Annotated in this window: 42 protein-coding genes and 1 pseudogene (1 of these 43 only partly in view); 36 read left to right on the top strand and 7 right to left on the bottom strand. The window is 58.0% G+C overall.

Annotation, left to right across the window (positions count from 1 at the left end; all coding sequences use genetic code 11):
• The 16 genes from B0G52_RS04905 to B0G52_RS04830 form a co-directional block, all read left to right on the top strand.
• Positions 1-1,054: the 3' portion of a cache domain-containing sensor histidine kinase gene (locus tag B0G52_RS04905; RefSeq protein ID WP_094042385.1), read on the top strand. The gene continues 692 nt to the left of window position 1, outside the view; only the last 1,054 of its 1,746 coding nucleotides appear in the window; its start codon lies off the left edge, out of view; the stop codon is at positions 1,052-1,054.
• Positions 1,029-2,225 carry a response regulator gene (locus tag B0G52_RS04900; protein WP_094042384.1) on the top strand — a complete coding sequence of 399 codons (1,197 nt, stop codon included), beginning with the start codon at positions 1,029-1,031 and terminating at the stop codon, positions 2,223-2,225. Before B0G52_RS04905 ends, B0G52_RS04900 begins: the two co-directional genes overlap by 26 nt.
• A 136-nt stretch (positions 2,226-2,361) precedes the next feature.
• On the top strand, positions 2,362-3,648 hold the full coding sequence (locus B0G52_RS04895; protein ID WP_094042383.1) for an ABC transporter substrate-binding protein: 1,287 nt from the start codon (positions 2,362-2,364) through the stop codon (positions 3,646-3,648).
• 370 nt (positions 3,649-4,018) lie between these two features.
• Complete coding sequence (locus tag B0G52_RS04890; RefSeq protein ID WP_094042382.1) at positions 4,019-5,002, top strand: carbohydrate ABC transporter permease; 984 nt, start codon at positions 4,019-4,021, stop codon at positions 5,000-5,002.
• Positions 4,999-5,811 (top strand): carbohydrate ABC transporter permease, encoded by an 813-nt coding sequence (locus B0G52_RS04885; RefSeq protein WP_094042381.1) that lies wholly within the window; start codon positions 4,999-5,001, stop codon positions 5,809-5,811. The genes B0G52_RS04890 and B0G52_RS04885 overlap by 4 nt, the downstream gene beginning before the upstream one ends.
• A 59-nt stretch (positions 5,812-5,870) precedes the next feature.
• Positions 5,871-8,954 carry a beta-galactosidase, LacZ type gene (gene lacZ, locus B0G52_RS04880; protein WP_094042380.1) on the top strand — a complete coding sequence of 1,028 codons (3,084 nt, stop codon included), beginning with the start codon at positions 5,871-5,873 and terminating at the stop codon, positions 8,952-8,954.
• 3 nt (positions 8,955-8,957) lie between these two features.
• Complete coding sequence (locus B0G52_RS04875; protein WP_094042379.1) at positions 8,958-9,740, top strand: SDR family NAD(P)-dependent oxidoreductase; 783 nt, start codon at positions 8,958-8,960, stop codon at positions 9,738-9,740.
• An 81-nt stretch (positions 9,741-9,821) separates the two neighbouring features.
• On the top strand, positions 9,822-11,228 hold the full coding sequence (gene gcvPA, locus B0G52_RS04870; RefSeq protein ID WP_094042378.1) for an aminomethyl-transferring glycine dehydrogenase subunit GcvPA: 1,407 nt from the start codon (positions 9,822-9,824) through the stop codon (positions 11,226-11,228).
• A gap of 32 nt (positions 11,229-11,260) precedes the next feature.
• Entirely contained in the window at positions 11,261-12,820 is a 1,560-nt protein-coding gene (gene gcvPB / locus B0G52_RS04865) for an aminomethyl-transferring glycine dehydrogenase subunit GcvPB (protein ID WP_094042425.1), read from the top strand.
• A gap of 144 nt (positions 12,821-12,964) precedes the next feature.
• The gene (locus tag B0G52_RS04860) at positions 12,965-14,215 is read left to right on the top strand and encodes an MFS transporter (RefSeq protein WP_094042377.1); all 1,251 of its coding nucleotides are present in this window, start codon (positions 12,965-12,967) and stop codon (positions 14,213-14,215) included.
• Positions 14,216-14,335: 120 nt separating this feature from the next.
• Positions 14,336-15,118, top strand: a complete 783-nt coding sequence (locus B0G52_RS04855) for an endonuclease/exonuclease/phosphatase family protein (protein ID WP_094042376.1) — start codon at positions 14,336-14,338, stop codon at positions 15,116-15,118.
• Between the two features lie 96 nt (positions 15,119-15,214).
• Positions 15,215-15,892, top strand: coding sequence for an ABC transporter ATP-binding protein (locus B0G52_RS04850; RefSeq protein ID WP_094042375.1), 678 nt, complete (start codon positions 15,215-15,217; stop codon positions 15,890-15,892).
• On the top strand, positions 15,889-18,384 hold the full coding sequence (locus B0G52_RS04845; RefSeq protein ID WP_094042374.1) for an ABC transporter permease: 2,496 nt from the start codon (positions 15,889-15,891) through the stop codon (positions 18,382-18,384). The genes B0G52_RS04850 and B0G52_RS04845 overlap by 4 nt, the downstream gene beginning before the upstream one ends.
• Before the next feature lie 111 nt (positions 18,385-18,495).
• On the top strand, positions 18,496-19,173 hold the full coding sequence (locus tag B0G52_RS04840) for a response regulator transcription factor (RefSeq protein WP_094042373.1): 678 nt from the start codon (positions 18,496-18,498) through the stop codon (positions 19,171-19,173).
• Between the two features lie 3 nt (positions 19,174-19,176).
• The gene (locus B0G52_RS04835; RefSeq protein WP_094042372.1) at positions 19,177-20,214 is read left to right on the top strand and encodes a sensor histidine kinase; all 1,038 of its coding nucleotides are present in this window, start codon (positions 19,177-19,179) and stop codon (positions 20,212-20,214) included.
• Positions 20,215-20,424: 210 nt separating this feature from the next.
• Positions 20,425-20,970, top strand: a complete 546-nt coding sequence (locus B0G52_RS04830) for a 50S ribosomal protein L25 (protein ID WP_094042371.1) — start codon at positions 20,425-20,427, stop codon at positions 20,968-20,970.
• A gap of 66 nt (positions 20,971-21,036) precedes the next feature.
• On the opposite strand, the gene B0G52_RS04825 is transcribed toward B0G52_RS04830, so the two are convergent.
• On the bottom strand, positions 21,037-21,432 hold the full coding sequence (locus B0G52_RS04825) for a hypothetical protein (protein WP_094042370.1): 396 nt from the start codon (positions 21,430-21,432) through the stop codon (positions 21,037-21,039).
• A gap of 161 nt (positions 21,433-21,593) precedes the next feature.
• Between B0G52_RS04825 and B0G52_RS04820 the strand changes: the two genes are divergently transcribed.
• Positions 21,594-22,361, top strand: coding sequence for an SDR family NAD(P)-dependent oxidoreductase (locus tag B0G52_RS04820; protein WP_094042369.1), 768 nt, complete (start codon positions 21,594-21,596; stop codon positions 22,359-22,361).
• A gap of 16 nt (positions 22,362-22,377) precedes the next feature.
• Here the strand turns inward: B0G52_RS04820 and B0G52_RS04815 are convergent, their stop codons facing one another.
• Positions 22,378-22,767, bottom strand: coding sequence for a hypothetical protein (locus B0G52_RS04815; protein ID WP_094042368.1), 390 nt, complete (start codon positions 22,765-22,767; stop codon positions 22,378-22,380).
• Between the two features lie 300 nt (positions 22,768-23,067).
• Between B0G52_RS04815 and B0G52_RS04810 the strand changes: the two genes are divergently transcribed.
• The 5 genes from B0G52_RS04810 to B0G52_RS04790 all read left to right on the top strand — a co-directional run bounded on the left by B0G52_RS04810 (position 23,068) and on the right by B0G52_RS04790 (position 34,978).
• The gene (locus tag B0G52_RS04810; protein ID WP_094042367.1) at positions 23,068-30,258 is read left to right on the top strand and encodes an InlB B-repeat-containing protein; all 7,191 of its coding nucleotides are present in this window, start codon (positions 23,068-23,070) and stop codon (positions 30,256-30,258) included.
• Positions 30,259-30,437: 179 nt separating this feature from the next.
• Positions 30,438-32,573, top strand: coding sequence for an ATP-binding protein (locus B0G52_RS04805; RefSeq protein WP_094042366.1), 2,136 nt, complete (start codon positions 30,438-30,440; stop codon positions 32,571-32,573).
• A gap of 163 nt (positions 32,574-32,736) precedes the next feature.
• Positions 32,737-33,138, top strand: coding sequence for a hypothetical protein (locus B0G52_RS04800; protein WP_094042365.1), 402 nt, complete (start codon positions 32,737-32,739; stop codon positions 33,136-33,138).
• Between the two features lie 135 nt (positions 33,139-33,273).
• Entirely contained in the window at positions 33,274-33,963 is a 690-nt protein-coding gene (locus tag B0G52_RS04795; protein WP_094042364.1) for a response regulator transcription factor, read from the top strand.
• Between the two features lie 193 nt (positions 33,964-34,156).
• On the top strand, positions 34,157-34,978 hold the full coding sequence (locus B0G52_RS04790; protein ID WP_158223587.1) for a DUF4097 family beta strand repeat-containing protein: 822 nt from the start codon (positions 34,157-34,159) through the stop codon (positions 34,976-34,978).
• A 47-nt stretch (positions 34,979-35,025) separates the two neighbouring features.
• Here the strand turns inward: B0G52_RS04790 and B0G52_RS04785 are convergent, their stop codons facing one another.
• Positions 35,026-35,901: an AraC family transcriptional regulator gene (locus tag B0G52_RS04785; protein WP_094042362.1), complete on the bottom strand. Its 876-nt coding sequence runs from the start codon at positions 35,899-35,901 to the stop codon at positions 35,026-35,028.
• A gap of 134 nt (positions 35,902-36,035) precedes the next feature.
• Between B0G52_RS04785 and B0G52_RS04780 the strand changes: the two genes are divergently transcribed.
• Both B0G52_RS04780 and B0G52_RS04775 read left to right on the top strand, forming a co-directional pair.
• Positions 36,036-38,930 carry a family 78 glycoside hydrolase catalytic domain gene (locus B0G52_RS04780; protein ID WP_094042361.1) on the top strand — a complete coding sequence of 965 codons (2,895 nt, stop codon included), beginning with the start codon at positions 36,036-36,038 and terminating at the stop codon, positions 38,928-38,930.
• 709 nt (positions 38,931-39,639) lie between these two features.
• A pseudogene (locus B0G52_RS04775) lies at positions 39,640-39,786 on the top strand (winged helix-turn-helix domain-containing protein); the annotation flags it as partial.
• Between the two features lie 174 nt (positions 39,787-39,960).
• On the opposite strand, the gene B0G52_RS04770 reads toward B0G52_RS04775, so the two are convergent.
• Entirely contained in the window at positions 39,961-40,884 is a 924-nt protein-coding gene (locus B0G52_RS04770; protein WP_094042359.1) for an AraC family transcriptional regulator, read from the bottom strand.
• Between the two features lie 178 nt (positions 40,885-41,062).
• Between B0G52_RS04770 and B0G52_RS04765 the strand changes: the two genes are divergently transcribed.
• From B0G52_RS04765 to B0G52_RS04750, 4 genes are all read left to right on the top strand, one after another.
• Positions 41,063-41,794, top strand: a complete 732-nt coding sequence (locus B0G52_RS04765) for a ThuA domain-containing protein (RefSeq protein WP_094042358.1) — start codon at positions 41,063-41,065, stop codon at positions 41,792-41,794.
• 1 nt (position 41,795) lies between these two features.
• Positions 41,796-42,833 (top strand): Gfo/Idh/MocA family protein, encoded by a 1,038-nt coding sequence (locus B0G52_RS04760; protein WP_094042357.1) that lies wholly within the window; start codon positions 41,796-41,798, stop codon positions 42,831-42,833.
• 281 nt (positions 42,834-43,114) lie between these two features.
• Positions 43,115-43,984, top strand: a complete 870-nt coding sequence (locus tag B0G52_RS04755) for a MurR/RpiR family transcriptional regulator (RefSeq protein ID WP_094042356.1) — start codon at positions 43,115-43,117, stop codon at positions 43,982-43,984.
• A 309-nt stretch (positions 43,985-44,293) separates the two neighbouring features.
• Positions 44,294-45,241, top strand: coding sequence for an ROK family protein (locus B0G52_RS04750; RefSeq protein WP_094042355.1), 948 nt, complete (start codon positions 44,294-44,296; stop codon positions 45,239-45,241).
• A 64-nt stretch (positions 45,242-45,305) separates the two neighbouring features.
• On the opposite strand, the gene B0G52_RS04745 is transcribed toward B0G52_RS04750, so the two are convergent.
• Positions 45,306-46,871, bottom strand: coding sequence for a DUF4127 family protein (locus B0G52_RS04745; protein ID WP_094042354.1), 1,566 nt, complete (start codon positions 46,869-46,871; stop codon positions 45,306-45,308).
• Between the two features lie 252 nt (positions 46,872-47,123).
• Here B0G52_RS04745 and B0G52_RS04740 point away from each other — a divergent pair, with 252 nt between their 5' ends.
• From B0G52_RS04740 to B0G52_RS04715, 6 genes are all read left to right on the top strand, one after another.
• Complete coding sequence (locus B0G52_RS04740) at positions 47,124-47,834, top strand: N-acetylmannosamine-6-phosphate 2-epimerase (RefSeq protein WP_094042353.1); 711 nt, start codon at positions 47,124-47,126, stop codon at positions 47,832-47,834.
• Between the two features lie 181 nt (positions 47,835-48,015).
• Positions 48,016-49,356 carry an ABC transporter substrate-binding protein gene (locus tag B0G52_RS04735; RefSeq protein WP_094042352.1) on the top strand — a complete coding sequence of 447 codons (1,341 nt, stop codon included), beginning with the start codon at positions 48,016-48,018 and terminating at the stop codon, positions 49,354-49,356.
• 89 nt (positions 49,357-49,445) lie between these two features.
• A complete protein-coding gene (locus B0G52_RS04730) occupies positions 49,446-50,345 on the top strand; it encodes a carbohydrate ABC transporter permease (RefSeq protein WP_094042351.1) in 900 nt (299 codons plus the stop codon).
• A 1-nt stretch (position 50,346) separates the two neighbouring features.
• Positions 50,347-51,210, top strand: coding sequence for a carbohydrate ABC transporter permease (locus tag B0G52_RS04725; RefSeq protein WP_094042350.1), 864 nt, complete (start codon positions 50,347-50,349; stop codon positions 51,208-51,210).
• 6 nt (positions 51,211-51,216) lie between these two features.
• Positions 51,217-52,278 carry a Gfo/Idh/MocA family protein gene (locus B0G52_RS04720; RefSeq protein WP_094042349.1) on the top strand — a complete coding sequence of 354 codons (1,062 nt, stop codon included), beginning with the start codon at positions 51,217-51,219 and terminating at the stop codon, positions 52,276-52,278.
• A 15-nt stretch (positions 52,279-52,293) separates the two neighbouring features.
• On the top strand, positions 52,294-53,142 hold the full coding sequence (locus tag B0G52_RS04715; RefSeq protein WP_094042348.1) for a Gfo/Idh/MocA family oxidoreductase: 849 nt from the start codon (positions 52,294-52,296) through the stop codon (positions 53,140-53,142).
• Between the two features lie 181 nt (positions 53,143-53,323).
• On the opposite strand, the gene B0G52_RS04710 is transcribed toward B0G52_RS04715, so the two are convergent.
• The gene (locus B0G52_RS04710) at positions 53,324-54,193 is read right to left on the bottom strand and encodes an AraC family transcriptional regulator (RefSeq protein WP_094042347.1); all 870 of its coding nucleotides are present in this window, start codon (positions 54,191-54,193) and stop codon (positions 53,324-53,326) included.
• Between the two features lie 243 nt (positions 54,194-54,436).
• Here B0G52_RS04710 and B0G52_RS04705 point away from each other — a divergent pair, with 243 nt between their 5' ends.
• Both B0G52_RS04705 and B0G52_RS04700 read left to right on the top strand, forming a co-directional pair.
• Complete coding sequence (locus B0G52_RS04705) at positions 54,437-55,543, top strand: glycoside hydrolase family 172 protein (RefSeq protein ID WP_198960592.1); 1,107 nt, start codon at positions 54,437-54,439, stop codon at positions 55,541-55,543.
• An 80-nt stretch (positions 55,544-55,623) separates the two neighbouring features.
• Positions 55,624-56,706 (top strand): glycoside hydrolase family 172 protein, encoded by a 1,083-nt coding sequence (locus B0G52_RS04700; protein ID WP_094042346.1) that lies wholly within the window; start codon positions 55,624-55,626, stop codon positions 56,704-56,706.
• Between the two features lie 59 nt (positions 56,707-56,765).
• On the opposite strand, the gene B0G52_RS04695 is transcribed toward B0G52_RS04700, so the two are convergent.
• Positions 56,766-57,644, bottom strand: coding sequence for an AraC family transcriptional regulator (locus tag B0G52_RS04695; protein ID WP_158223586.1), 879 nt, complete (start codon positions 57,642-57,644; stop codon positions 56,766-56,768).
• Positions 57,645-57,671 lie beyond the last annotated feature (27 nt).

Below are 57,671 nucleotides of genomic sequence, written 5' to 3'. Positions count from 1 at the left end.
CGCGGATTCGCAAGGACGCGTCGTCTACGAGACGGCGTCGGAGTATGAGGCCCGGGACAGCGACATCGTCTGGCACAAGGACATCGAAGCGAACGACTGGACGATCGAAGCGAGGCTGCCGGCCAAATCTTTTTACAGGTCCTCCGGTCTGATTCGTTCCAATACGGTTATTGCGGCCGTCGCGTCGACGCTGCTCGCTTTTGCGCTGGCTTACTTATTCTCTTCGCGATTTACCGCGCGTATCCGGCGCTTGAAGGATTCGATGCAGAAGGTCAGCTTCGGCATGCTGCAGACGAGAACGAAGGTCGAAGCCAAAGACGAGCTCGGCAGCCTGGACGTCAGCTTCAACAACATGGTCGGCGGCATCGAGTCGCTCATCCGCGAGGTGGAGACGAATGAACGGCAGAAGAAGGACGCGGAGCTGCGCGCTTTTCATTATCAGATCAATCCGCATTTGCTGTTCAACACGCTGAATTCGATCCAATGGAAAGCCCGGCTCCAGGGGGCGGAGGACATCCGCCAAATGCTGTACCACCTGACGATGGTGCTGGAGGGCAATCTGGACATTTCTCAAGAGCTGGTGCCGCTTGGGCGCGAGCTGCGGATTATCGAGCATTTTCTGAAGATTCAGGAGGTCCGCTACGGACCCGTGTTCCGATACGAGCTGGAATGCGATGAGGCGTTGAAAAAGTATCCCATACCCCGCATGACGCTGCAGCCATTGTTCGAAAATATCTTTTTCCACGGGTTCGAGGACGGCGAGGGCACGATACGGCTGGCGGTGGAGGATGAAGGAACGCTGCTCAGGCTCGAACTGACGGATAATGGAGCCGGCATACCGCCCGACAAGCTGCAGAAGCTGCTGCTGCCCGGAGAGAAACGCAAAGGAAGAGGCGGGCTCGGTTTGCGGAACGCGGATCAGAAAATCAAGCTGCATTTCGGAGTGCAGTACGGCTTGACAGTCAAGTCCGCTCCGGGCGAAGGAACGACGATCTTCATCAAATGGCCCAAGAAGGAGGAGAATCCGCATGGACACGTCGACGGGAACGATTAAGGTGCTGATCGCGGATGACGAGAGCATCGTGCGCAAAGGATTGCAGGCGACCGTGCCTTGGGAGAAGTACGGAATGGAAGTCGTCGCGGACGCGCCGAACGGCCGCAAGGCGTGGGAGGCGTTCCAGCTTCATCGGCCGCACGTCGTAATTACCGATATCGTCATGCCCGAGATGGACGGCATCGAGCTGTCGCGCAGAGTGAAGCAAGCCGCGCCGGATACGAGAATCGTCCTGTTAAGCTGCCACCGGGACTTCGAATATGCCAAAGAGGGGCTGAAGCTTGGCGCTTCGGGTTATTTGCTGAAGACGGCGTTCGAGGACGACGAGTTGGAGAGCATGCTGGAGCAGTTCCGCAAGGAGCTGTCCGCTCCGCGGCCGGATTCCGGCGACAATTCCCGCGAGGGAGTCGACGAGGAGAGACTGGGCACGCAGTTGTACGCGTGGCTAAGCGGCCACAGCGACAAGTTTGCGCGAGAGCTGGAAAAGCTGGCCGAAGCTAAAAGCTCATGGCAGGGGCAGCCGCTGTACGTCTATGCCGTCAAATCCGGCGTGGGTTGGCGAGAGGCTGCGGAAGAGTTGGGCCGGGACGGTGCGTTAAGGAAGAACGGCGCGATCATCCCGTTCAGCGAGGAACGCTGGTATTGGCTGCTCCCGTCCGCCCTCGCGGACGCCGCGGACGGCTGGCTCGTCGAACGCAAGAGCGAGAGAGCCGAGCTGCACTGGGCGAGGCTTGGCCCGGCCGAAGAGGCGGCCGAGTGGCTGCGGGCGATCTGTTCCCTGCATAAAGAAGCGGAAATGGAGAAAACGTACGGAGTGTCGTCCGGAGAATGGCCGGAGCCGATCTGGAAGGCGCTCAGGCTGATGCACGACAACCCGGCCGCAGATTGGTCGGTCAGCGACGTCGCTGGACAGGTCGGCCTCAGCCGCAGCCATTTCTCGATCCTGTTCAAGAAGACGGTCGGTCTCAGCTTCGTGGCGTATCAATACAAGCGCAAGCTGAAGATCGCCAGCGAATTGCTTAAGGATACTTCCCTGACGATGCAGGATATCGCCGAGCGCACCGGTCTGGGCGACAGCAAATATTTCAGCAAATGGTTCAAGCGCTGCACTGGACAGACGCCGAGCCACTACCGCGCGCAACAAAAAGACGGCGCGTCCCGAACAGAATGACACCCGATCCCGAACATCGAACAAAAGCGCACGAAGGTCCGAATAGATGTCCGTTTTGAACCGCTTTCATGTCCTTTATGATAAGGATGTAAGCGGTTCAATTACTTTAGCTCGAATTCAAGGGGAGGCAGCACGAATGAAAAAGAAAAGCTCTGCACTTCTACTGTCCGCAACGATGATCGTCTCTTTGTTAACCGCCTGCGGAGGGGGCGGCGACAAGGCGGATAACAGCCAGCCGTCCGCCACGTCTTCCTCCGGCGGAAGCTCCGGAGGCACGAAAACGGTTCGCTTCGCGACTTGGGATACGGGCGACGCGCTGAAGATTCAGCAGGACATCGCCAAGAAATTCGAAGAAAGCAATCCCGGAACGAAGGTGCAGGTAGAAGCTTACGCCGACGGCTTCGATCAGAAGCTTGCCGCGGGCTTCGGAGCGACGAACCCGCCGGACGTGATGTACATGTGGGATTTCCCGACGTACCATCAGTCGCTTGAGCCGCTGGACGATTACGCTTCCAAGGACGCCAGCCTGAACATCGACGATTTCTATTCCGGCCTGTTCAATTACGGCAAGATCGACGGCAAGCTGTACGGCATTCCGGTCGGGTTTACGACCCGCGTTGTGTACTACAACAAGAAGCTGTTCGACGAGGCGCAGGTGCCTTATCCGCAGGACGGATGGACATGGGACGACTTCAAGGACATCGCCGCCAAGCTGACCGACAAGGGCAAGAAGCAATACGGCTTCGGCGTTCGCGCCTCCAACGATACGTACGATCTGCAAGGCTTCGTCTGGAGCAACGGCAGCTCGTTCATCTCCGAGGACGGCAAGACGATCGAAGGCTACATGAACAGCCCGGAAACCGCGGAAGCGATTCAAATTTTCGGCGACCTGGTGAAGAACGGCTCCGGGGTGCTCGTCGGCGGCAAAGGCCAGCAGAGCGGCGAGGACATTTTCAAAGCCGGCAAGCTTGCCATGTGGGAGAGCGGAATTTGGCCGCTCGCGGGCTTCAAGGAAGCGGGCATCGACATTGGCACGGTGGAAATGCCGGCGTTCCCGGGCAAGCCGGTCAAAGGCATCATCGCGGAATCCGCGCTGTCGATCGCCAAGGATTCGAAGCAGAAAGATCTCGCTTGGGAGTTCGTGAAGTTCTTCGTCTCCAATGAGGCGATCAAGATGCGCACCGCCGATCTGCCTGTTCGCGTCAGCGTCGTTAACGAGCTGAAGGTCGACCAAGATCCGCTGTACAAACCGTTCTACACGATGCTGGAGCGCTCCGACAATACGCCGGCCTTCCTGCTCAACGCCAAGTGGAACGAAGTGAACCGGCATCTGTCCGCCGCGATCGAAGCGGTCGTGCACGGCGCATCCGCTCAGGAAACTCTGAACGAAGCGGTGAAGGATGGAGTTCGTTACTTGAAATAGCATGCTGAGTGTTCAAAAGGTCCGGTTGGACGAAGACCGGTGATGAGGAGCGGAATGTAGTCAAACCTACATGAGCACCGGAAGAACCGGCTGAATCCAAGATTCGACGCCGAATCGGCTACAGAGAGTTACTTCGTGATCAAAACCGAACTTTTTGAACTACCGTACAAATGAGAGTTTAAAAAGTTCGGTTTTCAGCACCAAGAAGATTGGACGAAGACCGGTGATGAGGAGCGGAATGTAGTCAAACCTACATGAGCACCGGAAGAACCGGCTGAGTTCAAGATTCGATGTCGAGTAGGCTTCCTGTGATACATCGTGATCAAAACCGAACTTTTTGAACTACCTCTTAAGGAAAGAAGGTTAAGAGATGGCTAAACTCGACCCTGCTCAAGCGGGAACATACACGGCCAGCCTCAAGCCTGCAAGGAAACGCGGACGGGGTAGGGTCACTCCCTACCTCTTCGTTTTTCCATGGCTGTTCGGATTCCTCGCGTTTACGTTAGGCCCGCTGATCTTTTCGCTCGTCATCTCGTTCTTCGATTGGCCGATCGTCGGCCAGGTCAAGTTTGTCGGCTTCGGCAATTACATCGAGATGTTCACTCAAGATTCGCTGTTCTGGAAGTCGTTCGGCGTAACGGTCAAGTTCGCCGCGCTGTTCGTGCCGCTTAATATTGTCGTCGCGCTCGGCTTGGCTATGCTGCTGAACCAGAATGTGCGAGGCAGCGCCTTTTTCCGCACCGCGTTCTACTTGCCGTCCGTCATTTCCGGCGTTGCGCTGGCGATGATCTGGGCGTGGGTGTACAGCGGCGAATACGGCATTTTGAACTATTTCCTGTCTCTCGTCGGCATCGACGGTCCGGATTGGCTGAACGATACGAGATGGTCGCTCGTCGCGATGGTCATCGCCAGCCTGTGGGGCCAAGGCGCCATGATGCTCATTTTCCTGGCGGGATTGAAAGGCATTCCGAAGGACTTGTACGAATCTGCGTCGATCGACGGAGCCGGCAGGCTCAGACAGTTCCGCAGCATTACGATTCCGATGCTCAGCCCGACCATTCTGTTCAACCTTATCACATCGATTATCGCGGCGTTCCAGCAGCTTACCCTGGCTCTCGTCTTAACCGGGGGAGGCCCGCTCAAGTCGACTTATTTTTACGCGATGTACATCTACGAGAACGCCTTTAAATATTTCAAGATGGGCTATTCCGCGGCGAACGCCTGGTTCATGTTCCTGATCGTGCTCTCGCTGTCGTTCCTCGTGTTCAAGTCGTCGGCGGCCTGGGTGTACTACGAGGGCGAGATCAAGAGCGGCGCGAAGGCGAAGTCCGGAGCAAGGAGGCGGTCCGCATGAGAAAGACGATTGTTTACGCATTGCTGACGTTCTGTTCGCTGCTGTTCATCGCTCCGCTGTTCTGGGCGCTGACGACGGCGATCAAGGACCCGACCGAGCTGTATCTGTTTCCGCCGAAATGGCTGCCTTCCGTATGGAAGTTCGGCAATTTTGCAGAAGCTTGGACGGTGCAGCCGTTTAATGTATTTCTGAAAAATACGGTGATCGTAACCGTGATGGCGACGCTTGGGCAGCTCGTCTCGTGCGCGCTCGTCGCATACGGGTTCGCCCGGTTCGAGTTCAAGGGACGCAACTTCCTGTTCCTCGTCGTCCTGTCGACGATGATGATTCCGTGGGAAGTCACGATGATTCCGCAGTATATGGAGTTCAATTATCTTGGCTGGATCAATACGCTTAAACCGCTTATCGTGCCTGCATGGTTCGGCTCGGCCTACTTCATCTTCCTGCTGCGGCAGTTTATCCTGACTCTTCCGAGAGAGCTGGACGAAGCGGCGACGATCGACGGGGCGAGCAAGATGGGCATTTTCCTCCGGATTATCGTCCCTCTGATGGGACCGGCGCTCATTCTCGTCGGCGTCTTCCAGATGATGAGCTGCTGGAACGACTATCTCGGACCTTTGATCTTCCTGAACGATCAGTCCAAATATACGCTGACGCTCGGCCTGGCGCAGTTCAAGGGCATGTTCGGCGTCGATATGCAATCGATTATGGCGATTACGTGCCTGATCTCGATATTGCCGCTGGCGGTATTCTTCTTCGCGCAGAGGTACATTGTCGGGGGTATCGCCGGAACGGGCATCAAAGGCTAGCAAATGCAAGGCAAGGGCTGTCCGCCCTTTATAGAGAGAAATGAGAGGAGAAGACATCCATGCGGGACTTGAATGCAACGAAGGATTGGGAAAATCTCCAGGTGTTAGAGCGAGGGAGGGCGAAGAGCAGAGCGTATTTCGTCCCGTTCCCGAGCGCTTCCGAAGCGCTGGGCTACGACCGGGGAAGCTCTCCCTGGTTCAAGTCGCTTAACGGCGTCTGGAAGTTCAAATATGCGGAAAGACCGGATCTGGCTCCGGAAAAATTTTACGAGGAAGGCTATGCGATCGGAGCGTGGGACGACATTCGGGTGCCGGGGCATTGGCAGCTTCAGGGCTACGGCAATCCTCATTATACGGACTTGTACTATCCATTCCCCGTCGATCCGCCGCGCGTGCCGAACGATAATCCTACAGGCTGCTACGTCCGTCAATTCGAATTGCCCGAGCACTGGAACGGCCGGAAGATCGCGATCAAATTCGACGGCGTGGACAGCGCGTTCCACGTCTGGGTTAACGGACAGTTCGTCGGCTACAGCCAAGGCAGCCGTCTGACCTCGGAGTTCGACGTGACGCCTTACGTAATCGGGGGCGTGAACCGGCTGGCGGTGCGCGTCTATCAATGGTCCGACGGAAGCTATCTGGAGGATCAGGATATGTGGTGGATGAGCGGTATTTTCCGCGACGTCTACTTGGTGGCCGAGCCTGCGGCCGTCCGGATCGCCGACTATCGGGTCGTGACCGAGCTGGACGAAAACTATCGCGACGCGATTCTGAGCGTGCGCGCGGAGCTGGCAGGGACATCGGTGTCCGGCAACCTTAAGCTGCGGCTGCTGGATGCGGAAGGCGCGGAGATTGCCGCGGCGGAGAGCGGCGTGGAAGGCGGCGCTGTCGATATCGCGGTGCCGGTCAGAGGGCCGGCGCTGTGGAGCGCAGAAAGCCCGGCGCTATACCACCTGACGCTGGAGCTGTTCGACCGGGCGGGCCGATTGGCGGAGGCAGTGGCGCAGCGCGTCGGCTTCCGCACAATAGAGGTTCGGGATGGCCAGTTTCTCGTTAACGGCAAGGCGATCTTGCTGAAGGGCGTCAATCGCCACGACCATCACCCGGATACGGGACGGACCGTGTCGCTCGCGACGATGCGCGAGGACGTGTTGATGATGAAGCGGCACAACATCAATGCGGTTCGGACGGCGCACTATCCGAACGATCCGCGTTTCTACGACTTGTGCGACGAATACGGTCTGTACGTGATGGAAGAAACCGACTTGGAGACGCACGGCTTCGAGCCGCTCGGCAACATTTCGCGGCTCAGCGACGATCCGCAGTGGGAGGACGCTTACGTCGACCGGATGCGCCGCATGGTGGAGCGGGATAAGAACCATCCGTCCGTGCTGTTCTGGTCGCTCGGCAACGAGTCGGGCTTCGGCTGCAACTTCCGGGCGATGTCCGCAAGGTGCAAAGAGAACGATCCGACTCGGCTCGTCCATTACGAGGAGGATCGGGAAGCGGAAGTGTGCGACGTCGTCAGCACGATGTACTCGTCCGTCGAGAAGATGGAAGGCTTCGGCAAGCTGGAAGACCATCCGAAGCCGCACATCCTGTGCGAATTCGCCCACGCGATGGGCAACGGGCCCGGCGGGCTGAAGGAATATTTCGAGACGTTCGACGCCTATCGCAGATTGCAGGGCGGTTTCGTCTGGGAGTGGATCGACCACGGTCTGACCCTTCGCAAGGAGAAAGGCCGCATCGATTACGCTTACGGCGGAGATTACGGCGACGAGCCGAACAACGGCAACTTCGTCATCGACGGACTTGTCCGTCCCGACCGTACGCCTTCTCCCGGGCTGATCGAGTACAAGAAAATCATCGAGCCGGTGAAGGTCGAGCATCTCGGCGGCGGTCGCGTCCGCATCGTTAACCGTTACGATTTCCTGACGCTGGATCATCTGAGCGTTTCCTGGTCGCTGGCAATTGGCGGGCGTCCGTTGCGCAGCGGCGTATTGGCTCTGCCGAGCATCGAGCCGGGCGAGAGCGCAGAGCTGGATGTTCCGTTTGGTGAGCAGGGCGTTGGCCGCGGGGAAGAAGAATGGCTGAATCTAAGCTTCGCGCTGAAGGCGGATCAAGCTTGGGCGAAGGCGGGGCATGAGGTCGCCTGGGCGCAATTCCTGCTCTGCGAGGCAGGCGTGCAGGCGGCGCCAAGCGAAGGCGCGGTTCTGGCGTGCACCGAGGAAGGCCGCCGGATCGCGGTCGGCAACGACGGGTTCCGCGCGACGTTCGAAGCGTCGCGGACGGGGCTCGCCTCCTGGACGGCCGGCGGCAAAGCGTTGATGCTGAACGGGCCGCGGCTTAACTTCTGGCGCGCGCCGATCGACAACGATATGTACGTCGTCGCGGACTGGCGCAAGGCGCATCTGGACCGGTTGACGGAACGGGTCGACAGCTTCCGCTGGGAGCGCCTCGGCGCAAGCGCGATCCGCGCGCGCTGGACGTCCCGCGTCGCTCCTCCCGTGCACGACTGGGGCTTCCGCTGCGAGACGACCTATACGGTGACGGGCTCCGGCCTGATCGTCGTCGACGTCCACGGCGTGCCGGAAGGCAAGCCGCCGGCGATGCTGCCGAAGATCGGATTGCAGCTCGAGCTGCCGGGGGACGCGGAGCATGTCGAATGGTACGGACGCGGACCGGGAGAGAGCTACTCCGACAGCAAGCAGGCAGGCAAATTCGGCGTCTACGAGATGACCGTCGACGAGTTGTTCACGTCTTACGTGTATCCGCAGGAAAACGGCAACCGCACCGACGTCCGCTGGGTGTCGGCGACGGACGGAGCGGGCATCGGTCTGCTGGCGGCGGGAGCGCCGACGCTGGAATTCAGCGCGCGCCGGTATACCGACCGTGACCTGGAGACGGCGAAGCACGAGAGCGATCTTGCGCCGCAGGAGTTCATCACGCTGAATTTGGATTACCGGCAGAACGGACTGGGCAGCAACAGCTGCGGCCCGGCGCAGCTGCCGCCGTACGCGGTCGGCTCGGAGGAGTTCCGGTTTCGGATTTTGCTCGCGCCTTACTTGGCGGGAGATCATGCTCCGGAGCGGTTAAGCAGGAGAATGGCTGCGGAAGCGGCGCAATGGATGAAGGGGGAATAAGCGATGCTGAATACAGCCGACGTATTGAACTTGACGGGCAAGGTGGCGGTCGTCACGGGAGGAGCTTCCGGCATCGGGCTTGCGACTGCGGAGCTGCTGGCGGGCTTCGGAGCGCATGCCGTGCTGCTCGATATTAACGATGAGCTGGGCGAACGGGCGGTCGCGGGCATTCGCGGCGAAGGGGGAGAGGCGAGCTATTATCGCTGCGACGTCTCCTCTGCCGAAGATTGCAAGCGAGTGGCGGCGGAGATCGATTCCGCGCGCGGCCGCATCGATATTTTGTTCAACAACGCGGGTGTCATTCGGCGCCGGACCGTGGTCGAGCTCGAGGAGCGCGACTGGGATCTCGTGCTGGACGTGTCGCTGAAAGGCGTGTACCTGCTGTCCAAGCACGTCATTCCGATTATGGAGCGGAGCGGCGGGGGCAGCATTATCAACTCCGGCTCCGGCTGGGGGTTGAAGGGCGGCGATCGCGCCGCGGCTTACTGCGCGGCTAAAGCGGGCGTCGTCAACCTGACCAAAGCGATGGCGATCGACCACGGAGCGCAGAACATTCGCGTCAACTGCGTGTCGCCCGGCGACACGGACACGCCGCTGCTTCGCGACGAAGCGAAGCAATTACGGCGAGACGAGGCGGCGTTCCTCGTCGATTCGGCCAAAGGCCGTCCGCTCGAGCGGCTCGGCACGCCGCGCGACATCGCCAACGCGGTGCTGTTCCTCGCGAGCGACCTGTCGTCGTGGGTGACCGGCAGCGTGCTCGTCGTCGACGGCGGCGGCATTGCTTGAGTTCGAGCCTAACCCTTTTTTCGGAATACAGTGAACTTCATGTTCATGAGGTCAATCGATATAGTAAAGGAGGCGTTACCTTTGTCCGAAAATAGAGCTTTTGCTCATCCCTATATCCCGAATACGGTGCCCGAAGTTCAGGAGGCGATGCTGAAGGAGATCGGTTTGACGTCGATCGAGCAGCTGCATGAGGCCATCCCGGACAGCTTGAAGCTGGGCGGACTGATGGACCTGCCGCCGGCGCTGAACGAGTACGAGCTGCGCCGGCATGTCGAAGGTCTGCTGGCAAAGAACAAGCACGCCGGAGCGGGCGGTTATTTGAACTTCCTCGGCGCGGGCTGCTGGCAGCACTTCGTGCCGGCGATCTGCGACGAGATCAATCAGCGCTCCGAGTTCGTCACCGCCTATGCCGGCGAGCCGTACGAGGATCACGGCCGCTTCCAGGCGCTGTTCGAATACCAGAGCCTGGTCGCCGAGCTGGTGGATATGGACGTCGTTAACGTGCCGACGTTCGATTGGGCTCAGGCCGCATCCACGGCGATCCGTATGGCGGGCCGGATGACCGGCCGTCCCGTTGCATTGCTGCCGAAGTCGGTCGATCCCGACAAGGCGAAAATCATCCGCAACTACTGCACGCCGGTCATGGAGCTGCGCGAGATCGAGATCGACGCAGCGACGGGCAGGCTTGATTTGGAGGATCTTCGCCGCAAGCTGGGCGAGGACGTCGCGGCCGTCTACTTCGAGAATCCGGGTTTCCTTGGCGTCATCGAGGACCGGGGCGCGGAGATCGCGGCACTGGCCCGCGGGGCCGGAGCGATCGCGATCGTTGGCGTCGATCCGATCTCGCTCGGCCTTCTGGAGCCGCCTAGCCGCTACGGCGCCGACATCGTGTGCGGCGACCTGCAGCCGCTCGGCATGCATATGAATTACGGCGGCGGCCAGTCCGGCTTTATCGCCACCCGGGATGAGGAGAAGTTCGTCATGGAATACCCTTCCCGGTTGTTCGGCATCGTGCCGACCGAGGTGGAAGGGGAATACGGCTTCGGCGACGTCGCTTACGAGCGCACTTCGTTCGCTCTGCGCGAGAAGGGCAAGGAGTCGGTCGGCACGCAGACCGCGCTCTGGGGCATTACGGCCGGCGTTTACTTGTCGCTGCTCGGGCCTCACGGCATGAGAGAGCTGGGCGAGACGATCGTGCAGAAGGCGCGTTACGCCGCCCGCAGGCTGGCGGCCATCCCCGGCGTAACGCTGCGGTTCGGCGAGACGGCTTTCTTCAAGGAGTTTGTCGTCGACTTTGGCGGCACCGGCTTGACGGTTGACGAGATCAATCGGCGGCTGCTGGCGGAAGGTATTTTCGGAGGCAAGGACTTGTCCGCAAGCTATCCCCAATGGGGACAATGCGCGCTCTACTGCGTAACCGAAATCCACTCCCAGGCCGATCTGGATCGGCTCTCGGACGCGATCAGAAAGGTTGTGAGCCCTCAATGAGCCATGCATCGACGAACAAATCATCCGGCCCTATGCAGCGGATTCGCAGAGATCATAAAGTGCGTAATTTCCACCAGGCAAAATGGGACGAACCGGTCGTATTCGAGCTGCATCGTTCGGGAGAGCGAGGCGTTATCCCGCCAGGTACGGAGGCAGGCATTGCGTCCGAAGTCGGAGGAGCGGCTTCGCTCATTCCCGCGACGATGCGCCGGAGCGAAGCGCCCAAGCTGCCGGAGATCGGTCAGGCCAAGGTGCTGCGCCACTATTTGCGGCTGTCGCAGGAGACGCTCGGCTCCGATCTGAACGTGGAGATCGGGCAGGGGACCTGCACGATGAAATATATTCCGCGCATCAACGAGATGCTCATACGCACGCCGAGCATGATGGAGCTGCACCCGCTGCAGGACCCTGACACCGCGCAGGGAATGCTGGAAATCTATCACAAGCTCGATCTGGCGATGCGCGAGATTTCCGGAATGGATGCTTTCTCGTTCCAGCCAAGCAGCGGCACGCAGGCTTTGCTGGCAATGGCCTCGATCGTCCGTGCTTACCACGAATCCCGCGGAGAAGGGGACCAACGCGACGAGATCATCACGACGATCTTCTCCCATCCTTCCCAGGCGGCGACTGCGGCGGTCAAAGGCTACAAGATCATTACGCTGCATCCCGACGAGGACGGCTTCCCGGATCTGGAGAAGCTGAAGAACGCCGTCTCCGAGCGCACGGCGGGTTTCGTTGTCGCCAACCCGGAGGATACCGGCATCTACAATCACCGGATTCGCGAGTTTACCGACGTCGTGCACGCGGCGGGAGGCGTCTGCTTCTACGACCAGGCCAACGCCAATGGCCTGCTCGGCATCACGCGGGCGAAGGAAGCGGGCTTCGACATGTGCTTCTTCAACCTGCATAAGACGTTCGCCGCTCCCCACATGTGCGGAGGGCCGGCAACGGGGGCGCTTGGCGTGGCGGAGCCGTTCGTACGCTTCCTTCCGGGGCCGCTGGTCGTACACGAGGACGGCAAGTATGCGCTGAAGGATCAGCCGGACGTGAGCATCGGCAAGGTGCGCAGCTTCCACGGCGTCGCCCAGACGGTGCTGCGCTCCTACGCCTGGATTATGAGCCTTGGCGCGGAAGGGCTGCGCGACGTTGCGCGCATTGCCGTGCTGAACAACAACTACTTGTATCATAAAATATTGCAAATTCGCGGCGCGAGCGCCCCTTACATTAAGGGCCGCCGCCTGGAGCAGGTGCGCTACAGCTGGAAGCAGCTGACCGACGAGACGGGCGTGACGACGGAAGACATCACGCGCCGGATGTGCGACTTCGGCCTCCATTACTGGACGTCCCATCATCCGTATATCGTGCCGCAGCCGTTCACGCTGGAGCCGACCGAGTCGTATTCCAAGGAGGATCTGGACGAGTATATTCAGGCTTTGGCGCACATTTCCGAGGAAGCGTACACCAGCCCGGACATCGTAAAGACCGCTCCGCACAACAGCACCGTCCACCGCAACGACGAATCGTCTCTGGACGACCCGGCCCAGTGGTGCATCACCTGGCGGGCGTACTTGAAGAAGACGCAGGCGAAGTAGCAGCTTGATGAAGGGAGGCTCCCACCAGGGGCCTTTCTTCATCTTTCGGGCGATGGCCCCCGCGGACGAGGGGAGTAAGCGCGCCGTGCGAGCTTATCTCAAGCGGTGTCCCAGACGGTCAGGCAGCAAGGAAAGGAGCAACAGATGGCTTATTTGCAGGAATTGTGGAGGTTGCCCGCGGGGGTGAGGCGTTTCCTCGCGACGGAGGCGCTGTACGGAATCGGGATCGGCATGTACGCGCTCGTGCTGAACTTGCACCTGCTGTCGCAAGGACTGAAAGCCGATCAAGTCGGAACGCTTGCGTCTATCGGCATTCTGATCATGGGCGTGTCGGCCATTCCCGTCTCGCTGCTGGCGAATCGGCTGGGGCGCAAGCGGCTGCTCGCGGTCGGAGCGGGATTTGTCGCCGCGGGCAGCTTGACGTATGCCGTCAGCGAAAGCTTCGGCTATTTTCTCGCGGCGCAGACGCTCGTCTCCGTCGGGCTTACGTTGGTCGAGACGACGGAAGTGCAGCTGCTGTTTCGTTACTGCGCGAATCGCAAGGAGGAGACGCGGGCCTATTCGCTTATGTTTGCGGTATTTACCGCGTTCACGGGAGCGGGAATGCTGGCTGCGGGATACTTGGCGGGAGGCGGGGGAGACGGCGGAACTTATCGGACGCCGCTGCTGCTGTCCGCGGCGATTTTGCTGTCGCTCGGCGTTCTGAGGGCAGTATGGCTTCCATCCGAGAAGAAGCGGGCCGCAGCGGAGGACAAGCCTGCAACGCCTTCAGGGGGAGCACCGCAAGAAACGCTCGTTCCAAGCGGCGAACCCGAGGAAGCCCCGGCGACCGCAAAGATTGGGCTCCGCCGCAAGCTGTGGCTGTTCGCCTTCTTCCTCGCTTTGATCAGCGGGTCTTTGGCGCTTACCGGCTCGTTCCTGAACGTCATCGTCAAGTTCCGTCTCGATTGGGCGGACGGCAGCGTATCGCAATTGCTGGCGGCGAACGGCTTGGTCCTGTTCGTCTGCTCGCTGCTGACGCCCTATTTGATCGAACGGTTCGGGAGAAATACTGCCATTGTCGCCGTATTCGCGAGCAATCTGCTTCTGTTCGCGCTGCTGTATGCGCAGCTTCCCGAGCTGCTGTTCGTGGCGCTGTTCCTGCTGCGCGGAGGAGGCACGACGATGCTGTCCAACCTGCTCGACAGCCAGTTGATGTCCGCCTTCTCCGATCGAGAGCGGAATTTGTTCGCGGGGATGAGGTCGGTGTTCCGCAGCGCCGGCTCCTCTGGGGCGACTTATGCGGCGGGATGGATACTGGCGGGAGAGGACTACCGTCTGCCGTTTCTGCTGACGGCCGTTGCGCTGGCGTTCGTTCTGGCCTTTTACGCGAAATGGATTCGCCCGGTTCTGTGACCGGGCTTTTTTCGTGACCGAGGCATTCCCTCTCTCGATGGCACCCATCACGATTCTGTACGCGTTCGCTGATCCGAAGGTGTACAATGGTTGGGGAATTACGATCAAGGAGGGACTATTATGCTTGCGAAAATCATGACTTTTAATCTGCGGTTAAACGTGGAGTCGGACGGAGAGAACGCATGGCCGCTGCGGGTGCGAGCGGCTGCCGAGGCGATCAAGCGCCACGATGCGGATATCGTTGGGATTCAGGAAGGGCTGCTCGCCATGATCAAAGATCTGGAGCCGTTGCTGCCGGAATATGCCTGGGTCGGCGAAGGTCGGGAAGGCGGCGAGGAAGGCGAATACAGTGCGATTCTGTACAAGAAAGGGAAGTGGAGCGCGGAGGAGGTCGGTGTCTTCGGCCTGTCGGAGACGCCGGAGAAGCTGGGCGCGATGAGCTGGAATACGGCTTGCCCGCGCATGTGTACATGGGCGAGATTCAAGTCGGCCGACGGAGCGGAATTCGCTGCGTTCAACACCCATCTGGATCATATCAGCGATGAAGCCCAGACGAAGGGAATGGCGCTGATCCGTCAGCGGATCGAACGGTTCCGCGAGACGACCGGTCTTCCCGTCGTCCTGACGGGGGACTTCAACGTCGGCCCGGCGCACATCGTCGTATCCGGCTTGGAAGGAGCGGGCTATCTTAACGCCTATTCTGTTCTAGCGGAAGGCAGCCAAGGCGTCGGCCGGACGTTCCATGAGTTTCTGGGCGGTGAGCCGGGAGAGCCGATCGATTACATATTCGCGTCGCCGGATCTGGAGATCGCCGGCGTCGAGGTCGACCGCGGACGGTACGACGGGCGCTATCCATCGGACCATTATCCGGTGTCCGCGACGGTAAGACGGATAAGCGATTAGGTTGAACAGAACGAGACGACTCTGTCACCAGAATGTAAGAACCGGAGGGTATACTGCAAGCTATACTCATCTTTCTACAGTCTGGAGTTGTAACCAATGACCTTGTTGAGAACGGTAGACTTAACGAAAATATACGGACGGGAGCCGAATCTCGTCAAAGCGCTCGACGGCGTTACGATGGAGGTGCGGGAGGGACAATTCGTCGCCATCGTCGGCAGCTCGGGCAGCGGGAAGTCGACGCTTCTGCACATGCTCGGAGGGTTGGACCGACCGACCGGAGGGCAAGTGTTCATCGGAGGCAAATCGCTGTTCGAGATGAACGACGACGAACTGACCGTATTCCGCAGGCGCAAAATCGGTTTCGTGTTCCAGCAGTACAATCTCGTGCCGATCCTGAACGTCTACGAAAATATCGTGCTGCCAATCGAGCTGGATGGGAACGCGATCGACAGGGAGTTCGTGGAACATGTCGTTCGGACGCTGGGACTCGCGCAGAAGCTGAATAGCTTGCCCGGCGAGCTGTCCGGCGGACAGCAGCAGCGGGTCGCCATCGCCCGCGCGCTGGCTGCGAAGCCTGCGATCATTTTGGCGGACGAGCCTACGGGGAATCTGGACAGCCGCACGAGCCAGGAAGTAATCGGGCTGCTGAAAGTGACGAGCCGTCAGTTCAACCAGACGATCGTCATGATCACCCACAGCGAAGAGATCGCGCAGTTGGCCGACGCCGTCGTCCGTATCGGGGACGGCAAGATCGTCGGAGGGATGCGGCCATGATGTTCCCGAACGCCAACAAAGCCGCGATAGACAAGCTGATGAAGCGGAGCCTGAAGGCGAACCGTTCCAGAAACCGCTACGTCGTGCTGGCGATTGCCTTGACGGCTTGGCTGATTACGTCCGTGTTCAGCATCGGTCTGAGCTACGTGCAATCGTTCGAAGCGCAAGCGCAAAAAATGCAAGGAACGACTGCGGATGCGAGATTGGCGAATCCGACGGCGGAGCAAGTGACGCGTCTGCAGGGCATGGCGGACGTGAGCGAGGTCGGTCTGGAGGTACAAGTCGCACGTTGGGTTCCCCCGGTGGCGGACGATGGGCTGGCTGCCTCCTTCGCATGGTACGATGACGTTGAATGGCGCAAGATGAGAGCGCCGCTCTGGGGCAAGAGCGCGAACGAATATCCGGACGGCCGGAACGAAGCGATCGTGCCGACCTGGATTTTGGACGAGTTGGGCATCGAAAAGCCGCAGGCGGGGATGACCGTTTCCTTGACTTACTCCGCGCGACCGACAGGCGGAGAGGGACTGGTCGAACGCACGGAGTCCTTTGTCCTGAGCGGATGGTATACCGACTATTCGCATTTGGCGGGACGCGCCGGGACGATCGTCGTCTCGAAGGCTTTCGCCGACGACATTCGGGGAGGAACCGAGCCCGGGGCAGGGACGGTCGCTTCCGTCTCGTTCAAGAGCGGAAAAGACGTCGGAGCTTCGATGCAGCGAGCGGAGGAACAATTGGGTCTGAGCGGCAAGCAGCCGTTCGATCCGGTGCAAAGGACGGTCGGCGATCCCGCGGACCGGGCCCGGACATACGCGGGGATGGGGGGAATGGTCGCCCTCGTCATGTTCAGCGGCTACTTGCTCGTCTATAACGTTCTTTACGTATCCGTCTCTACGGATACGAAGCAATACGGCTTATTGAAGACGATCGGCGCCACCCGGAGGCAGATCAAGCGGCTTGTTCGCGGCCAGGCCAATCGCCTGGCGCTGGTCGGCGTACCGCTCGGGCTCGCCGCGGGCGCGGTTACGTCCTTCGTCGCCGTGCCGCTCGCGCTTCGAATCACTTCGCTCGAGACGGATGCGGAAATCTCGTTCCACCCGGTCATATTCGTCGGAGCGGCGTTGTTCGCCTGGCTGACGACGATGGCCGGCAGCCGGAAGCCCGCGAAGATCGCCGGGCGGATATCGCCGATCGAAGCCTCGAAATATGAGCAAGCCTCCCGGAAGCGAAAACGGGGACGGGGCGGCGCCAAGCTCCACCGCATGGCGCTGCGCAATCTGTTCCGCGACAAGAAGCGGGCAGCGACCGTGTTCCTGTCGCTGTTCCTGGGGATGACGACGTTCCTGACCGCGAACACGCTTGTGCTCAGCATGGATGCCGACAATTTCGTCGACACTTATGTCGGCAACGACTTCGAAGTCGAGAACGAAACGTTCGGCTTCAGGTACGAGGGCGAACCGAAGCCGCTGCTCACGAACAGTCTGATTGAGCAAATCCGGCAGATCGACGGGGTTGAGGACATTCGGGCGACTTACGTGCAGAGAGCGTACATGCCTTATTCCGCCGACGTGTTCGGCAAATATATGGATGCCTTCGCCGAGCAGAGCGGCTTCGAGCGGCCGTCCGACGAGGAGTTGTCCGTGAACCGGGAAGGATTTGCGGGCTTCGCGGTCGGGCTGGATACCCGGGATATAGAAAAGCTGAATGAGGAACTGGAGACGCCGATCGACCTCGAGCGATTCGAGAAGGGCGAGATCGCTCTTCTGAACACGCCGAACGTGGAGCGGGGAGCAAGCATTATGCTGGGGCTGCCCGGCGGCTCCGCCGAATGGGATTTCGAGGTAGGAGGGGAAGTTCCGCACACTTACGGAATTCCTTTCGGCAGCTTCGCTCCGAACGTATACGTAAGCGAGCAGGCGATGAGGCAGTGGCTCGGACAGGAGCCGATAGCCTACCGACTGGCCATACAAGCCGATGAGAATCGGCATCCGCAAATTCAGGAGAGGCTCGAATCGCTGGTTGCCGATTCCCGCGAGCTGAAGCTTTCTTCCAAGCTGGATTGGGCGGAGCAGCTTGAATCCGCCAAAGTCGTTTTCTACATCCTCGGAGGCGCCGTTACGCTTATTCTGGCTTTGATCGGCATACTGAACTTCGTCAGTACGATGCTCACGAGCGTTGTCGTCCGCAAGAAGGAGTTCGCGGTGATGGAAAGCATCGGCATGACGCGCAAGCAGCTGCGCAACCTGTTATTATGGGAAGGGACGGGGTACGCGGCGATCTCTCTTCTGCTCGTGTCCACGCTCGGCACGCTGATCAGCTACGGCGCGTACGCCCTGTTCAGCCAGGAAGCGGATTACGCGATTTATACGTTCCCGGCGGTGCCGCTGGCGGTCGCTTTCGCGCTGATCCTTGCTTCTTGCTGGATCGTTCCGTTCGTTGCTTTTCACAGAGTCGGAAAGAAGAGCATCGTCGAACGGCTGCGGGAAGCAGGCTGAGCGAAGAAGTGCAACGGTTGAACGAAGAGGTCCAACGCAACGGCTCGACGAAGAGGGACTAAACGCTGCCCCGGTTCCGAGAGGGCTCCGCAAGGAAGGATGGAGATTCGAATGGCGACGATCTTGATCGTGGAAGACGATCGTCCTCTAAACGAAGGGTTGGCGTACGCGCTCGGGGCGGACCACTATGAGATCGTATCGGCTTACTCCTGCGAGGAAGGGCTGGCTGCTTTCCGCAGCCGCGAAATTCACCTGATCCTGCTCGACGTCAACCTCCCCGATCGCCCGGGAAAGGAGCTGTGCTCGGCCGTCCGCGCCACCTCGGACATTCCGATCGTTTTTCTGACGGCCAACGATACCGAGAAGGACATGGTGCTCGGCTTTAAGCTCGGAGCGGACGATTACATGGCCAAGCCGTTCAGCATGGCCGTGCTCCGCGAGAGGGTGAAGGCCGTGCTTCGCAGAGGCGGGAGCGGAGACCATGGAGCGCTGTTCGCATACCAAGAATTGACGATTCATTATGATAAAATGAAAGTGTTCAAGAGCGGCCAAGAGCTCAAGCTGACGACGAACGAATTCAAGCTGCTTGCTGCGCTGACCCAGAACCGCAACCAGGTGCTGACGCGGGACGTTCTTCTGGAGAAGCTGTGGGACGCGGGGGGCAACTTCGTGGACGAGAATACGCTCAGCGTGACGATCAAGAGATTGCGAAGCAAAATCGAGAACGATCCGAAGCGGCCGCGCTTCGTCAAAACCGTGTTCGGAATCGGCTATACCTGGGGAGACTAGACGATGAGAAGCTCCTTTGTCCGCATCATTATCGTATGTTCGGCATTGTACGCGCTCGCTTGCGGCGCGTTTTTTGCCGTTCTCGCCTGCTCTCGGGCGGACAAGGAGATTTGGTGGGGGGCGGCGGCATTCGTCCTGGCGACGGCTGCTATTTTCGCGGGCTACTTGCTGTCGCTGCGCTCGAGGATGATAGAGATTCTGGACAAGCTGTCGCTGACCGTGCAGTCGCTGATCGACGGGCAGGACAAGCAGCAATTCCCCGTCTCCGAGGACAATCTGCTCTCCAAGCTGCAGGATCAGGTGCTGAAGCTGTCGGGCATTTTAAGGATGCAGAAGCTTCGGTACAAGGAAGAGGGCGAGGAGATGAAATCGCTCATTACGGACATTACCCACCAGCTTCGGACGCCGCTCGCCAATCTGAATATGTATAACGGGCTGCTGGCGGACGAATCGCTGCCTCCGGACAAAAGAACGGAGTTTGCCCGAATTATGCGGGATCAGACGGAGAAGCTGACGTGGCTTATGGACAGTCTGGTGAAAATCTCCCGGCTGGAGAGCGGAATCATCGAGATTCGCGCGGAGAGGGGGAACGTTGCCGATACGGTGCTGGCGGCGATCAAGACGGCTTATCCTTCGGCGGAAGAGAAGGAACTGGAGATCGCGTTGGAGGGGAGTCGGTCCGTTCAACTGCTTCATGACGCGAAGTGGACGGGCGAGGCGATCGGCAACGTGCTGGACAACGCGATCAAATATACCCCCGCTGGCGGCAGCATCAAGGTGACCGTCGAACGGTACGAGATGTTCGCCCGAATCGACGTCGCCGACAACGGACGCGGCATTCCCGAAGCCGAGCTTGCCAAGGTGTTCCAGCGGTTTTTCCGGGGGGCCTCCTCGTCCGATACGCCGGGCGTCGGCGTCGGCCTGTACTTGGCGCGTAAAATTTTGGCGGAGCAGGGCGGTTACGTGAAGGTATCTTCGGAGCCGGGCCGGGGGAGTGTGTTCTCGCTTTTCCTGCCGGTCGACACAGCCGAGATTGTATGATATGGTGTAGGAAACCCATAGGCATTCCACTCCTTCCAGAGTGGGGTGCCTTCGTCTATATTTGCGGGTTTTTACATTTAATGTATCCCTATCATTCCGAAAGGACATGGAGGTCGTGATGCTATGTTTCTCTATTTGTCCCCGTCCAGGGGAGATCGGACGGCTGCCGGTAAAGCGCTAAGATCACTCATATAGAGGAGAGGATAGAGCATGGCTGCATGCATTCAAGCGGAGAAACGTCCGCGGTTAAACACTTCCGGACTGCGGAATTTACGCAAGGAGGGACGGCTGCCGGGCGTCGTATTCGGCAAAAACGCGATCAACGAAGTCATTCATATTTCAACGAAACAGTTCGAGAAATGGTTGAAGCAAGGGGCTTCCGGCTTCATCGAGTTGCAAGTGGAGGGCGAGAGCTCGCTGACGGTGCTGTTGGAAGATCTTCATCGCGACCCGGTCACCCGCTCGCTTCTTCACGTCGACTTTCAGCTTGTTCAGACGAACGAGATTGTGCGCACGAAGCTTCCGGTGAAGCTCAAAGGCACTCCGGTCGGAACGAAGTCGGGAGGCATCGTGCAGGTTCAAGACCCGTACGTGGAAGTGGAAGCCTTGCCGAAGGACTTGCCGTCCTCGGTCGAGCTGGACATTGGCGCGATGGAAATCGGGGATACGCTGTTCGTGAGGGACCTGGAGCTGCCGCCCGAAGTGACGGTCGTCTCCGGGGCAAACGAGCTTCTCGTATCGGTGTCCAAGCCGTAAAGCCCGCGGAGCGGGAGCCTCAATACCGATGAACGAAAACAGCCTGGACGGATGAGAGTTGCCGCTCTACAGCCAGCTGCGTTTAAGTATATGCATATATGCGAATAAGGCTTCCCTGAACGTTTCGGCGTTCTGCTCCAGTGCGGCAAGCAGACGTTCCAGCCGCTCGGATGTTTCCCGGGCGTGAAGGGACTTCCAGCGCTCGGCGTTCCGGTTCCAGAACAACCGGGAAGCCGCGGTGCGGAACGTTCCGTCCATCTCCTCGTTGCTGGCCAGGGAGATGAGCGTACGGAACAGCTCGTAGTCGAAGGCGGCCAGGGCGGAGGCTCGTTCCGGATCGTCCCGGGGGATCGAGCGATATTGTTGCGACAGCAGGCGGGCGCAGAGGGTGCGCTCGTCTGCTTTGTCGTTCCAGGAGAAGCTGACGGAGAAGAGAGCCATCGAGACGATCGTCTCCAGCAAATCCCCGACCCGCTTGGACGAGGAGTCGAGCAGAATGACGCCGTGTTTGGGCGCGATGCGGACGTAGCCTTCCAGCTCGAGCTATATTTCTTGCTCTATAAATCGCCATTCGCGCGAAACGTATTTGTCGACGATCTAATCTGAACCTGCGAGGTGCAAGCATGAGCTGGGAAAACAAAACGGTCATCGTGACCGGAGGAGGAAGCGGCATCGGACGGGCGGTCGCCAAGAAGTTCGCCGAAGCGGGAGCGAGCGTCGTCGTCGTGGGGCGCACGGCGGCCAAAGTGGAAGCTGTCGCCGCGGAGATCGTCACGCAGGGCGGGCGCGCCGCGGCCAAGGCCGCGAACGTTGCCTCCGAAGCGGACGTGAAGCGGGTCGTTCGGGAAACGCTGGCCGAGTTCGGCCGGATCGACGTGCTGGTCAACAATGCGGCCGTCTGCCCGCAAGTCCGGTTGACGGACATGAGTTTGGATGAGTGGAATGGAGTTATCACGAACAATTTGACGTCCGTATTCCTGTTCTGCCGGGAAGTCGTTCCGGCGATGCTGGAGCAAGGGGGCGGGGCAATCGTTAACGTCAGCTCCGTCCACGCGCTCGCCACGCTGGACGGCTATTCCGCCTACGCCGCTTCGAAGGCCGGAATAGCCGGACTGACGCGGGCTATCGCGCTGGACTACGCCAAGATGAACATCCGGGCGAACACGGTGCTTCCGGGAGCGGTCCACACGCAGATGCTGGAGAGCAGCGTCAAGAACCTGGATACGCCCAAGGAAGAAATCATGAAGCAGTGGGACGATTCGCAGCCGATCGGCCGGGTCGGCCGGCCCGAGGAGATCGCCTCGGTCGTCTTCTTCGCGGCCAGCCCCGACAATTCGTTCATGACCGGCTCGACGCTCGTCGCCGACGGAGGAATGACGGCGGAGCTGTAGCGGCGGGGAGTTCGAATTATTTCTGCGCGAACAATTGCTTGTCGAAAAACAAAACGACGACAAACAGCGCAATGCCAACAAGCAGAACGGATGCCGGGACGATGAATGCGAGTAGCGTCGCCGTATTTTCCGCTTTGTAGTAGGCAAGCATGCCCAGCGGCATGAGTCCTCCCCCGAGCAGAGCGGTCCAGGCTTGAAGCTTGGCCGTTCTGACCATGCGAACGTTCTTGAAGACGGAATAGAAGATTCCGTAAGCGAAAAGGGTCAGCCAGCCGACAACGAGAATGTGCGCGTGAACGGGAATCATCGCATAGTCTTCCCGGCCGGCCATATCCGCTCCAATCAATGCGCCGATCAACGAGTACAAAGCCGCCATGCGGATCAACCATTTGCTGTATGCGGTCATGAGGATTTCTCTCCTTGCATTGGTTTTCCCTATCAATGTAGCCGCGCATTATGAACGGAGCGTGAACGGGAGATTACGAGTTCGTCCAGGAGGCCTGCTTCCCGCGATAGTCTGCTCCCGCCGTTTGGCGGGGGCTATTTGACGTTCTCGAGCTGTCACTCCGGTTGGCAGAAGCGCATTGCAAGCACGAACTTAAAGTTTTCTTTACAATTCACAAGCGATCCCGCCTGCTTGCTAGAATGAGAGGAGAAAATCGACATCATTTTCCTGTGGGCAGGTTACGAGAAGGGATGAGCGGGTGTGAAGAAGACAACAAAACGGGAATGGAAGTTAACATCACGAATTTTGGCGTGGATGCTGATCGTCAGCATGATCGTGACCGCACTGCCGGTGCAGCAGGCGTCGGCGGCCGAATTGCCGGTACAGCAGGCGATAGTGCCCGAGCTGTCGGTGCAACAGGTGGCGGCGGCCGAATCAAGCGGATTCCAGGATGTGAGACCAACGGACTGGTTCTACGATGCGGCCGTCTATGTCCGGAAGAATGGTATATTCGGCGGAACGGGCGGGGGCGCCTTCTCCCCTAAGGGAACGATGACGCGCGCCATGTATGTGACGGCGCTTGGACGAATGGCCGGCGTGGATGTCGGCGAGTATTCCGCCTCGAGCTTTGCCGACGTGCCGGCGGGCATTTGGTATGCGCCATATGTAGAGTGGGCGGTTAAGAAGGGGATTACTTCCGGCACGGGCGTCCGGAACTTTTCTCCCGATGCAACCGTATCCCGGGAACAGATGGCGACGCTGACTTTGCGATACTTTGAAAGCTATCAGATTCCCTATCAAACTAGCAACCTTGTAACTACGAAGCCGGGTGATGTTGCAAACGTGTCTTCCTGGGCGACGGATGCAGTTGTGAAGCTGTGGCAAGCGGGTTTGTTCGACGGGGACAGCAATGGCAATTTCAATCCACATAAACAGGCGACTCGTGCAGAAGCGGCTGTTTTCTTCATGCGCAACAACGCGATTGTGGAGGCGTGGAAAAATCAGAATCAAGAGACGCCGACGCCAACATCCGATACGGATAATGGCACGACGAACGGCGCAGGGCTGCCGACGCCCGGAGCTGGCGGCGGTGGCGGCGGAACGACCGGAGGAAACACAGGCGGCAACCCCAATGTCCCTACGTATACGCTTACGTTCGAGAGCAACGGCGGGTCGGCGGTAGCTGCGCAGACGGTGCAGGAAGGCTCGGTGGCTGTTCTGCCTGAAGTGCCGACAAGATCAGGGTATCCGTTCGGCGGCTGGTACAGCGACACCGATCTGACCCTGCCGTACGACTTCGCAGAGGTGGTAACGGGTAATATGACGTTGTACGCGAAGTGGATTGCCAACTATACGGTGAGCTTCGACAGTAATGGAGGGTCGGCGGTAGCTGCGCAGACGGTGCAGGAAGGGGAGACGTTAAGCCACCTGCCAGCTCCGGCGAAAGAGGGATATATTTTCCAAGGGTGGTTCAGAGACAGCGGTTTGTCGCTTATTTTCACGGAAAGCAGTACGGTTACTGACAATACGCAGTTGTATGCGAAGTATATCGATCATGTGAGTAATGCCGTACAGAGCACTCCGATCTACTCGGTGCTGGATGTCGCTCCGAGCTTCACCATCGATATAGAAGATGCGACGGGCAGCCTGACGGCGTCCGGGGTGCAGGCGCGTATGACGTTCGAGGATACCTCAGATCCTGATTTTACGGGGATTACCGTCACCGGCGCGAATGGTCTCTTCACGTTAGCGGCCGAAGGCGGTCGGTTCACAGAAGGACACACCTATCAATTGACGTTAACGGATGACAATCTGTCTTTCCAAGGTCAAGACGCGACGACGAGCATCTATGTTTTTAGCGTTGCCAAGGAAGAAGTCATGAATGTCCCGCTAAATCCAAATATGATCTATCTGCCTTTCGCACATGTCACGAATATGATGCTCGATGGCGCGGAAGTAGGTTCGCCGGCCATTCCGCTCATTACGACGACGGTAGGTGACAGCGAGAACGGTCTTGCCGCCGCGAATGGCGGCAGTGGAACTTTCTCCTACAGCGGAAGCAGCGAGATTCAAGTTGGCGCTGTCGTTGCAATCTACGAAGGGGTTCGTCCCGATCTGCGAACGGTAGACACAACCGGCGCCGCCGACGGCGCTGTCGCTTATGTGCGAATCACAGCGATTAGCGGCAGTAGCTACACCTATGTTCACGCAGATGCCGAGCAAGTGTTGTTCAGGCCGGATGTTCTGCCTGTGAGTGTAGATGCGGATACGGATGAAGACCCGAATAATCATTCGATTACGGTTCCGCATACGGTCATGAACTACAGCGACAGCATGTATGCGGCACTAGGCTTGAGCGAGCTCACCACCGTCGATGTAGGCGATTTTATCGCTTTCTATGAGGGTGAGTTAGTGAATGGCGGCTCCCAACTGTTAATCGGTTATGGACGCATTACGTCGATTACGCCTGTGGCGGAGATGGATATTATTACGTATGTCGACGTCACGGAAGCAGACATTGATCATGCCTTCGACATCTATCAGCAGCGCGCGATTGAGGGTGAGGAACTGCTGTCGGATGAGGAGATTGCGCAGCTCGAGGATCAGATAGAGCAGCAAGCGATCGCCAGCGGCTTCGTCGATCAGGCTGCGGACTATCTGTCTGCGCTGGCCATGGAGACGGATGCCTTCAAGACGCAGATGGAAGTGAAGATGCTAGCGGCTAACGGCGCAGGCAAAGTCAGTGTGGAGAATCTGACGGTTGTCGCTGCGTTGGGCACGAGAGTAAATCATATTGCCGGACAATCCTCCGGAGTCAGCGCTACGCTTCAGATCGGCGCGGACATTGTCATTCGCATCCATGAGGAGAGCGATCTCGTCATCCATATGACGGGTACGTTCTTACAGGAGATTACTTTGAATCTCGGCATCGATGGGGGGACGGATTGGGGGAAGGCGTGTGTTTGGATTCTCTGTGTGCCTTACCCGAAAGATTATCGGATTACCGCCAATCTGGATGCGTACACGTATACCGGAATTAATATTACGGCGGAGATTGCCACGGTGGCGCACGATAAGCTGCAGGAGGCGCTGGGGGATTGGGATGGCGCGCATAATGGCGGCGTACTAAGCAACGTACGCGATATTGCGACAGAGATTAAAGCGTTAATCGACGGCGTGCAGGATACCGGCGTAGATGCGGAATCGTTGAAAGCACAGTATCAAGAGATGATGGAGAACGAGACGGATTGGGTTCCGTTGATCAAAAAGAAGCTCTTCGAGAAGAGCGTGCGCGTAGTTATGGGTATCGTTGAAGTCAACTTTACAGCCGAGTTTGTTGTCAGCGCCAATGTGAACTTGACGATCGGCGCGGATTTCAACTATACGACAGCCAAACGCTACTCGGCTACCGTGCACGTGCTTGGTTTCCGAGGCACGAGCAACACCGTAAGCTTGCCGGGTGACGGCAATTACCAGTTTACCTTCTATGTAATGGGGACAATCGGCTTGCGGGCGGGAGTTCTGCTGGAGCTTAAAGCGGGGGTTGGCAGTGTTAAGCTGAATAGCATCGGGGTGTCTATTGAAGCCGGTGCGTACGTGAATCTGTGGGGGTACTTCTATTATCAGTTGAAGCGACTGAACGGGGAGCAGACTACCCGATCCATGGGCGCTCTGTATGTAGAGATCGGTATCTATCTAGAGACTGCAATCGGCGCTCAATTGGGCGATGGCTTGCTCTCGGGCAGTATACCGGTATACGAGAATACATGGCCGTTGTACACGGTAGGGGAGCAGCGGAATGTTACAGACTTTGCCTATCCGCAGGATGAGGCGCCTGAGCTGAACTTGGCAGGCTCTGCGTCATCTCTCACTGTGCCGAAGATGCTGTTCGAGATGAGCATGTTTGATCTGAAGACAGGCGGCACCGATACTCAGACCTATGACGCTTCGCGGTTCGATATTCAGGTGGATCATGCGAATTTCAAGTATGACCCGGCAACCCGCAAAATTGAGGTGCTGAATACGAACAGCCCGCTGAGCAAGGGGAACCTGGTCATTACGTGGAAGGGGGCTCCACTGTCGTTCGGATCTGAACCGCTCAAGCGTACGATTCCGGTGACATGGCGCATCAGGGCAGGGGAATATGTCCTGCAGTTGGACCCGCAGAATGGCGGAGTGACGGAGGTTATCGTTGGCGCGCCTAACACGGCGATTAGCGCGGCGACCCCGGTATATCCGGGCTACACCTTTGACGGCTGGTATACGGAGGCTGTCGATGGCGCGATAACGACGATTCCAGGTCAAATGCCAGCGGCGGATCTTCATCTGTACGCGCATTGGACGGCGAACACGAATACGCCGTATACCGTGGAGCATTATTTAATAGAACCGAACAGCAGATCCGCAACTTCGTCTGCGTATACGGAAGTATTGACCGGAACAACGGATACAGAGATTCTGATAGACTCGGATCGCTTCAAGGATCAAGGCTATGCGAACGGGACGTCAAGCGGTTCGACCATCAAGGGCGACGGTTCGGCGGTAGTGCGTGTGGATTATTATCCCACGAATCGAACCATGACGTTCAACCTGAATTATGCGGGTGCTCCTGCAGCGTCGATCACGGCACTGTTCGGTAAAAATATTGCCGCGCGTATTCCTGTGCCGACAAGACCGGGCTATACGTTCGCCGGGTGGTCGCCGGAGGCGCCGAGCCTCATGCCGACTTCCGACACGACCTATACCGCAACGTGGACTGCGCGTGCGAATACGCCTTATAAAGTCGTGTACTTGAAGCAAAATATCGCAAGCGACACCTACACGGTGGCGGATACGGAATCTTATTACGGGATTACCGGCGCTGAGGCGAATCTGACGAATGTTACGATGAAGTCTTATCCGGGCTTCAGGTTCGACGACGAAGTTCCCGGCACAGTGCTTGCGCGCACGATCGCAGGCGACGGCACAACGGTTCTGAAGGTGTACTACACGCGCGATGCGCACACGATGACGGTCGATTACAACGGTTCCGGTGTGGCGACCAAGGTCATTGAGGTTCCGCTTGGCGCCACGATCTCTCTCGGTACTCCGACACGGCAGGGGTATGCCTTCGCAGGCTGGTTGCCGACTCCACCCGCTACGATGCCGGCGGAGGATGTCCAGTTCACCGCACAGTGGACGCTTAATGAGTACACGGTGAGCTTCGACAGCAACGGCGGCTCGGCGGTGAACGCCCAGACGGTCGGTTATGGCTTCCAGGCAGAAGAACCGACTGAACCGACCAAGAACGATTGGGTGTTCGGAGGCTGGTACAGCGATGGCGCACTGACGAGCGTCTACGACTTCGCGACACAGGTGACGGGCGACTTCACGTTGTATGCGCAGTGGCTGCGCAGCTACACGGTGAGCTTCGACAGCAAGGGCGGATCGCCGGTAGCGGATCAGCAGGTGAATGACGGTGCCAAAGCGGTAGCGCCTGTCGCTCCTACGCTGGAAGACCATGTGTTCAGCGGTTGGTATCGCGATGAAACCTTCACGACCGTCTACGACTTCACCACAGAGGTGGTGACGGGTAATCTCGAGCTGTATGCGAAGTGGACGATGGATCAGAAAACAACCTACACGGTAAGCTTCGAGAGCAATGGCGGCTCGACCGTGGAGGACCAGACGGTGAACGAAGGGGCTGTAGCTACGGCACCGCCCGCTCCGACGCTATTGGGACATACGTTCGGAGGCTGGTACAGCGATAGTGGCTGGACAAGTCCTTACGGTTTTACAGCAGGCGTGACAGGGGATCTTACGCTGTACGCGAAGTGGACGAAGAACAGTTACACGGTGAGCTTCACTAGCGATGGAGGGTCGCTGGTGAGCAGCCAGTCGGTAGATTACGGGGACACGGCTGCGAAGCCTGCCGATCCGACTCGTTCCGGGCATGCGTTCAGCGGCTGGTACCGCGATGCGGGACATAGTCAAGCTTATAGCTTCACGACCCCGGTAACGGGGAATGTCACGCTGTATGCGAAGTGGATCGCTACCTACACTGTGAGCTTTGAGAGTAACGGCGGTTCGGCAGTGGACGCTCAGACGGTGAATGAAGGGACTGCGGCTGCGGCGCCTGCCAACCCGATCCGTTCGGGGCATGCGTTCGGCGGCTGGTACAGCGACAGCAGTCTGAGTGAAGCCTACAGCTTCACGACACCTGTAGCGGGGAACATCACATTGTACGCGAAGTGGACGGAGAACAGCTACACGGTGAGCTTCGACAGCAACGGCGGCTCAGTCGTGAACAGCCAGACAGTGAGTCCTGGAAACAAGGCTGCGGTGCCGAGCGATCCGACGTGGAGGGGCTACAGATTCGACGGCTGGTACGTGGATCTCAACGAGGGTATGCCAGTCTACGACTTCAATACAGCGGTGACGGAAGACCTCACACTGTACGCGAAGTGGACGCTGTCCCTGTGGCAAAATGTAGGGGATACGGTCGGTCAAGTTTTCGAATTTAAGTCTGCGCTCGACAGTCGCGGTACGCCTTATGTTGCGGGTGCGCTAGATGGCACTGTATACGTGATGAAGTATGATGGAGGTGCGTGGATCAATATCGGCTCCTTCGCGGGGGAGCGGAACCAATTGGAGTTTGCCTTGGACAACGAGGATGTTCCTTACATTGTTTATAGGCATCGAGGCATTTCTGAGCTAGCCGTACTTAAATATGACGCTAGCACGGAAACCTGGGCAAACGTAGGCGCTAACGCACTCCAAAGCTTCACGAATAACCCGTCTCTTGCCTTCGACGGAGATAATGTTCCTTATCTCGCTTATGTGCATGGCGATGGATCACCAGAACGCATCAGAGTGGTCAAATATAACGGCACGAATTGGGTCGATGTAGCTGGCGGCGAGAGTCTCGTAAGCGGTTGGCTGCCTCCAATCATCAAGTTTAGCAAAGGCAACATCCTGTATTTATACCAAGAAGTCATGTACGGGGACGCAACTGTTTCTAAATACGAGAATGGCGCTTGGGTGACTGTTAGCAACCTGGGTGAGCTTAATCATCAAGCTCTCTCGTTTGCGCTTGATCCGAATGATGTGCCGTATATCGTCTACAGGAATAATTCAACAATGAGCGTGATCAGGTATAATGTTGGCTCCAACAACTGGGACACGATCGGTATGATTGCGACAGGAAATAACTGGAAAACCGATTCAAACCTTGCTTTCGATAGCACTGGCACGCCTTATGTCGTTTACGGATACGGGAACAAGGCGACCGTGATGAAATACGAGGGCGGCAGTTGGACGCTTGTAGGTAACGCCAACTTCACCGAAACAGCAGCTTATCAAACCGGGATGACGATAGACAGCCGCGACAGCGTGTATGTGTTCTATGTGGATAACGTGCCTCTGGGTATTCCAGTTAACTTGACGGTGATGAAGCATGATTCCGGCAAGTAACCGTCTCTCGTAGCACATATTAGAGCAGCCTACTCCCACCGGAGTTGGCTGCTCTGCTGTTAGCCCGGCATGTTCAACGCCCCGAACAGATTTGCAGGGCACAATTTTCTTTAATGATGTTATCATTAGGAGAATTAACTTATATATCGCGCATCCTGTAGATTGGGGTCGGCTTCATCATGAGGGGTATTCTCCGCTTCGGTTCTCGTATGATCTTGCTTTATATCACTGCTGCCGTTGTTGTCGGTTTGGTTGCAAGCTATGCCGTCATGCCTGCACCGGACTCCCCCAAGCTCGAAAGCAAAGAAGGCATTCTGGATTTAACCCAGGTTCATGTCCGCGAGAATCCGCTAAAGTTAGCGGGGGAGTGGGCGTTCTACTGGCAAGAGCTGCTGTCGCCCGAGGATATACAGAATCGCATGGCAAGGGGCGGCAATCATGAACGCTGGATCAGCATCCCGAACTCTTGGCTAGGCGATCGGTTAGATGGCCAGCGGCTGAGCGGTACAGGTTATGCCACCTTTCGGGTCGTCATCGAACTTAGCGAGCAGGATCGCAGCGAGCGGCTTGCGCTGCGGCTGCCTGCGATTTTTCATGCGTATAAATTGTGGGTTAACGGCGAGCTTCTGGAAGAGGTTGGTGTGGTTGGTCGGGACAAGAGCAGAGCGATCCCGCGTCTGGCAACGAAGCTTGTGTTCTTCCAGCCCGAGCAAGGTTCGGTGGAACTGGTGATGCAAGTTGCCAACTTCCATCATAAGCGAGGCGGCATCACCCAGTATATCGAGTTGGGCGGAAGTGATGTATTAACGGTCAAAACCCATCTGAACATCGCCGCTGAAATGTTCATCACCGCAAGCCTGCTGGTCATTGGGGTCTATCACCTGCTGTTGTTCGCCTTGCGACGCAAAGACAGGGCGCCCTTGTTCTTTGGGCTGTTCACCCTAATGTTCGGCATCCGCTCGTTGCTGGTCGGCGAGCTATTGCTCACCCAATGGTGGCCGACTTTTCCGTGGGAATTGCAGTTCAAGATCGAGTACCTGATTCTGTGCAGCAGCGGGTATATCATCACGATGTACTTCAATTGCATCTTTCCGAATTATGTGTCGCGTTGGTTCCATCATGGCACGCGGTTCGTAACCGGAGCATTGTGTATTGTTGTTGTGGCGACCCCTGCCATTATCTATACCCAAATGTTGCCAATGATCGGTGTGATCGTTGTCCTGCATATGGTTTATCTGATGGTTGGACTGGCCCAAGCGGCTGTGCGGCGTAGGGAGGGAGCGCTGATCTTCCTGCTGGTGTCGGTGGTTGCTTTAGTGACGGTTATCAACGACTTTTTATATTACAACGAATGGTCGCGAATCGGAAATACCTCTCCGCTGGGTCTGTTGGTGTTTACAATCGCACAGATGATGCTGCTTTCTTCGAGATTTACGAGGGCGGCGGCGAACGAGGAGAAGATTGCGCGCGAGTTGCTGGTCGCTAACGACAAGCTTATCGAGATGAATACGAATCTGGAACGGACCGTGCAGGAACGCACACAGGCCTTGTCCGCAGCTCATGACGATCTCCGCTTATCGTATGACCAGCTGCTTCAATCCGAGGAAGGGCGGAAGAAGCTCCTTGCCTATATTACGCATGATCTGCGCATGCCGCTGTCCAGCATGCTGGGTTATGTAGAAGCTGTGCAGGACAGAGTCAAACCGGAACGCAATGATCAGTACCTGAAATATATTCGGGATAACACGATAAGGATTAACCGCATGATCGAGGAGCTGAGCTTCTTGTCGCATTTGGAGACGGGACAGGTCTCGTATCGCATGGAGCCGGTTCATGTGATTCACTTCTTGCGCCGGTTCTATGAACAATATGAGCTGGTTGTGCGTGACGCTGGTCTGGATTTCAGACTCGATTGCAGAGATGAGGCAGATCAAGGGTCTGATTCGCCTGTTGTCGTGATGGATGCGCAACGACTGGAGCAAGCGTTGTTTAATCTGGTGTCGAACGCCATGAAGTTTACCCCAAGGGGCGGTGCGGTGCGTCTTGGGCTGGTTGTGGATGAGGTGAATCGTACCCGCTATGCGATCATTAGCGTGCAAGACTCAGGCATGGGGATTCCGCCGGAGCAGCTTGAGCAAATCTTCGATCGCAATTACAGGTATGATCAACCGGGCGAGAAAGGCGTAGAGGGCAGCGGGCTCGGGCTGGCGATTTGCAGGGAAATCGTGCAAGCGCATGGAGGAACGGTTCGAGCGGAGAGCGACGGCAAGACGGGGTCGGTCTTCTATGTATCGTTTCCTTGCGTGGGGAAATGAGGAAGGTGACGTTGGGGTGGACACGCACAACATGATGATCGTTGCAGACGCGAACTTAAAGTTTTCTTTAAGCTTCCTATATAGAGCAATCTGCAATGGTAAAATTAGAAGGATTAGTTGCGGGGCTTGCATGTGACGAGATTTGTAACAAGGGGGGAATAGCGTGAATGTAAAATCTGTGCAGTCAGTCAGTGATTATTTCCAAGCGATGCAGCAATACAAGGACGCGCGCGAGACGAAGGATCAATCGCGGTTGACAGCTATTCGAAATGTACTCATGCTGGGCAAGAAGCTGCGCTCCGACGAAATGCACTACTTACAGCGACATGATCCCAATATGCATGCTCAAGCAATGAGCCTTTCACTGGAACGCCAAGCGTATGAGGATGCCTTGCAGCATAGCCGCAGCAAAGCGGATGCGAACTATTACAACACGTTCAAGCTGATGCAGATTGCGGGGCAACTGAAACATGGTGGTTCGGAGGAGCAACTGATGCGTACAAATGCGATTCAGGAATCCCACCGTGAGTTCATGCGGTCGAGCAAGTATGCCTCACTGAAGTAAGACGAATACGCTAGGGCGAGTATGCATACACGCCCCAGCGACAACGATGGTTTGGCTGACCGTCTATCATCATCAGCAAGGTTTGCAAATCCTTAAAGATAGAATGGTTTATACGAGTCACGAGGTGAGGTTGGGATGGACGCGCATAAAATTATGATCGTCGATGATGATCCCCATATCTGCGAGATTGTTCAGGCGTATTGCGAGCGGGAGGGCTTTATCTCCTCCTATAGTTATAGCGGTGCAGATGCCATGAAGCTGCTTGCGTCGTTCGAGCCGGATCTGATTGTACTGGATGTCATGCTGGCGAATGAAAACGGAATCGATTGGTGCAGGAACGCACGCAGCTACACGAATGCGCCAATCGTGTTTCTGAGCAGTCGTGAGGAGGACGAGGTGAAAATTAGCGCATTATCCGACGGCGGCGACGATTATGTGACCAAGCCGTTCAGTCCCGGGGTGCTTATGGCCAAGATCAAGGCGCATCTTCGCAGAGTGTCGACGGGCAGAAGGGAACAACTGCTGGAGTTGCCGGGTTTGATGCTGGATTACTACGCACAGTCTGTCATTATGGGAAGTGAAACCGTCTTTTTATCGAAAAAAGAGTTCGGTCTGCTCTCCTATATGGCACAAAACGTGAATCGTGTCGTCAGTGTCGAGGCGTTGTTTCAGCTCATCTGGGGAACGGAGAGTCTGGAGGATACGAGAACGGTCGCTGTGCACATCAGCAATTTACGCAAAAAAATCGAGGCTGACCCTGCCCATCCAGAGAGAATCGTTACGATCCGGGGGACAGGATACATGCTGGTTGCCGGAAGTACGTAAAAAAATGAGGTCATGGCGTCGAGGTATTATTTGATGCTGTTGACCCTTTTTTGTTCTTTTCGCTAGTTTCCCGCGATAGTCCAGCACTCGACCTTGGTCCAGCCGCAATCTGGCCGGGGGACCGTCGGAGCGCAAAGCCGCTCTCTCTATAATGGAGAAAGGATGGAAGTGGAAAATAGCGGGAGGCCGAGAAATGAAAAAAGGCAGAAATAGCGCGAAGCTGTTCGCGATTATCGTATTGGCGGCGTCGTTGACGGCTTGCGGAGACTTGGCGGGCTCGTTCACGGAGGAAGTTCAGGGGAACGTTATCGGCGCAGGCTCGGGTTCGGGGAAACTGGTTTCTCTGGAGAAACAGGCTTTCGCAGCGGACGGATTCGACGAGCTTCAGGTGCGGACGGAAGCGATGGTCATTCACATCGCGAAAGGCTCGGGAGACAAGGCCGAGGTGGAACTGCTCGCGGACGACTCGCTTCGCGACCGGCTTGCCTTCGGAGCGGAAGTCGAGTCGGGCGTGCTGAAGGTGGAAGTGGAGGAGAAGGCGAAAGCGGGCGTTCTTAAAGATCAGAGAGGCGAGAGAACGCTGCGGATCGTTCTTCCGGACAAAGCCTACCGCAGCTTGACGATTCGCAATACTTTCGGGGCTATCGAAGCGTCCGGCGTCAAGACGGAGCTGGCGGACATCCGCATCGATGCGGGCAGCATCCGGCTGAGCGGCGTCGGCGGACAATTGAACCTCGAAGCGAACGCAGGCGAAATCGTCGTCGAAGATCTCGTGCTCAGCGGCGACGTGAAGGCGAGGACGGATGTAGGGAAGATCGCCATTCATCTGAGCGAATCGCCGACGGACGCCAGCTTTAACCTCGACAGCGAAGTGGGAGAAGTCAAGCTGAACCTGGAGCAGGTCGAGTACGGCCAGCAAGCGTCGAACAAAAAGGTCGGTACGATCGGATCGAACGGCTATCGCATTGACGCGTACACGGCAGTGGGTGAGATCGTCGTCGACGTCAAGCCGTAAGGCATATTCAGACGAGGATCTCCGATTTCCGCCAGCGGGCGCCGCATTCAGCGGGTCGTCTCCCGGAATTGTCCCGGGGTCATGCCCGTCGCCTGCTTGAACAGGCGGTGGAACCGTTTAAGATCGGGAAGGCCGCAGCGGGCGGCGACGTCGGCGACGGTTAAGGAAGAGAGGGAAGGATCGGCGAGCAGCTCGCGGCTGCGGTCGATCCTTTCTTTTTGCAGGAGAGCGCTGAAGCTCAGTCCCGTCCATGCCGTCAGATCGCGCTGAAGCTGTCTCTCTCCGATGCCGGCGTGCCTGGCGACCTGCGCAAGGGTAAGTCTGATCTGAAGATGTTCGCGAATGTGCCGAAGCGCCCTCTCGATGCGATCGGGAACGGCGGCGGTCCCGGCCGCTTCCGGTTCCATCGCGCGTTCCATGCCGATCAGCAGCTGCAGCAGCAGGCCGACGAGCATCGTCTCGAAGCCGGTCCGCTTGCTCTCGAACTCGGCGTGAAGGGAGTCGAACAGTCTGCCGAATTCGCCGGACTTTTCTCTCATCCGCAGCCACCTGCCGGGCTCCGCCGCGAGCCGACGGAAGCGGTACAGGCCGTACTCGGCAGGCAGAATGGACGTCAAGAAGCGAAACAGCTTCTCTTCGAAAATGCAGTTGACGATCAGAAGCGGCTCCTTGGCGTTCGGAGACGACGGACGGAAAATATGGGAGACGCCGACCGGCAGGAAAAATAAATCTCCCTGGGAGACGCGGATCGTCTCTTCGCCGATGTAATGAAAGCCGCTGCCCGACCAGACGTAGCAAATCTCGATAAAGTCGTGTTCGTGCTTCGGAAGGTCGAACCGCTCGCTGACTCTGTTGACGAAAATGTTCAGCCCGTTATGGAAGAACAACTCCCCTTTTTCCAGCCAGACTCCCGATTTTCTCATCGTAATCCCCGTTTCCGCTTTGCGCTTAATGAAGTCATCATATCCCTATTCGAAGTCGCGATCAACCCATAACGTTGCTCGCCCGATTTTTTACAATGAAGAGAGGAACGACTATCGATGAAAGGTGTGGGAGCATGAGCTGGCAAGCTTTGTGGATATGGGGAGACGGCGAGGAAAGCCCGCGCAACGAATGGAGGTGCTTCCGCAGGACGTTCGACGTTCCGGCCGCAGGCGCGGAGTCGGCATCCTTGCGGATTTCCGCGGATTCGAGATATGTGCTGTACGTCAACGGAACGCAGGTCGGACGGGGGCCGGTGCGGTCGTGGCCGTTCGAGCAATCTTACGATACATACGAGGTCGGACATCTGCTGCGGGCAGGGGAGCCGAATACGATCGCGGCGCTCGTGCTGCATTTCGGCGTGTCGACGTTCTACTATTTGCGGGGGCGGGGCGGGCTGCTGGCCCAGCTCGATTACGGCTTCGGCGAAGTCGGCTTGAAGACCGACGCCTCTTGGCTGACGTCGATTCACCAAGGCCAGCATCCGAGATCGCCGCGCATGTCGTGCCAGCAGGCGTTCGCCGAATACGTGGACGCGAGGGACTGGGAAGGCGACTGGATGAACCCCGGGTACGACGATTCGGGCTGGGCGGGTTCCGTCGAGCTGGGCGAGGTCGGCATGGCCCCGTGGACGTCGATGAAGCCTCGCGACATTCCGCTGCTGACGGAAGAAACCGTTTACCCGGTACGCGTCGAGTCGCTGGCCAAGGTACGCACGTTTAAGCTGTCGACCGTCGTCGACGTTCGCGCCGTCATGTCGCCGGGCAGCGAGGAGCATGCGGATATTGTGCAATTCACCGGTTACGTGGCGACGACGGTTCGTGCCAGCAAGGCGGGTCGCGCAGCGCTCGGCTTCCTCGCTTGGGGAGAGTGTCTGAGGCGCTTTTCCTGGAACGGTGAGCATGTTGAGGCGGAGCGCTTCTACGGCATCATGCCGGAAAGATACGTCGACGTCGAACTGAGCGAGGGGGATAACCTGCTGCTGATCGATATTTCCACGGTGCGGGTGCATCATGGCAAACTGAACATCGGCGTCTACGCCGACGATCCGATCGAGCTCAGCTTTGCCTATCCCGGTGAGGGTGAAGCGGAATCGCCGTTCCTTGCGATCGGTCCGTACGACACCTCGGTCAACTACGATCACAAGCCGTCGCGCGAAATAAATTGGGAAGACGAGGCCTATAAGTCCGTGCTTGGCGACGTAAAGGGAGCGACGGACCTGGGACGCTATACCGATGTAGCGAAGCCGATTCCGCTGAAATACGTATCCGAAGCGGACGTCTTCGGCCTGAGCGTCTGGCGGAAGGAGAACGTGAAGCTGGCTGTTCCGGCACAACTTCAGAACGCGGTCATCCCGAACGGAGAAGCGGGCGTCGTGCCCGTGTTCGACGGCTTCGACACCGAGGTGCTGATCGATCTGGGCAAAGAGTATTCCGGCTACCTGTCGTTCGAGATCGAGGCGGAAGCGGGGACGGTGCTGGATTGGTACGGCTTCGAGTACATGTCCGGCGACTACCGCCAGCAGACGTACGGGCTCGACAATACGATCCGGTACGTCGCCAAGTCGGGCAGACAGACGTACGCTACGCCGGTTCGCCGGGGTTTGCGGTATTTGGCGCTTAACGTGCGCGGGACGGGAGCTCCGGTGAAGATCTACGGCGTTGCGTTCTCGCAAAGCAATTACCCGGTCGCCGAGATCGGCCGGTTCGAATGCTCCGACCCGCTGCTGAACGACATTTGGGAGATCAGCCGGCATACGACGAAGCTGTGCATGGAGGATACGTTCGTCGATTGCCCGGCCTACGAGCAGACGTTCTGGGTCGGCGACAGCCGCAACGAAGCGCTCGTCAGCAACTATCTGTACGGAGTGCAGGACATGCTGAAGCGCTGCCTTCGCCTCGTGCCCGGCTCGAAGGATCAGTCTCCGCTGTACGTCGACCAGGTGCCGAGCGGCTGGAGCAGCGTTATCCCGAACTGGACGTTTTTCTGGGCGATCGCCTGCAAGGAATACTACGACCAGACGGGGGACCGGGCGTTCGCCGTCGAGATGTACGCGCACATTCGGTTCACGCTGGAGCATTATTTGCAGAAAATCGACGGCAACGGCCTGTTTAACGTCAAAGGCTGGAACTTGCTCGACTGGTCGCCGATCGATCAGCCGAACGAGGGCGTTGTGACGCATCAAAACCTGTTCCTGGCGCAAACGCTGCGAGTGGCCGCCGAGATGGGCGAATTGACCGGAGACGCGGACGGCGCGACCCGATTCCGCGAAGCCTCCGAACGGTTGGCGGCCGCGATCAACGAGCACCTGTGGAACGAGGAGAAGCAAGCGTACATCGACTGCATCCACGCGGACGGCCGCCGTTCGAGCGTTCTCAGCATGCAGACGCAGGTCGTCGCTTCGCTGACCGGCGTCGCCGAGGGAGAGCGCAAGCGGATCATGGATGCTTACCTGTTTGCCTCGCCAATCGATTTCGTGCAGATTGGCAGCCCGTTCATGTCGTTCTTCTACTACGAGGCGCTGGCCAAGGTAGGCGGCGCGGCTGTCATTCTGGACGACATTCGCAAAAATTACGGCAACATGATTCGCCACGGCGCGACGACCTGTTGGGAGCAGTATCCGAACTTCGCCGAGAACCGCGCCAACCCGGACGAGCTGACGCGCAGCCATTGCCATGCGTGGTCGTCCGCGCCGGCTTATTTCCTCGGCCGCGAGACGCTCGGCGTTCGCAGCCTCGCGCCGGGATGGACCGAGGTCGAGATCGCCCCGGCTCCGTGCGGACTGACGTGGGCGCGCGGCAGCGTGCCGCATCCTGCAGGCGGCCGGATCGACGTAAGCTGGACGGCGGACGAAGCGGCGAAGACGATGCAGCTTAACGTCTCGTATCCGGCCGACGTAACCGTGCAGATCAAGCTGCCGGAAGGCTTCTCGGGCGAGATCAAGGAAACGAAGCTGGAACGCTTGAACTGAACAGCTCTGAATGGCTAGTAGAGCATTCCAGAAGTAAAATGCGATTGCGCTCGAAGCCGATGCAATCTTACTCTCCAACCCGACTCAGCGCGGTTGCAGCGACTCTGACGTCCCATTCGATGCTCCAACCCGACTCAGCACGGTTGCAGCTACTCTACCAGCTCATTCGCCGCTCCAACCCGACTCAGCACGGTTGCAGCTACTCTACCGGCCCTTTTGTCGCTCCAACCCGACTCAGCACGGTTGCAGCTACTCTACCGGCCCTTTCGTCGCTCCAACCCGACTCAGCACGGTTGCAGCTACTCTACCGGCCCTTTCGTCGCTCCAACCCGACTCAGCGCGGCTGCAGCTACTCTACCAGTTCATTCGCCGCTCCAACCCGACTCAGCACGTTTGCAGCTACTCTACCAGCTCATTCGCCGCTCCAACCCGACTCAGCACGGTTCCAGCTACTCTACCGGCCCTTTCGTCGCTCCAACCCGACTCAGCAAGACTGAGTCAGCCTAGATTCTTCAACATCTTGGTTACGTTACTTCGGGGGCGCTCTACTAGGCCGTCCCCTAGGGGGCGGCCTCTTATTGCGATTCGCCGCACCATTCACTCTCCGATTCCTCCCCCCTCGTCGAGCAACGCCCCGACGTTTCGCTTTTTCGCCAACTTGCCTTCCTCTCCGAACCGACTTGCCTGCTTACCCGCAGTTTAGAAGCTCGATCAGATTTGGGGCATGGACGCGATGGGAGAGATCGCCACCGTCACGGTGCACATTCGCAAGCTGCGCGAGAAGGTCGAACACGACCCGTCCAATCCGCAATACATCGAGACGATCTGGGGAGCGGGTTATCGGTTTCGGATTTGATTGTTTGTCGTGTCTATTGCTGGTAAGCAAGCGCGCCTACCCGGTAGATCGACTGCTTGTCTCCCATGATTAAATGAAAAAAACGCACGCCTTGCTAAAAGCAAGCGGTGCGTTCTCATTTTCGAGATGTATTTATCTTTTGAACGCCTCGTCGAGACGTTCTTTAATCTTTGCTTAACGAACCGTCTCTCGAAGCCGATCCCTGAACTGCTTGGGAGAGCAGCCGTTAAGGCGGCGGAACATGTCGTAGAAGTGGCCGAGGTTGGAGATGCCGACCGATTCGGCCACCTCGGCGATGCTGACGTCGCTCGTGAGCAGCTGCTGTTCTGCTTTCTTGATCCGCTTCAGCACGACGAAGTCGGTGAACGACATGCCGACGGCTTTTTTGAATGTCTTGATGAAATGGGTGTAGCTCATGTTGAGCCGTGCGCTGATCTCGGAGACCGACAGCTTGCCGTCCAGATTGTTCTCCACGTAGTCGACGGCGGGCTGCAATCGGCCCAGCAGAAGATTGTCGTTATAATTGAGCTGCTGCCGGGTATCGTTGCGGAGGAGCAGGAGCAGAATATTTTTGATTCGCGACGACACGGCAAGCTCGTAGCCGAGACTGCCGTCGTTCATTTCCCGGAAAATCTCGACGATCAGCTCGGCGGTCCGCTGGCGAACTTCCGTATTTTCCTTATAAATATAGTTAAGCGAGCTAAGCGGACGGATCACTTCGGAGAAATGCTGCATGCTGTTCAGCGTGCTGAGATCCCAGTATTTGCGCAGGTCGATCTGGAAGACGATCTGCTTCGTCCGCCCCGGCTGGGTCTGCATCGTCGTATGCGGCTCCGACGAGCCGAATAAGGCGATATCGCCCGGGCCGAGCACGATCTGCTCCTCCCGGCAGTAAGCGGTAATCCCTCCTTCGAGAACCAGAAGAAACTCCACTTCCTCGTGATAGTGCCAGCCGTAGTAATTTTTCTGCCGCCAGTTCTGTTCCGCTCTTCTCATCAATTCCTCGGTCGTCGTCGTTTCCGAATCAATCTGCCAGATCCGCATGGCCAGAAAAGGATTTTGATACACGACTTGCTCGTGCCGCATTTCAGGATACATATCGGAACTCCTCGATGTCGAATTAAGACAGGATTGCGTAAGAATAGTTTAGCACAGTTGTGTGCAATCCTATAGAGTATGACAGAATACCGGAAGAAATAAACCGAATAGGCAATCGATACGCAATCGACCTTCAACTACAATGAGAAGGAAAACAACGATAAGGGAGAGTCCGGTTATGAGCCAAACAATCAACGTTACAGTTTGGAACGAGCATCGCCATGAAAAAACGAACGAAAAAGTCGCATCCGTCTATCCGCAAGGCATGCATACGGCAATCGCCGAAGGCTTGGACATTTCGGGGAAAGTAACGGTGGCCACGCTGGACGATCCGGAGCACGGCTTGACGGAAGAAGTGCTGAACAACACCGACGTGCTGATTTGGTGGGGCCATATGGCGCACGACGAAGTTCAGGACGAGATCGTGAACAGAGTGCACCAGCGCGTGCTTCGCGGCATGGGGTTGATCGTGCTTCACTCCGGCCATTTCTCGAAAATTTTCAAAAAATTGATGGGTACGTCCTGCGATCTGAAATGGCGCGAAGCCGACGAGAAGGAACGCATCTGGGTCGTGAACCCGGGTCATCCGATCGTTGACGGAATCGGCGAATACATCGAGCTTCCGGCAGAAGAGATGTACGGCGAGCACTTCGACATCCCGCAGCCGGACGAGCTCGTCTTGGTGAGCTGGTTCGAAGGCGGAGAAGTGTTCCGCAGCGGCTGCTGCTATACACGCGGTATGGGCAAAATCTTCTACTTCCGTCCGGGCCACGAGACGTATCCGACTTATTATAACCCGCAAGTCCGCAAAGTCATCTCCAATGCGGTCAAATGGGCGGCGCCGGTCGATCGCGATTATCCGAAGTACGGCAACGCGCAGCCATTAGAGACGATCAAGGAGAAGCACTAAGATGACGTTAAAAGTAGGAGTCGTCGGCACAGGCGGCATATTCAAGCATGCGCATCTGCCGGGCTGGCTGTCGCACGACGAAGTGGAGATCGTCGCCTTCTGCGACGCGTTTAAGGCGTCCGCCGAAGCGACGGCCAAAGATTTTCCCGGAACGAAAGTATACGACGACTATCGCGAGCTGATCGCGGACCCGTCGATCGACATTATCGGCATCAGCACGCCGAATCTGTATCACTCTGAGATTGCCATCGCCGCTCTGCGCAAGGGCAAGCACGTTTTCTGCGAGAAGCCGGACGCGATCAATCCGGACGAAGCGCAGAAGATGGCGGACGCGGCTCGTGAATCCGGCAAGCTGCTGATGACGATGCGCAACAACCGCTTCAGCGAAGAAGCGAAGTTCGCCAAGCGCATTATCGAGAAAGGGCAATTGGGCGAACTGTACACGGGACGCTGCGGTTGGATTCGCCGTCGGGGCATTCCGGGACGCGGCGGATGGTTTACGACGAAGGAGCTGTCCGGCGGCGGCCCGCTGATCGATCTCGGCGTTCATATGATCGACATGGCGATGTGGCTGGCGGGCAATCCGAAGCCGGTCACCGTATCCGGCTCGACGTATCGCAAGTTCGCGGACCGTCCAGACGCGTCGGGCAACATTCCGCAAGGCACGTTCGACGTCGAGGATTTGGCGGCAGGATTTATCCGCTTCGATAACGGCGCGTCGCTGCAGATCGAGTTCAGTTGGGCGTCCAACATCGAGGAGGAGAAGAAATTCCTCGAATGGAGAGGCACCGAAGGCGGCTTCAGCCTGATCAACGACAAGCTGAGCCTGTTCACGGAGAACGAAGGCGCGCTGATCAACCAGCAGCCTCTGTTTACGGCGGCGCCCGTACCGCAGCATACGGCCAACATCCGGCATTTCGTCGAATGCGTGCTCGGCCGGGAGCAGCCGATCATCACGCCGGAGCACGGCGTCGACATGATCAAGATTTTGTCCGCGATTTACGAGTCCGCCGAGCGCGGGCGCGAGATCGTGCTGTAAACGCAATACAGCGAAGCGCATCCGAACGTGTCTGAAGTCAGACGTATCGGATGCGCTTTTTTCATATCTGAATCGTCTCCGGCAAAACGCATCCCCGTTCCGCAGCCTCACCGGGTAAGTCCGTCCCGCGGGCTTACCTAGCCGAAGATGCGGGGATTTGTGGAGAAATTCTCCGCCATTCACAATGAGGAAAAATAAATCTCCCAATTCGATCTTGTCAACAGATGCTATATCCACTATGCTTGAACTACAAAAAAGTAACAAAAAGCGGGTGATTGACGTTGGCAAGAGTAGGAAGCAAGCTGAGTCAGTCGAATACGCTGCTCATGATTTCGAGCATCTATTCGTCGCTCACGAAAGCCGAGAAGAAGGTGGCGGACGCTGTTACCGCCAATCCGGAGGAAGCGGTGCTGGCCACCGTAACCGATTTGGCGGAGCAGGCGGGCGTCGGCGAGACGTCGGTCATCCGGTTTTGCCGCAAGCTCGGATTTCGCGGGTACCATGAATTCAAGCTGTCGGTCGCGCAGGATCTGGTGGATCGCCCGTCATCGCTGAGCAGCGCGGTAATCGGCGAAGATGACGACTTGATGACCGTCGCCCGCAAAGTAACGATGAACCACGAGATGATGCTGAAGAACACGTTGGACCTGCTCAGCGCGGACAGTCTCCGAATCGCGGTCGACCAGATGCTGGCCGCGAATAAAATCTACGTGTACGGAGTCGGTTCGTCCGGCATCACGGCGCTGGATTTGCATTACCGGCTCATGCGCACCGGCTTTAACGTCGAGGCCCATCGGGACGCCCACATCATCGCAATGTCGGCTTCGCTCGTGAAGCCCGGCGATCTCGTATTCGGCATATCCACTTCGGGCAGCACCCGGGATTTGGTCGATCCGGTCAAGCAGGCCAAGAAGAACGGAGCCGTCGTCATCTGTCTGACAAGCCATCTGCGTTCTCCGATCGCCGCCTACGCCGATACGGTGCTGCTCGTTCCGTCCCGGGAGATGCCGACGGAAGGCGGGGCGCTGTCGACGAAGTTCACGCAGATTCATCTGCTCAATATTTTGACGACGCTGTTGACGCTTAAGGCGCAGGGAGCGAGCAAGGCGCTGGACAAGACGGCTTTGTCGGTCGTGGACAAGCTGTACTGATCCCCTTTTGTCGGGGCTATTGGAGGAAAAATAAGCGGTGGCGCTAGGGCGTGTATGCAAACCCGCTCAGGGGCATCTATCACCCCCTGCTGCGTCACTTTTGCTTGACGTACCCCCGGTACGCCTTCACAAAAGTTCCTTGCATGGAACGAACATTCGGCAACATCTGCTATCTTCGGAGTATGCATACACGCCCTGGCCGATAGCGCCAATAGAGCCGAGCACCGGTAAACTTTGTCTTGAATTGGAGATTATATCCTCTATAATTAACTATATAAAAAGATATTTCCGGCAAAATGGAGGGAGAGCATGGAATACGCGATTGGTGCGGATATCGGAGGAACGAAAATCCAGGTTGCCGCGGTCGACCGGGAAGGGTGCGTGATCTGCCGTCACCTGGTGCCAACCGAAGCGCATCTGGGTCCTGGCCAGGTGATGGAGAAGGTGCTGACGGGAGTCGAGCTGACGCTGAGCCGGCTGCCCGGAGACGCCGGCATCGCCGGTATCGGCATAGGCAGCGCCGGGCAGATCGATTTTGCGTCGGGTACGGTTGCCTTTGCCGGAGATCAGCTCCCGGGCTGGACCGGCACGTCGATCAAGTCGCGCGTGGAAGAGCGGTTCGGCTTGCCGGCCTACGTGGACAACGACGTGAACGTCGTGGCCGTCGCGGAGCAGCTATACGGTGCGGGCCGCGGGCTCGACAGCTTCCTGTGCGTCGCGCTCGGAACGGGAATCGGCGGCGCGATCGTCGAAGCCGGTCGAATCGTGCGGGGAGCGCAAGGCTGCGCCGGAGAGCTGGGGCATGTGTCCGTCGACTTTAACGGGCCGCGCTGCGACAATTGCGGCAACAACGGGTGCGTCGAGCTGTACGCCTCCGGCTCGGGCATTGCCCGGCTCGGACGCGAGCTGATCGCCGAATCCGCGGAGCCGCCGGTTTGGCGGCCGGATTCTCGCGAGATTGCGCAGGCGTGGCTTCGAGGCGATCCGCAAGCCGCTCGAGTGATGGACGTTGCGATCCGCGCCCTGGCCGCGGCGATCGCCGGTTACATCCACATGTGCAACCCGCAGGCGGTCATCGTCGGAGGGGGCGTCTCGGAGACGGGGCCTTCCTTCCTGGAGGCGTTGGACCGGGAGGTGCGCGTCCGAACTTCGCCCAGCGTCAGGTCCGCTTACCGGCTGCTGCCCGCCTACGTAGGCAATGATGCCGGAGTAATCGGAGCGGCGGCGCAAGTCTGGCTGTACAGCGACGGACAATAGAGAGGAAAAGCCCCGCGGGAGCGGTGCGGCACGTTCGGCCGTACTGCTCTCGCGGGGCTTTGTCTTACGCGATTTCCAATCGGAAGGAGACCTCGAACATCCGATTCCAGGGCAGCGCGACTTCCGTCACCCTTACCTCGCCGGGAACAAGACCTGCCGCATGCTGCGCCAGAAATTGCTCCAGCCGTTCGTGAATAAGCGCCGTTACCTCGTCCTGGATATGCGCGATGCGGAAGTAGCCGCCGCCCATTTCCGCCAGACGGTTTTTTACGATATCGGTACGAATGACGGCTTGGTATCCCCAGTCCTCCAGCAGCCGGGATACATAGAACAGTCTGCTGCTTAGCGCCCGGGTCTGCTCGAAGTCGCTGTCCGCGGCGGAGCCTTGGCGTCGGTAATACGACTCCACGATCGCATGGGAAATCACGGTGCCGAGCGAGTTGCCCGAGGTGTTCCAGCCGGCGTATGCCGACAGGCGGGAGAGCAAGCCGGATGAAGACAGCAGCTTCAATAGAGGCTCGTCTCCGCCGTTGCAGGCAGCGACGTCCGCCAGCGCGACGAGCTTGCCCTTGTCGCTGTAAGTCTGGATAGCCAGGGCGAACTCCCGGAGTCCGACCTCGGAGAAGTAGGCGGCATGGCGGTCTCCGTAAGCTCCGTCCGTCTCCGCCATGTCAGAGGCGCCGACCGGAGCCGAGTTGATCATCAGCACGACGTCGGCCTCGAGCGAGTTGTCGGCGATGAACGCGCCCATCGCGGTGAGATGGGATTTCAGGCTTTCTCCGAGGCTGCGATCCTCGTACTTCGGAATAACGAACGGTCCGTTCGTCGCGGAGTGGCGGATGAACACCTCGGGCCGATAGCCCTTCAGCTCGCATAAGACGCGCGCGAACAGCGTGCACCCGATCTCGTCCGCTCCCGGATACATGTGCACCCGGTCAAGCAATCCTTCCCGCTCGATCGTCAGCAGCAGCTTCCGCTGCTCCGCGGACGTGTAGCCGTACTTGGCGTTGTCGTCGAGCGGAATGATCAGGAAGTCGATCGCGCCGTCCCGCGCCAGCTCTACGCTTAATCGGTTGACCTCCGCATTCGTGGCCCGGCGGCGGGTGAAATCTTCATATACTTCTTCCGGCAAGGATGCGGAGATCCGCTCCAGTTCGCGCGCCTCCTCGTCGGTCAAGCCGTCGCGGCGTTCCTTGTCCCGAAGCCAGCCGCTGCGGGACAGCTGCGCGCCGTAATCGGCGTAATAATCCGGTTCTTCTTCGCTGCTGCTGTAAGCCGGAGCCCTCATGATCAAGTTGAAGGCGTATATTTTCAGCTCTGGATTCACGCGCTTGCATTCCTCCAGCGCGCTTAGCCGCCTGGAGCATTCCTCCAAGCTCCACTGGTGAAGCCGGGACGGCACGATGCCTCCGTAGACGAGCATGTCGATCGATACGATCAGCACGTCAGCCTCGGCGGCCTGCCCTGTCAGCCAGGAGGCGAGCCGTCCGGTATCGGCGGGCTGTTTCTTGCGTCCGAGCAGCTCCCGGGGCGGCACGATCAGGTTCAGATCGGTCGCGGCGGCGATTTGCAGCGGATAATCGGCATTGCAAGGTCTTTCATCCAAAGGCACATAAACGATAGCAGTCATGGACGAATCTCCTTCATTGGCGGCAGTTCCCGAAAGCCGGAGCCGGACTTTGCGAACGTGCGCCTCTATTGGGAATCAGAGCAAGTTCATTATAGCACAGCAATCGACAAAATGGAGGTTAGATCCACTTTTATATTTAAAAATAAAAAAAATATCTTTAATTTCGAAAAGGCTGCTGTTATAATGAGGCCATCGCAGTGCAATAGCGAATCCGAATCTATCGGTGCAAACTCAGGGATAACAGGTGATGGAATGACTCGAAACCTTATTGAAGAAATAGCGGGAGGGCTTATCGTTTCCTGCCAAGCTCTGGACGGCGAGCCGTTGTACGGTCCCGAGCATATGGCGGCCATGGCGGTTGCGGCTGCGGAAGGAGGAGCGGTAGCGATCCGGGCCAACACGCCGCAAGACGTGAAAGCGATTAAACAGGCATGCGGGCTGCCGATTATCGGACTGTACAAGAAGCATTACCCCGATTCGGACGTGTACATCACGCCGACCATGCTCGAGGTGAAGGAGATCGCGGAGGCGGGAGCGGAGTTCGTCGCCTTGGACGCCACTTCGCTGCCAAGACCGGACGGACGGACGCTGGCGGAATTGATCGCGTCGATCCGCGAGGAATGTCCGCAAGTGCGGATCGTGGCCGACGTATCCACTTTCGAAGAAGGGGTCGCGGCGATGAAGCTTGGCGTCGATCTCGTATCGACTACGCTGTCGGGTTACACCCCGCACAGCCCGCAGCAGGATGAGCCCGATATCGAGCTGGTCGGGCGGTTGGCCGCGCTGCGCGAAGTGCCGGTGCTGGCAGAGGGGAAGATCTGGACGATCGAGGAATGCACGGCTTGTCTGCAAGCCGGTGCGCATGCCGTTGTCGTCGGGACGGCGATTACCCGTCCTCAGGAAATTACCCGCAGATTCGTGGGCGCGATCCGTTCGGCGTCGCAGCGGGAGTTGGCGCAATAACCGGAAGCTGTCTTCCTTTAATCTCAATTGGCGGATAATTCCTCCTATTGTTTATCGAAAAAAGAAATAATGTTTGCTATTTTGACTAATTGAAGGGGGTGTGGAGGGGGGAAGCGGTCTGCAGTTCGCAAGAGAAATGATGACAAGAGAAAATTATCATTCAAAGCGAGGGTGAACAAGCATGAATGCAAAGCAAGGTAGAAAAGCGTCATTGCTTCTGGTTGTCGTTATGATGGTTGCGGGTGTGCTGTCCGCGTGCAGCGGCAGCGATAACGGGAATAAAGGCAGCGCCTCTCCGTCTTCATCCGCAAGCGAGTCCGGCAAGCCCGCGGGGGAAAAATCGAAAGTATCGGTATGGTATTTGTGGGGCGGAGCCGAAGGCGAAGCGCTGGAACAGATCATTCAAGACTTCAACGCCAGCCAGGACAAATATACGGTAGAAGGGCTGTCCGTGCCCGACGAGCAGAAGATCAAGGTCGCCATCGCCGGGGGCAACGGCCCCGACTTGACCGACTCCTTCGACTGGGTCGTTCCCCAGTACGCTCAGCAAGGCATCGCGCTGCCGCTCGACGATCTGATCGCCAGAGACGGCTACGATGTGTCCGATTTCATCCCTGCCGCCTTGGAATCCGGCCGATTCGACGACAAGCTGTATTCCCTGCCGCTGAACGCGAACTTCTCCATTATGTACTACAATAAAAAGCTGCTTGCCGACGCGGGCTACTCCGAGCCGCCGAAAACGAGCAAAGAGCTGTACGATGTCGCCCTGAAGACGACGAAGGTCAACGGCGACGGCTCTATCGAAGTCATCGGCTTCCCATCTTATCCGTCCGAGGCCTATCTGTTCAACGCCTTGGCTCACGGCTTCGGCTCTGCCTACTTGAGCGAGGGCGCCAAGGAGCTGACGTTCAACAACGAGAGCACGAAGGCCGCCATGCAGATGATCTACGACTACAATACCCAATTTGGCGTGGACAACATCCGCCAGCTGCAAGCGGCCGGCAAGTGGCTGGACCCGACCGATCCGTTCCTGACGGGCAAGCAAGCGATCCGCTTCGACGGACCGTGGCTGTCCGCCCATATCAAGAACATGAACATCGACGTCGATTACGGCATCGCCCCGCTGCCTTATCTGGACGGCAAGCCGGAGACGGCCGGCGGCGGACTCGTCAGCAGCTCCATCTTCTACATCGCGAAGACGAGCAAAAACGTTGACGGAGCCTGGGAGTTCATGAAGTACCTGTACTCGCCGGAGCCGCTGGCGAAATTCATGTCGCTGATGGGCAACATCCCGGCGACGAAGAGCGCGATGGCGCAGCCGGCCATGAAGGACATGGTCGATTCGGAGCAGATTATGCCGCTGACCGAAAGCCCGAACCTGAAGTCGATTCCGCATTTCGCCAAGCGCAGCGACTTCGACAAGCTGTTGGGCGAAGAGCTTGAGCTGATGTTCAACTTGAAGAAAACGCCGGACGAAACGATGAGCGTGCTCGAAGGCAAGCTGGCGGAATTTCTGAAATAGCGCACGAACGGTTGGGGGTTCCGAATCCGGGCCCCCGGCTGTTGCGCTTGTACAGCTCCATCCGCTCCAAGATACGGAGGTGACCCGATATGAAAAGAGCGACCCTTACCGGACTGCTGTTCTCCAGTCCGTTCCTGATCGGTTTTATTGCGTTCACCTTGTATCCGATCGGCGCATCGCTCGTCTACAGCTTCACGGACTTCAACATGTTCAAGTCTCCTTCCTGGGTCGGACTGGACAACTACCGTTGGGTGTTCCAGGAGAAGGACGTCTGGAAGAGCATCGCCAATACGCTTTACATGGTCTTGTTCGCTACGCCGATCAGCCTGATCGTTGGGCTGCTGCTCGCCCAAATGCTGAATATGAAGGTTCGCGGCCAGTCCATCTACCGCACCTTGTACTATATTCCTTCGATCGTCCCGGCTATCGCGACGTCGCTCGTCTGGATGTGGGTGCTTAATCCGAAAAGCGGTCTTATCAATACGGCGCTCGGCTACCTCGGCATACGGGGACCGAACTGGCTGCTCGATCCGGTCTGGACGAAGCCTTCGCTCATTCTGATGGGAGCCTGGGGAGCCGGCGGCATCATGATCATCTTCCTCGCTTCCCTGCAGGACGTGCCGAGAAGCTTGTACGAATCGGCGGAGATTGACGGCGCGGGCAAAGTACGCAAGTTTCTCAGCATTACGCTGCCCAGCATTTCGCCGATCATTTTATTCCAGCTGATCATGGGATTGATCACGTACTTCCAGTACTTCGCGCAGGCATTCATGCTGGCGTCGATGACGAATTCCGGCGCCAACCAGACGATGGCGGGACCGGAGAAGTCGCTTCTGTTCTACGCGGTGCTGCTCTACCGGGAAGCGTTCGTCGACTTCCGGATGGGGCATGCCAGCGCGATGGCGTGGGTGCTGTTCCTGATTACGTCCATCGTGACCTATCTGATCTTCCGCTCATCCAACCGATGGGTGACTTACGGGGGGGATTGACATGAGTTCGGCAACCGGTTCATTCGGCGGCGGCGCGGGCAAAGGCATTCGCCGCTTCGTGCCCCATCTGTTCCTTGCGGCGTTCAGCGCCGTGTTCGTCATGCCGATCCTGTGGCTACTGCTGACTTCGATCAAGTCCGACAAGGATTTGTACGCCAATCCTCCGGTGCTCTTCCCGAAGCAACCGCGCTGGGAAAATTACGTCGACGTCTTCCGCGAGATCAACTTTCTCGGCATGACCTGGAACACCTTTTTCATCTCCATCATGTGCGTCATCGGAGTGCTGATATCGGCTCCGCTGGTCGCCTACGCGTGCTCGCATATCGAATGGAAAGGCAAGAACGTCATTTTCGCGCTTGTCATCGGAACGCTTCTGCTCCCTTATCAAGTCACGATGATTCCGACGTATATCATCTGGGGCAAGCTCGGCATGATCGGCTCGTATATGCCGCTGATCCTGCCCGCGTTTCTGAGCGCCGGGGCGGGGTATTACATCTTCTTGCTGCGGCAGTTCTTCATGACGCTGCCGGTATCGCTCATCCATTCCGCCAAAATCGACGGCGCTTCCGAGCTGCGCATCTACCTGCAAATTCTGATGCCGCTCAGCAAGCCGATCATCGCGACGGTAGGCGTCCTGCTGTTTCTGGCGACCTGGTCGGACTTCCTCGGCCCGCTGCTGTATCTGAACAATGAGAAGGACTATACGCTTTCGCTCGGGCTGTATGCGTTCATGCAGACCCACTATATTATGTGGGAGAAGCTGATGGCGGCTTCGGCGATGTTCACGCTGCCGATCATCGTGCTGTTCTTCTTCGCGCAGAAGCAATTCATCGAAGGCATTAAGCTAACCGGGATCAAGGGGTGACCGTGCATGGGCAAAATCAAAGTGGCGGTAATCGGCTGCGGGGCGATCGCCAGCAGTCAGCATATTCGGGCGTATTGCGGTAATCCCGACGCCGAGATCAAATATTTATGCGACATTAATCCGGAGCGCGCGGAAGCGGCCGTTCGCGAATTCGGCTGCGGCCAGGCGATTACGGACTATCGCGTCATTCTCGAAGATCCCGAGGTGGAGGCGGTGTCGATCTGCACGCCGAACCATCTGCATGCGCCGCTGTCCATCGCCTGCTTGCGCGCGGGCAAACACGTGCTGTGCGAGAAGCCGGCGGCCCGCACCTACGCGGAAGCGCTGGAGATGCAGCAGGCGCAGCGCGAGAGCGGCAAGGCGCTCAACATCGGCGTCGTCAATCGCTTTAACGACGGCGTTAACGTGATCAAGGGGATGATCGACTCCGGCGAGCTTGGAGAAGTCTACCATGTATACGTCAGCTTCCGCGCTCATCGTTCCATTCCCGGGCTCGGCGGCCCGTTCACGACGAAGGCGATCGCCGGGGGCGGGGCTCTGATCGATTGGGGCGTCCATTTTCTCGACCTCGTCATGTACTGTCTGGGCGACCCTCTGCCGCGAACCGTCTCGGGCCAAGCTTACAGCAAGCTGGGCGCGGATCTGGCCAACTACGCGTATGTGGACATGTGGGCCGGTCCGCCGAACCCGGAAGGAACGTACGACGTCGACGACTTCGTGACGGCGCTCGTCCGCACGGAAGGACCGACGATCTCGCTGAACGGAGCCTGGGCGCAGAACATCGGAGTTCCTGAGATGTATATCGATTTTCTGGGCGATAAGGCGGGTATCCGCCTTCAGTACGGCCAGGATTTCAAGCTCTACGGGGCCAGCAACGGGGCGCTGATCGAATCGACGCCGAAGTTCCGCACGAGCGACATGTTCCAGAACGAGATCGACGCCTTCCTGCGCAGCATCCGCACCGGAGAGAAGCTGCCGTCCCATATCGACGCGGCGATTCTGACTTCCCGGATCATTCAGGCGATCTACGATTCGTCGGAGCAGCGCAAGGAAATGATTCTGGATTAAGCGGAGGCGGCTCGGATGAAAAAGATCGGTTTTATCGATTATTATTTGGACGAGTGGCATGCCCGGCATCTGCCCGAATGGATCGAGAAAGCGTCGGACGGAGAAATGAAAGTCGCTTACGCCTACGGGTTGACGGATGCGCCGAACGGACTCGGCAATGCGGAGTGGTGCGAGGAGATGGGGATCGAGCTGCTGGATTCGATCGAGGCAGTCGTCGAGCGCAGCGATTATATCGCCGTGCTGTCGCCTGATCATCCGGAGATGCACGAGCGGCTGGCGGACCTTCCGCTGCGCTCGGGCAAGCCGACGTTCGTCGACAAGACGTTCGCTCCGGATCGGGCGGTCGCCGTTCGTTTGTTCGACTTGGCGCGGGCGCACGGCACGCCGGTCTTCTCCTCCTCCGCGCTGCGCTATGCGCCGGAGTATGCCGCCGAGTTGGAGCGCTCGGGCGGGCGGAGGATCGAGACGCTGTGCAGCCAGGGGTCGGGTCTGTTCGGCAACTATGCGATCCATCAGCTTGAGCCGATCGTGGCGTTGATGGGAGCGGACGCGCGCCGAATCATGTTCATCGGCTCGGACCGCACGCCGGCGCTGCTGATCGACTACCTGGACGGGCGCAAGGCGACGATGCACATGCTGCAGGACAGCCCGTTCCGGCTCGCGTTCCAGTACGAGGAAGGATCGTCCGCTCTGGCGGCGGCCGAGGCCGATTTCTTCGCGCCGTTCGTGCGGGATCTTGTCCGCTTCTACCGGACGGGCGTATCTTCGGTGGACCCGGCCGAGACGATTGCGGTCATTCAATTGATCGAATACGGGCGGAAGGCTGCGGAGCGGCCTTTCGAATGGGTGGAGCTGCCCAAGTAGCGGCGCAATAGGCAAGAAGCCGGCGGAGAACCGTCCGGCTTTTTTTGGCTGCGCTTAAGCCTGCCCGATGCGCTTATCCGCCCGGCCCCGGGCCCGAGCTCGCCATTAGCGCCGTACCACGGGCTTATCTCGCTGCACGCGGCGCGAGTGCGGATCAGACTCAAGGCTGCGCGAAACCCGTTCAGCTCATCCTGCGGTAGGCCGAAGGCGACACGCCTTCGCGCATGCGGAAAGCGCGGCTGAACGCATGTATGCTCTGGAAGCCGAGCTCCTCGGCGATGCGCGTCAGCGACAGGTCGGTGAAGCGGATCATTTCTTTGGCCTTCTCCAGACGAACGGACACATGATATTGAATCGGCGTGACGCCGTACGCTTTCTTGAACAGCCGGCACAAATAAAATTTGCTCATATTGGCCAACTCGGCCAGCTCGTCAAGCGTCGCGTCCCTGTGCAGATGATGGGACAGATAGCTTTTTACCCGGTCGAGCTGTTCGCGGTTGGAGAGCAGATGAGGATTGCGCTGCCAATGAATCTCCCGCATAAGATGCACCCATAGCTGGATGAACAACCCTTTCGCCGTCGTCTCGTAATACGGGAATTTGCGGTCGAACTCGAAAATGATGTCCTGCATCAATTGCTCGATCGCTTCCGGCTTGTTCAGCCGAATATGACTGGGCAACGGCGGATCGGCGTCCCGCAAGTCGTCCGGGCGCAGCCACAGCTTCTCCTGTTCGCTAAGCCGCGAATAGGGCTTGAAGGACACCGGGACTTCCGGGCTGTCGTCGCGATAATACAAGTCGAAGTGCAGATGCGGCTGCCGAAGCGGTCGATCGTCCAACGTGCGAAGCGAATGAGGCTGGTTCGGCTTGAACAGGAACAGATCCCCCGGAATACCCCGGTACGCATTCCCGTCCACGACGACCTCGCATTCCCCCTCCTTGATGAACAACAGCTCGTAGTCGAATATGACTCTTTCCGACAGATGGACAGGGGGATAGAGAGTAGAATCCCAAGCGACGCGGATATAAGGGGAGAGCGTGTTCAAGTTCATCGGCTTGCGTTCCCTCCATCCTGTCAAGCTGAGCAATTTACGTTAAATATATCGCTTTTTCCGCTAAAGAAATTTTCATAGAGCTCTTATAGAATAACAGCTGTAAGCGCTATATCGATTATAGAAGGTTTGGGCGGTCCGGGCAATGTTTCGCTACTTCCGTGTGTCCTGAATGGACGGGATTCGCAAGGGAAGGCAGGTACAGACCGGGGCGCTAATTGGACAAATAGGAGGCTGTACAGGATGCTGCACAACCAGGGACTCGGCTTTGGATTATCGACGGCGCCGCTTATGACAAGCGGGAAAACCCGTTCAATCAGTGCGGAAAACCCGCGGGGAGAGGTCGGAGCGGGAGGCAAGGAAGCCAGCCATCTTGGCGTCGGGCGGAAGGGCCGCCCGTGCATAACGCTCCCGCAAGGAGCGACGGTCACGCTGATGGAGACGGACGGCCCCGGAGTCATCCAGCATTTCTGGATTACGGTAACCGACCGAACCGACAAGGGATATTTCGTGCTGCGCGATCTCGTGCTGCGCATGTATTGGGACGGCGAGGAGACGCCGTCCGTGGAAGTCCCGCTGGGCGATTTCTTCTGCAACGGCTTCGGCGCCCGCAGCTTGGTCAATTCCTTGCCGATCGTCGTCAATCCGACGGGCGGCATGAATTGCTATTTTCCGATGCCGTTCCGCCAAAAGGCCAAAATCACCGTGGAAAATCAGCATGCGGCCGATATCGGGGGATTTTTCTATCAATTCAACTATACTTTGGTCGATCAGCTTCCCGAGGAGGCGGGCTACTTCCACGCGCAATGGAGACGGGAGAACCTGACGACGGAGGGGAAAGATTATACGATTCTGGACAACGTGAAGGGCAAGGGCCAATATGTCGGCACGTACTTGGCCTGGGCGGCGTTGGAGCGGTACTGGTGGGGAGAGGGCGAAATCAAATTTTACATGGACGGGGATGAGGATTGGCCGACGATCTGCGGTACGGGAACCGAAGACTACTTCGGCGGGGCGTGGTGCTTCTACGAGAAGAGGGACGGCAAAATCGTGGAGGTCCCTTATAACACACCGTATCTGGGCTATCCTTTCTACTCCAAGACGGATCAGACGCGTATCGAGCAGTTCGGGGAAGACGCCGTTCCGATGCACGGACTGTACCGCTGGCACCTGATGGACCCGATCCGGTTCGAGGAAGAGCTCAGAGTCACGATTCAGCAGATTGGCCATAACAGCCGGGATCTGTTCGAGCGGACCGACGACGTATCCTCTGTGGCTTACTGGTACCAGGCGGAGCCGCATGCCCCGTTCCCGATACTTCCGCCGGTCGAGAGACGCTGGCCGAGATAACGAATGTAAACAACGATACCGTGTACGAGGCGGGAATGAACGACACCTGCATACAAGGAGAGAAAAAGGAGAGAAATCGGATGAGCGGTTTTAACGGGTTGGATATGGGATTGGGCAACCTGTCGCGGCTGTCGAATGCGGTAACGAGGTCGATCAGCGCGGAGAACTTCAAGGGCGAGAAAGGCAAGGGAGGCATGGCGACCGAAGGAACCGGCGCGCGATGCGCCCGCGATCTCGGCCTTGGCTGGAAGGTGTCTCCTTCCGTCGAGATCGAGCCGGGAACGACCTTCGAGATGGCGCATATTCAAGGGATGGGCGCCATTCAGCATATTTGGCTGACTTGCACTCCTTCCTTGTGGCGCAATATGATCGTGCGCATGTATTGGGACGACGAGGAGCAGCCTTCCGTGGAAGTGCCGGTCGGGGATCTGTTCTGCAACGGCTGGCAGGAAAGATGCAACGTGAACTCCCTGCCCGTCGCCGTCAATCCGGCCGGAGGGATGAACAGCTATTGGCTGATGCCCTTCCGGAAAACGGCGCGGCTGACCGTCGAGAACAAGTCCGAGGAGCGAGCCGTTCTCTATTATCAGATCGACTATACGCTGACCGACGTTCCCGACGATACGGCGTATTTTCACGCTCAGTGGCGCAGGAGCAACCCCGTACCGTACAAGGACGTTCATACGCTCGTTGACGGCATTCAGGGCAAAGGCCATTACGTCGGAACCTATCTGGCGTGGCAGGTCAACAACACGGGCTGGTGGGGAGAAGGGGAAATCAAGTTTTACATGGACGGGGATCGCGATTTTCCGACGATCTGCGGTACGGGGACGGAGGATTATTTCGGAGGCGCGTGGAACTGGGAGCAGCCCAAAGGAGAATACGGCACCTACTCCACCCCGTATCTGGGCATGCACCAGGTCATCAAGCCCGACGGCTTGTATCGCAGCCAGCAGCGCTTCGGCATGTACCGCTGGCACGTCATGGACCCGATTCGTTTCGAATCGGAGCTCAAGGTGACGATCCAGGATCTCGGCTGGCGTTCCGGCGGACGTTATCTGCCGCAGCAAAGCGACATCGCCTCGACCGTCTTCTGGTATCAGGCGGAGCCTCACGCTCCATTCCCGGCGCTTCCGGGCAACGACGAGCGGGAAGTGATCTAGAATAAGGATGACGGTCGGCTTTTTGGCTGCCCGTCATTTTTTTTGCGGCGATGTTCCGTTTAATCCACGTGGAACGCCTGGAATCGCCTCCGGTACTCTCCCGGAGTAAACGAAGTTTGCCGCTTGAACAGCCGCGTAAAATAGTTGTTGTCCTGGAAGCCGCATTGCTCGCGGATTTTGGTCAAAGACAGCTCCGAATGGGTGAGCAGGCGCTTCGCGCGGTCGATCTGCAGGCGATGCCGATACTGCAACGGACTCATCCCAGAATAATGCTTCAAACACCGCGCCAAATAATCGAAATGGTAGTGCAGAGCGCTCTCCATCTCCACCGAATCGAAAGGAAGCTCCAAGCGGTTCGCCAGGTAAGCGGCCACCTTCTCTCCCAGAAAATAAGAGCGGGCTTGCGGACTGCTCTTCCTCATTCCGGTCTGGAGCTGCGTCAGTACCTGGCCGAACAAAAGATGCAATTCGAAAGTGCCGTAAGCGGTCAGCACGTCATGCAGCCGCAGCATTTCTTGCAGGAGCGGCAAAATCGCGCGCATGTCGACGGAGGAGAATTTGGGAACGTCGATCATCGCCGGAGGAGGCGCGGTGTCCTGATTCGTCGGTTTCAGCAGCGGCTGCTGCCAACCGTTCTTTTCTTTCAAAATCGGCTCGGAGAGCATCGGATATTGAAAGTGAATCCAGTACACCTCGGTTTCCTCCTCCGTCGGGCGAAAGCCGCGATGCGTTTTCCCCGGTTCAAGCACGAGCATCATGTCTTGGCGAATATCGTACTTAACCCCGTTCTCCTCCATAAACAAAGTGCCCTTCACGCAAAAGATCATATCGAACGCCTCGAAATTTCGCTCGGCATGCACGACTCCGGATGGCCAGAGAACGTAGCCGACCGTGGCAAGCAGCGGGAACGGCGGAACCTTCAATTCGAGCGCGAGCATTGCCTCACCCCTTATCAGGAATGTAGA

Origin of the sequence: Cohnella sp. SGD-V74 (assembly GCF_003001675.1) — a bacterium.
Classification (GTDB): Bacteria; Bacillota; Bacilli; order Paenibacillales; family Paenibacillaceae; genus Cohnella.
Note: the sequence above shows the minus strand (reverse complement) of the source record. Positions and strands in the feature narration are given on the sequence as shown.

Bases quoted from the DNA above. Each gene is read 5' to 3' on its own strand.
- B0G52_RS04780 (WP_094042361.1), top strand. From the start codon at position 36,036: ATGAGCTGGCAAGCTTTGTGGATATGGGGAGACGGCGAGGAAAGCCCG.
- B0G52_RS04720 (WP_094042349.1), top strand. From the start codon at position 51,217: ATGGGCAAAATCAAAGTGGCGGTAATCGGCTGCGGGGCGATCGCCAGC.
- B0G52_RS04700 (WP_094042346.1), top strand. From the start codon at position 55,624: ATGAGCGGTTTTAACGGGTTGGATATGGGATTGGGCAACCTGTCGCGG.
- B0G52_RS04855 (WP_094042376.1), top strand. From the start codon at position 14,336: ATGCTTGCGAAAATCATGACTTTTAATCTGCGGTTAAACGTGGAGTCG.
- B0G52_RS04835 (WP_094042372.1), top strand. From the start codon at position 19,177: ATGAGAAGCTCCTTTGTCCGCATCATTATCGTATGTTCGGCATTGTAC.
- B0G52_RS04875 (WP_094042379.1), top strand. From the start codon at position 8,958: ATGCTGAATACAGCCGACGTATTGAACTTGACGGGCAAGGTGGCGGTC.
- B0G52_RS04695 (WP_158223586.1), bottom strand. From the start codon at position 57,644: ATGCTCGCGCTCGAATTGAAGGTTCCGCCGTTCCCGCTGCTTGCCACG.
- B0G52_RS04725 (WP_094042350.1), top strand. From the start codon at position 50,347: ATGAGTTCGGCAACCGGTTCATTCGGCGGCGGCGCGGGCAAAGGCATT.
- B0G52_RS04900 (WP_094042384.1), top strand. From the start codon at position 1,029: ATGGACACGTCGACGGGAACGATTAAGGTGCTGATCGCGGATGACGAG.
- B0G52_RS04805 (WP_094042366.1), top strand. From the start codon at position 30,438: ATGAGGGGTATTCTCCGCTTCGGTTCTCGTATGATCTTGCTTTATATC.
- B0G52_RS04765 (WP_094042358.1), top strand. From the start codon at position 41,063: ATGAGCCAAACAATCAACGTTACAGTTTGGAACGAGCATCGCCATGAA.
- lacZ (WP_094042380.1), top strand. From the start codon at position 5,871: ATGCGGGACTTGAATGCAACGAAGGATTGGGAAAATCTCCAGGTGTTA.
- B0G52_RS04850 (WP_094042375.1), top strand. From the start codon at position 15,215: ATGACCTTGTTGAGAACGGTAGACTTAACGAAAATATACGGACGGGAG.
- B0G52_RS04860 (WP_094042377.1), top strand. From the start codon at position 12,965: ATGGCTTATTTGCAGGAATTGTGGAGGTTGCCCGCGGGGGTGAGGCGT.
- B0G52_RS04790 (WP_158223587.1), top strand. From the start codon at position 34,157: ATGAAAAAAGGCAGAAATAGCGCGAAGCTGTTCGCGATTATCGTATTG.
- B0G52_RS04730 (WP_094042351.1), top strand. From the start codon at position 49,446: ATGAAAAGAGCGACCCTTACCGGACTGCTGTTCTCCAGTCCGTTCCTG.
- B0G52_RS04715 (WP_094042348.1), top strand. From the start codon at position 52,294: ATGAAAAAGATCGGTTTTATCGATTATTATTTGGACGAGTGGCATGCC.
- B0G52_RS04885 (WP_094042381.1), top strand. From the start codon at position 4,999: ATGAGAAAGACGATTGTTTACGCATTGCTGACGTTCTGTTCGCTGCTG.
- B0G52_RS04845 (WP_094042374.1), top strand. From the start codon at position 15,889: ATGATGTTCCCGAACGCCAACAAAGCCGCGATAGACAAGCTGATGAAG.
- B0G52_RS04745 (WP_094042354.1), bottom strand. From the start codon at position 46,871: ATGACTGCTATCGTTTATGTGCCTTTGGATGAAAGACCTTGCAATGCC.
- B0G52_RS04705 (WP_198960592.1), top strand. From the start codon at position 54,437: ATGCTGCACAACCAGGGACTCGGCTTTGGATTATCGACGGCGCCGCTT.
- B0G52_RS04820 (WP_094042369.1), top strand. From the start codon at position 21,594: ATGAGCTGGGAAAACAAAACGGTCATCGTGACCGGAGGAGGAAGCGGC.
- B0G52_RS04785 (WP_094042362.1), bottom strand. From the start codon at position 35,901: ATGAGAAAATCGGGAGTCTGGCTGGAAAAAGGGGAGTTGTTCTTCCAT.
- B0G52_RS04840 (WP_094042373.1), top strand. From the start codon at position 18,496: ATGGCGACGATCTTGATCGTGGAAGACGATCGTCCTCTAAACGAAGGG.
- B0G52_RS04760 (WP_094042357.1), top strand. From the start codon at position 41,796: ATGACGTTAAAAGTAGGAGTCGTCGGCACAGGCGGCATATTCAAGCAT.
- B0G52_RS04830 (WP_094042371.1), top strand. From the start codon at position 20,425: ATGGCTGCATGCATTCAAGCGGAGAAACGTCCGCGGTTAAACACTTCC.
- B0G52_RS04815 (WP_094042368.1), bottom strand. From the start codon at position 22,767: ATGACCGCATACAGCAAATGGTTGATCCGCATGGCGGCTTTGTACTCG.
- B0G52_RS04795 (WP_094042364.1), top strand. From the start codon at position 33,274: ATGGACGCGCATAAAATTATGATCGTCGATGATGATCCCCATATCTGC.
- B0G52_RS04770 (WP_094042359.1), bottom strand. From the start codon at position 40,884: ATGTATCCTGAAATGCGGCACGAGCAAGTCGTGTATCAAAATCCTTTT.
- B0G52_RS04750 (WP_094042355.1), top strand. From the start codon at position 44,294: ATGGAATACGCGATTGGTGCGGATATCGGAGGAACGAAAATCCAGGTT.
- B0G52_RS04890 (WP_094042382.1), top strand. From the start codon at position 4,019: ATGGCTAAACTCGACCCTGCTCAAGCGGGAACATACACGGCCAGCCTC.
- B0G52_RS04740 (WP_094042353.1), top strand. From the start codon at position 47,124: ATGACTCGAAACCTTATTGAAGAAATAGCGGGAGGGCTTATCGTTTCC.
- B0G52_RS04710 (WP_094042347.1), bottom strand. From the start codon at position 54,193: ATGAACTTGAACACGCTCTCCCCTTATATCCGCGTCGCTTGGGATTCT.
- B0G52_RS04735 (WP_094042352.1), top strand. From the start codon at position 48,016: ATGAATGCAAAGCAAGGTAGAAAAGCGTCATTGCTTCTGGTTGTCGTT.
- B0G52_RS04895 (WP_094042383.1), top strand. From the start codon at position 2,362: ATGAAAAAGAAAAGCTCTGCACTTCTACTGTCCGCAACGATGATCGTC.
- gcvPB (WP_094042425.1), top strand. From the start codon at position 11,261: ATGCAGCGGATTCGCAGAGATCATAAAGTGCGTAATTTCCACCAGGCA.